Source organism: uncultured Phyllobacterium sp., from assembly GCF_902479695.1.
Lineage (GTDB): Bacteria > Pseudomonadota > Alphaproteobacteria > Rhizobiales > Rhizobiaceae > Phyllobacterium > Phyllobacterium calauticae.
Genome location: NZ_CABSQF010000008.1, coordinates 57,672 through 115,342, shown reverse-complemented (window position 1 = coordinate 115,342; position 57,671 = coordinate 57,672). Strand labels below are relative to the sequence as shown.

The window sequence follows — 57,671 nt, the reverse complement described above, 5'->3', positions numbered from 1 at the left end:
AAAAAGCAGAGGACAAAGCAATGAGTCTCTGCGGTGGCGAGGGACAGGCGTGCAAGATCCGTGAGTGGGTCTGTACGTGAGAGAGCAATCAACTATCTCACTGGCGCGGCATCGAAAATCGGTCCCGTTGTCACTGTGGAGAGGCTTTGAGGTTCCTTTGCAAACTTTCCACCAATGACATCTGTGAGATTGAAAGGTTCAACGTCGAACTAGGAATTGCGATGTTCAAGAGCCGTCATTTTGATCGATCAGTCATCTTGCTTTGTGTGCGATGGTATCTGGCCTGCAACCTTAGCGTAGATCATGCTTTATCCGTTCAGCGGTTGACATTACGGTGCCAACAACAGAGCCTTCCGGCAATGCTTGCCGGTTGATTGCTGGAAGAGATCCAAAGAGGTGCTGGCGAACAATTGGAGCGACGCTGAAGCGGGGTAGATTAAAGCCTGACGCGAGATCACCCTGAGACAGCATGGACTTGAGCGCATCCAGCGGATCTGCCCAAACAGGTGCTTGCATCGCGGGCTTTGAGAATATGACATCGCCGTCCATACTGACGGCAATCGTGATGCCGCAGTCGGGCTTCCACGCCCATGAGGTCGAGGCCCGGTCATGCTTGGATTTGTCTCTTACCACGTATGGTATGTTCAGACATTGCAGGACCGCTTCGGCTCTCCGGAAGCTGCGTCCTGCAAATTGGGGATTTCTCCCTGCGGATAGTGCCTGAGCAAATTCATGCGTTACCCCATATGGTGAGATTTCCATATCCCGATCGTGCAATGCGGCCGCAAGCTGGTTGAGAACGGACACCGTCTCGATACGGCCGTGAATTGCGAGCGTGAATTGGTTGTTGCTGTTCATGGTGAATGTCTCCGGATCAAATTGGAATTGGTTCATTTTGAGCTGCAAGAAGGGTTTTCATGGTCACCGCGGACCGGGTTCGTGCCCGCGAAATAGTCCTGACGCCGTGCCAGATCCTGCTCTGCCAAAATGCTGGCAAGGGGCAGTTTCCTTTCAAGGCGTCGTTTAAGGTTCAGTATTGGCTGACGAGCGCCGAAGGACGGGCGAAAGACGCCCGTCCCGATGTGTGAAAGCGGCGTATGCTGGGCTGTTGGGAATTCTTTGTCGAGCCGTGCCGAACCTCACGCGCCGCGGGCGGTCGAGGGGCCGATCACGGCCGTGACCTCCGTCACCTTGTTGGCCGGAAAGCCGCCCTCGCGAGCATGGCGACGAACAACGTCGGCGCTTTGTGCCTCATGCACGCAATAGATCTTGTCACCGGCAACATAGCTGGTGATCCACCTGTACGGCTCGCCAAGGCGCGAGACAACTTCGTTGGACTTTTTCGAGATGGCCTCGAGTTCGCTCGCGCTGAGCTTGTCGGCTCCGGGGATCTCTCGTTCGATCACATAAATGGGCATCGTAGGTCTCCTTTTAGTTTTTTTCGACGTTGTACCGAATGTGAAGTGTGCCGCAGGAAGCCAAAGCGGTAGACACGTCCGCCACTTTGGCAATGTGTTCAGTGCTGAAACTGCGGCTGGATCTTGTTCGTGGCCTTGATGTCGGGCTTATCCGCCTTCGCCATTTTGCCGACGCTTGCAGTGGCTGCTTTGTCATCGCCGATGGAAGCCGTGTACGAGTTGTTGACGATCGGCGCATTGGCTTTAACGGCCGATCCAAAACGATCATTTCCGGCAAATGCACTGCCGGTGGCAACAAAATGGGCGCCTGCGAGAACAATCTTTTTCATCATAAGCTCCAAGGTTGGTGGTTTCAGTATCGTTCACTCCCCGATGATCAAATTCGATCACCCGCGCATAGGATGTTCGTCCCGCGTGTAAGCGATCATGTTAGCGAGTGTGGTATTTTCCGAAGGCGCAGCGGAGAGCGTAATGATTCGCTCAGAGCCAACTCGGGGAAATTGGGCGGGGTTTTGAAGCGGAATTTAGCCTGAACGTGGCATGATAGCCGGGAACACGAGAGACCATGACGAAACGGCTCGGCAGTAACCCCAGCCCTGACTTCAAGGCCAATGTTGCGCTTGCCGCGCGCCGCGGCGAGAAGACCCTGATCAAGCTGTCGCAGCAAACTCGACCTTCATTCGTAAGATCGCATAGCCGCCTTTGTCGATGAAGTGGTCCACCCTATACGGCCGGGGGGGCTAGTCGAACCTCACCAAAGGAGGACGTGTCGTAGCAGATGTAGGGAGGCCCTATCGGAATTGATGTTGCAAAGATAGGGAGTGCGATTGCCATCGCCGATGGCGGTAAAGAGTGAGAAGTTCGCTTTTTCGGGATTCCCGGCCAAAGGAGTTGGCAGACGAGGTGTACCGGCATCGAGCAGGTCAATTGGTTCGCTGCCTCGCCCGCCAGGCTCACACCGCCGCCCTTAGCGCCCAGTAGGCCAACTTCGTCCATGGGCGCCCTCCGCATCCCGAATAGTGCGGGGCTATCACTTAGCGTCCGGGAGGTTGGGAGCGAAGGACCGTGCTGATGGTTATCTACGCCATTCCCTCAAGGGCGGTTGCGGCGAGTATAGTCCCGACCGCGATAGATCGTGATGGACCCTATCTCCGAGCGGTCTATGCCGATGTCACGCAAAATATGGTCCGGAAGTCCATCTAGTTCCAACCGATCCCGTCGCAAACGGATGAACCGTTGAACGGCGGCGATCAACCTGGGCGGTGTCTCCAATAGCGGATGAGAACGCAACCGGGCATCGTTGGGTCTATTCTTAATTGCAGTCATTTTCGCCTCCATTGTTTGACGCGCGTGGATCGCCGCGCCGATGGGGCATTTGTCCAGGGTGAGCGTGGGTCCGTGCAATAAAGCCGGCGTGGTTTTCGGTTGCCAAAGCGTTGAATTCATATCTGTCAGGCGGTGATCCACCGCTGCAGCGTTGAGCCACGCGGCAATATGCGCGGCGAGCGCTTCGACGTCGTGCCGATACGGTCGATGAAGCTCGAATTGCGCCGGCGCATGAAATTGCGGTGTACCGTCTGTCTATGTTGAACCCTCTCGCGGTCAAAAGGACCCGGCGAGACTGCCGAAAAGTATCCTTATTCGGGAAGGCCCGCGCGACGGAACCCATCCAGGAAATGATCGCGTGTTGCCGCATCACGTAGGGGCTGTGAAGCGGCCCAATGGCTGATCTTGAAATGCGGATGCGTCACCAGGAACATCTCCGCCTCCCGCCGCGCGTCATCCATCCTACCGGCCTGCGCCAGGCTGGCTGCCAGGAATTTGCGGGAATTTGTGCGATAGGTGTCTTCCACGACAAGGGTCTTGGCCGCAGATTCATAGTCTCGCAATGCATATTGCGCTTGCCCAAGATGACAGAAATACCAAACGGGCGGATAGGGATTTAAGAGAAACGCCCTATGTATTTGCTCAAGACCTTTGATCGCCTGGCCGCCAAGGACTGACACATCTGACTGTGCTGCCCAGGTGTCGGCATGGTTTGGGTCCAGCTCCAACGCCGAGCTGAATGCAGCATCCGATTCCTGCCACTGTTTTTCATACGCCAAAATGGTGCCCAGGAAGTAACGGCAACCGGCGTCGTTCGGATCAAGCGCGACAGCCTTCTCAGCCAATTCCACAGCCAAAGCCCGGTTCACGTCCTCGGGCTCGCCGAAATGGGCCCATGCAAGCCATCGATTGTAAGCCAGCAAGGCATGCGCGTCGGCGTAGTTGGGCTCGAGTTCGATCGCCCGTTTGAGTAGAAGACAGGCTTCCCTTGCCGTTTGCGGCGTCGCTTCCGTGAGCACGCGGGCCCGCACGCAAAGGTCAAATGCCTCAAGGCTTTTGGGCCTTTTGCGCAACGTCGGCGCAGCTAGGTGGCCGACAAGTGCCTCAACGATTTTGCTCGACACCTCGTCTTGAACAGCGAAAATATCCCTTAACGTCCGATCAAAACGTTCGACCCAAATGTGCTCTCCAGCCGCAGCATCGATCAGCTTCACATTGATGCGCACCCGTCCAGCGGCATGACGCGCACTGCCCTCAAGCACATAGCGGACGCCGAGATCCTTGGAGATTTGGCTCACATCGAGGGATTTCCCCTTGAAGAAGAAGGCCGAATGGCGTGCGATCACGAACAAGCCGCCATGTCTGGAAAGATCCGTGATCAGGTCTTCAGTCAGGCCGTCTGCAAACGAGTCCTGCTTAGTGTCGTTGCTCAAATTGCTGAACGGCAAGACGACGATCATGGGCTTGGCCGCTGGCGCCGGATTTGGTGGCAAAGCCATTGCGGCGCTTAAGGGAAGTTCTTCATCCAACCTCGGCAGGGCTGTTGCATCGAGCTCTTTGAACTCATCAGTGGCTGACATTGCGCCCGTAACTACATCTCCGCTTTGTGAGCTGCTGCTGGGCCGTTTCCGATGCAAGTTTCTCCATTTTCGAAGCAGCGCATCGCTTAGAGGAGTGCCGGCATCCCGCAGCACCCGGCAACCGAGTTCGCTTTGTTCCTTTGCCTCTCGCGACCGGCCGGCATTCGCCAATAGATCGACCAGCGTGTCCCAGGATTCTTCCCTATCCGGTTGCAACTCTAGCAGCGTGCGCGCATGCGATAGTGCCTGTTCTGGTTCCGATTTTAATCGGTCCACCAGCGCCCACAGGACGCGCGTCTGTGCTGTTCGGGCCTCTTCCCGTTCCGCAACACACCATGCATGAAAAGCGTGACATTCCCGAAGATCGCCTCCTTCCAGGAACTCTCCGTTAATTCCGCTCACAATGTCGCTCAGGCGTTCGGATGAGATCTCCGATAGACGCGCGTCCGATGCCCTTCGAAGATCGAGTACGTCGACGCGGGCATCGTGTGCTTCGAACCGGACAGTCTCATGATCGGAGACCACTCGCACAATGCCTGGCTCATCGACGAGATCACGGATTCTGCTCAAGCTCCACCGCAGCGCCCCACGCGGATCGTTCGGAATCTCCCAAAACAAGGAGCACAAGCGTTCCCGTCTATGTGGCTTTTCCGTGATGGCTAAGTAAGCGAGAAGTGCGCGCGTTTTCTTTGACGGCGGCAGCTTTAGTGCCAGACCGTCGCGGTTGATGCGCGGTTCACCTAAAAATTGCAGTGTGAGCACGGAAACCTCAACGTGAGTGCCCAAACGAAAGTCTGATTTTAGCACGGATTGCGTGTTCCGCTAAGTCCGGACATTAAGTCGGCTTTGAATATTGTTGGTTTTGGAGAGCGCCATTTAGGGGCCGAATAAAGAGCCGTGGAGCATGACGCGGCCATTTTGCAACGCCGGTTCTGATCGATATTGTGTGCCAAACCCGGAGACAGAACTACATTTTTAATGGCAACCACATCAAACATTGTTCGGCAACTGCAAAACGCTGAAATCGCCATGACAGTATGCACTGCGGAAAGCGATATTGATCTGTTCGGGGCGATGGCGAATTGCCATACAGTCAGAAAACGCTAGGCTTCTCGACGTTCTCGCATAGTGTGGTTTGCTTTTACAGTGACGCTCGGACAGGGGCGCGCAAAAGATACCGGCTCAATTCAAAGTTTGAAGATGCTTGATCCAATAGATTCATTTTCCTTCATGACCATTGTGCCAGATGCATAGGTGGAATGAGGGATTGTGCCTGTTTTAAACCGATTGAAAGGCCTATATTCCAATCATCGAAACGACGCCGGAGCCAAGCAAGGCTGCTGACGTCAGACAACCCTCAGAAAGGGAATTATCATGAACGTAGCACGCTCCTTCAACAATTGGCTCAAGTTCCGTCAGACCGTCACCGAACTTGGCCGCATGTCCAGCCGTGAACTGCAGGATTTGGGTATCGACCGCGCCGATATCCGTAGTGTTGCCCGCGCATCAGTCGCTCGCTAATCACACGAGACTAACGAACCAACAGCCGTTCGACGCCCGCTTTCAACGCGGGCGTTTTTGTGTCGACCTCATGTGTCTAGGTCAGCTAAATTCTATTCCAATCGACGGCCTTCCCGGCGTATGCTTTTGCAAATCGGAAGAGCACAAAAATCGGATGCATCGGCCTGGCGGTTGATTTCCAAGGGCCTTGTTGGGGGTTGGTGCGGTTCTATAAAATCCGTTCCCCGACAATTCACAGCCAAGATAGAAATTGTTCATTTCAACGCACAAGATCCTATGTTGCTGGCTTGTTCATAAATCTGCATCAATGATTGGTGTTCGTAGAATTGCCACCAACACTCCTTGCTCGGCAAAGGTCGGGCGGTTGCGCGGCCAGTTGATCCAATAGCCTGCTTCCATGCGCAGGACCCGGTCAGCGAGACAAACAAGACTTCCTGCTTGGATAGCGCCATCACATAGGGGTAGCGACCCAAGCAGAACACCTGCGCCTGCTTCTGCCGCTCGCAGCGCCTGCACAAAGGTGTCGAAACGCAGTGTAGGTGCAGTCTGGATATCAGCGCCGGTGGCAAGCGACCAGTCTCGCCACCCGTCCCGTGGTCCGGATGTGGCAATACGAGGTAATGTCTCCCAGTTTCCTGCTGCCTCTTTGAGCAGTGCGGGCGATGCAACAGGCGCAAGCTCTTCCGCATAGAGCCGTTCGGCATCCCGTCCGGGCCAGCTACCCTCGCCAAATCGGATTTCGAAGTCGGCTTCTGAACGATCATAATCCGGAAGATGCTGGATCGTCTCGAATGACAATTGAACGTGAGGCAACTGTTGGGCGATGCCGCGTAGTCGTGGTACAATCCAGAGTTCGATCACCGACGATGATGCTGCAATCGTCACCTTGCGGCGGGGCAGTTCGAACAGATTGGCTGTGCTGTGCAGGAGCTGGTTAAGTGCGGCCTGGACATGCGGTAGCCAGGATTCCCCTTGAATGGACAGGATCACACCGCGCGCTCGGCGGTTGAACAGCTGTGCCCCCAACTGCTGTTCAAGGTTCTTGATTCGTTGGCTGACTGCTGCCTGTGTGAGCCCGAGCTCGTTCGCTGCAGCCGTAAAGCTTCCAAGCCGACCTGCCGCCTCAAAGACCCGGATCCACTCAAGCGGTGGCAAGGTTTGGTGTTGCTCAGCCATAATGAAATCGATGCCATCCTCTCAATATTCATTGTTTGCGCTTATGCCGGATTGCATGCGAAATGTCGAGTATGATCAGCCTCCGATCAGGGGTCGCCCATGCTAGAACAAGCTGAAACAAGCCTTTTGGGTAATACCGGAACGATATCAACCATCGCCTTTGGTGGTGACCATAGCAATGCTTTCGATGAGGGCCAGCAGTCTAATTCGGATTGCGGACGCCCCTGTCGCAACTGTGCATTCAGGTTTTCTTGCGCGACCGCGAGAGAACAGACATCGCAGACAGACTGAGAGCGGGATCAACCACGGAATCTGCGTGTCGGTTCCACGTGCCTACCCTAACCCACTTGATGCCACCTTATACTCAGGAGCAGAACATGCCAGTGAACACTGAAATAGAGATTATTGACGAGGGACTAGCCGTTGCAATCGCATTGCCGAATGGTACGAAGCAACGGTTTCACGCTGTCTGGCTGCGCGACAACGCATGGGACGAAACCACCCGCGCGCCGGGCAATGGCCAGCGGCTGATTACCCTCGGCGATATACCGGTCGACACACGTATTTCTGCGGCAAAGTCTGAAGGCGGAACGCTGCATCTGACATTCCACCCAGAGAACCGTACCATTGCCTACGATCCGAATTGGCTGGCTTCTCATAGCTATGACGGCAGCCACAGCAATGCCTCTGGCTGGACGTCTCCCGATATCGAAACCTGGGATGCTGGTCTGAATTCAGGTATTCCAATTGGTGATTTTGGGGCAGTCAGCCGCAGCCAGGAAGCCTTGCGCGACTGGCTTTATGGTGTGCGCCGCTATGGATTTGGCAAGCTCGTCGGCGGACCTGTTGAAAGCGGCGCCTTGTTCAAGGTTGCAGAACTCTTCGGTTATATCCGCGAGACCAACTATGGCAAACACTTCGAGGTTCGCACCGAAGTCAACCCGTCGAACCTCGCCTATACGGGCCTCGGCCTGCAGGCGCACACGGATAACCCATACCGTGATCCAGTTCCAACCCTCCAAATCCTTTACTGCCTCGAGAATTCTGCTCAGGGCGGCGAGAACATGGTCGTTGACGGTTTCCGCGTGGCAGAACGGCTGCGTGGGGAAAACCCGAGAGGGTTTGAGTTGCTGACGCGTTATTGTGCAAACTTTGAATATTCCGGCAGTGCCGGTGTCTGCCTGCGCTCACGTCGACCAATGATCGAGCTTGCTCCCGATGGAGAACTGATTGGCATCCGCTTCAACAACCGTTCAACGGCTGCGATCACTGACGTGCCCTATGAGGATATGGCAGACTATTATGCTGCTTATCGCAGGCTTGGCGAGATCATCGACGATACCTCGATGGAAGTGACATTCAAACTGGCTCCCGGCGAATCGTTCATTGTCGACAACACGCGTGTTCTGCATGCCCGCAAAGGCTATTCGGGCGCTGGCTCCCGCTGGCTGCAAGGCTGTTACGCAGACAAGGATGGCCTGCTTTCGACGCTCAGCGCCATTGAGTTGAAAGACCGAAAGGCCGCATGATGACAAAGCCCGATCCCGAAAAACTATCTCCGGAAACAATCGTCGAGTTCCTCGCTGATATTTTTGAACGCCGCGGCGGTGAGGAATATCTTGGCGAACCCGTCACCATGGCTGAACACATGCTGCAAGGTGCTTATATAGCCGAGCAGCAGGGTGAACCCGAGATTATCATAGTCGCCGCCCTGCTGCATGATATCGGCCACTTCACCAGTGAGTTTGGTACCTTTTCTATGGATGACGTGCATGACAAGCATCATGAGGAGGCAGGCGCTCAAGTTCTAGAGCGCTTCTTTCCGAGCCTTGTGATCGATTGCGTACGCTACCACGTTGCCGCCAAGCGATACATCTGCGCGACGGATCCGGATTATTTTGGGAAGCTTTCGGCAGCGTCGATTCACTCCTTGAAACTGCAGGGTGGGCCGATGAGTGACACTGAAATCGCGGAATTCGAGAAGAACCCCAACATCGAACAGATCGTGCGTGTACGCCATCTTGACGATGCCGGCAAGATCGCAGACATGGTCACGCCCACCTTCTCGCATTTCGCACCTATGGTGCAACGCATCGTGAATGATCATCTGTGTCATCACTGATTGGAGTGCTATTAGATCTACGCCAAGCGATACGGGCTCCAGGCTCCATTCGTATCGCTGTGCTCACAGGTACGCGCTGTTCCATGAATCCCGTCCGGCCATTTGCGATAGCACAGCATCGTTCACATGATTTTCGTGCGATTCTTATCAAGTCGATTATCGTATATTGTTGATTTTAAAAGAATTGGCGACGGATTGTGGAATTTTCGTTTCCAATAGAATCTACCGAAAACAGCATATTATCGACATTTGCAAAGGAAGATTTCCGAGACGTCTGCGGCGCGTACAACTGATCCTTTTCTGGTGGCTTTCTGGTTTGTACAAATCAACGCGACCAGGCTGATGCAATAGTATCTGTATGTCTTGAGGTCTTCTGAGATGACTGCCATATGGCGACCCTAGTAATTCTCTAAATGAAGACTTTCAGCGTTGTTTGTTTGGCAGAGTACTGCATCATTGCGCTTGAACTGTTGTCATTTGAGTGTGACTAGAGTCAGTTTTGTCGCGGCGCCAAATTGACGTCGCGACGATGTCAGGCAAGGAATAGGTGCCGCGTTGATACCTATTTTCTTGTTACCACTGCATGATAGGTGTTGTTGAGTGATGAAGCTTACTTCATTGTTCCGATGGAACAGAATGGGCGGCATATGCCAAATCCTAACGTGGGATTTTCTGGATTTGATCGATGGTTCGACCCAAATTGAAGACACGACACTGGATGAGATGAATGTTTGAAACCAGTATGCAGAGCCCCAAACTGCAATGCACCTTAAGTCATCGTACAAGTCTTCAGCGATTGTAAATGATCGCTTTTCATGATTTGCGAGTGTGTATGCGGTATGAGGTATGAGGCTTGGCGGATCTTGGACAATTTTGATGCGGAACCTCACATTTGCACTTGCGAATTTATCGGGGTTTCATCCGATGACCCGTGATTGTTATTGGTTTCGGGGCTGTTTAACGCCGAGATGATGCGAGCAATTTTCGAAGCTCTCATCATGTTCAGTATTTAAATTGTTGATAAGGGAAACAGAAACTGCGATGTATGTCTATGTTCGTGAAGCTCAACGATCTTTTCAAGTTAGACTAGCCTGCTTGATTCTTGCCTGGTTATTGGTTGCATGTACTTTCTGCATACCTGTAGCTGCACAGGATACTGGGATAGCGGCCGCAAATACTGACATTGCAGCTAAAAACTACGATAAAGCATATCTCAAGTTAAAGCCGCTTGCTGATAACGGCAACGCGGTTGCCCAGTACTATATAGGCGTCATGTATGAGCAAGGTCTTGGACAAGCTCAAAGCTATGCTTCCGCCGCCGAATGGTATCAGAAAGCTGCAAAGGCAGGTGATGCACGGGCGCAGAATAATCTGGGACTGCTATATGAAACCGGTAGAGGGGTGCCGGAAGACCTAAGCACAGCAGTGACATTCTATCAAAAGGCTGCGGACGGCGGGCTTCACCAGGCTCAATATACAGTAGGCAGAATGTACGGTGAAGGACGGGGTGTACAACAGGACTTCGTGAAGTCCGCCCTTTGGTACCAAAAGGCCGCAATCCAGGGTGACGTTGCAGCTCAAACTGCTCTTGGTACGCTCTACGCAAATGGCACTGGTGTTACCCAAGACGATAAGATGGCTGTGAGATGGTGGCTTGCTGCATCCGAGGGCCGTTCGGCTGAAGGTCAATATCTACTCGCGCGAATGTATTCTAGGGGCAAAGGTGCCATCCAGGATGAAGCAAAGGCCATTGAATTGGATAGAGCATCGGCAGGTCAAGGGTTTGCACCCGCGCAAACTATGCTGGGGATACGATACGAAACAGGTAAAGCGGTGGTTCAGGATTATAAGGCTGCTGTTGATTGGTATGAGAGGGCGGCCAAGCAGGGGGCTGCCCAAGCGCAAAATAATCTTGCTGGCTTGATTTTTCTCGGAAAAGGTACGTCCCAGGACATTTCCGCTGCCGTCTCACTCTGGCGTGCGTCGGCCGAACAAGGATACGCTGAGGCTCAGTCGAATTTGGGATTAAGATACTTAGACGGAAAGGGCGTTGCCATCGACAGTGCGCAAGCTTTCGGTTGGTTACACAAGGCGGCTGATCAGAACCTGGCTGCAGCGCAGTATAATCTCGGTGTGATGTACTTCAAAGGCACAGGCGTTGCACAAGATATTGACGAAGCAAAAAAGTGGCTAACTAAGGCCTCCGCACAGGGCAATCAGGATGCTATCCGCGGATTGGCGACGTTAACAGCCAAAGAATAGAACTGAGTGCTCTTAAATAATCAATACGCTGACTAGGGGGCAAAAATGCCAGTAAATGTAAGGGGCGAGTACGGGGTTAAGGGTATAATTGGTATACCAGGTATCGGAGGGCTTAGCCTATTTAACGGGAACATGTTTGGATATGCGAGTGATACTGGATTTTACACAGGATCTCTAGCGAAAACCACGGGTACAATAGGAATTTTTTCATATGAATTGTCATATGAATCGAAGACCACGAACATACCCGGCGAAATGAAATATTCATGGTCAGGTTCTTATAATCTTGGTGCACAGATGGGGTATGGCACTGGTCTCGAGATCAATGGCGGAATCACACAAGGTTATACTGATCCGAGTGTAGGAGTTGGAGGGGGCGTTGGTGGTTCGGTTGCTGCGCCTGGAAATCCAGTGGGCGTCGGTGTCGGATTCTCTGGTGATGTTAGTATCTCAGGTACTCTAAATTTTGATTACAGTCGTTTTGATGCAACCACGGGGCGTTATTTCAATCCCACTTCAGGCGTTTATACGAACACTTGGTCTCCAAGCCTAAGTCAACCAAATTTTCACTATCAAGCTCCCGTAAATCCAAGCGAGACTCTTTCTTTAGACGCGCGGGATGCGAGGCGCACTGCTTTAGATGCCGCGGTGGCTGCGGGGATAAATGCTGCTTACAAATCTGTAATAGAACCCCATCTGGCGGATATAAGCCAAATCTCACCAAACCGACCGGGTCAGTATCTTTACGGTTATGACTTTGTTGATCACGTCCCAAAGTATGGTCCTACATCCCTGGACACCCCTAAGGAAATGATGGTGCCTGCAGACTGGAGTGGTTTCCGCAGCACCGTTTCCACGTCCGCCGCGCCCCACACCCCTGAGCGGGCGCAGGCACAGATTGACCGCCGCGACGCAATTGATCGTGCGATACGAAACGACGAACGCTTTAATTCCCCAAGCCAACCTTCTAATCCAACTTCAATTTCAAGAGAAACACAAAACCAGATCAATCGGGATCGTGACAGCGGACTTAATGGAACCCGGGCGACACCAGGCGATTTGGCAGCTGATAGAAGGAACCTGGATGCCCGTCAACAAGGTTTGACACCACGTGAAGCTCTGCAGGAGCGCAAAGCTATTCGCGATAATATTATGTCAACAGCAAATAATTTTCATCTAGGACCGTTCAAGACTCCAGATACGTTGGGTGGTATTTCTATTTCGTTAGGCAACCCCAAGATTGAGCAGCAGATACCAGGTTGGGAGAAATTGCCTTCGGTCGTCACCCAGATGCCAAATGCTGTGTACACCAATCCGATAGTCACCCCACGTCCGACGCCTGTTGCGCCGGTTGCCAGACCGGTCGCGGTACCCGTTTCCAGACCGGTGACATATCAGACTATACCCATCGATAGGGTTCCGATCCCCGCCGACAAGCCACTTACATTCAGTGGTTTTTTCGGCGGACTTGTTGGCGCAGTTGGTGGGCTTTTAAATGGCCTCGGAAGCATTGTTGGTGGCATTCTCGGTGCAATTGGCGAAGTCGTCGGTGGTATTTTTGGCGGCATATTCGGTGGCTTCGGCAATGACGGGGGCAGCAAGTCGGGTGGCGCCGGAAACACCAGCGGCAGCAAAAGCTCGGGTGGTGTGGGCTCCCTCGGCGGCAGCATGAAGGACGGTCGCAACGACAATTACGGTGGTGGTCGGGGTAATCCTGTCCTGCTTGACCTCTCCGGCAATGGCCTGACGGTCGATGCTCTGTCGTCATCGTTACAGTTCCTGGATCTCAAAGGTGATGGCTATCTGCACCGCACGGCCTGGGCGGGCAAGGGCACCGGCGTTCTCGTCATCGACACCAACAATGACGGCAAGATTAACCAGTCGAACGAATTTGTCTTCACCGAATGGGACAAGTCGGCGACGGGTGACCTCGAAGCCATCCGCAACGTGTTCGACACCAACCACAATGGCAAGCTCGATGCCGGCGATGCGCGGTGGGCCGAATTCAAGGTCATGGTCGACGGCGTGATGAAGACGCTGGACGAGCTCGGCATTGCTTCCATCGATCTGACGCCGAAGGGCACAGGCCAGAACTTTGCCGACGGGTCGGCCATCACCGGAACGACGGAATTCACGCGAACCGACGGCACGAAGGGCAAGGTGGGCGATGCGGTTCTCGCCCAGGATCCGAATGGTTACATCATCAAGCGGACGGCCACGACCAATGCGGATGGAACGGTTACCGAAGACATTCTGGCGTATAACAAGGACGGCAGCCTGGCTTTCCGCAATCTGATCACGCGCAGCGCCGACGGCAACAGTATCCGCACGCAGTTTGACGATGATGGCAATGGCACGTTTGACCGCTCGCAGACGGACAATCTGGTCATTGGTGGCGATGGAACGCGCACCCGGACCATCTCCAATCTGAATGCCGACGGTTCATTGTTGAGCCGGACGGTGACTGTGACCAGTGCAGATGGCAAGACGATTACCACAAGCATTGATCAGGACGGCGACGGACGGGACGACCAGAGCGAGGCGTTCGTCACCAATGCCGATGGTTCGTCGACGACCACGACGAGAGCATTCAGCGTTGATGGCACACTGACCAAGCAGATCAAGGCGACGTCGAGCGCCGATGGCCTGTCGAAGACAAATGAGACGGACGCCAACGGCGATGGTGTGTTCGAGCTGACCACCCTTGAAACTACGGTCAACAATGCGGATGGCGGCCGAACCAAAACGGTCGATGCCAAAAATGCCGATGGTTCGCTGATCGCTCGCACCGTGACGACGACGAGTGCCGATAATCGCAGAAGAGAAGTCAAGTACGATCACAGCGGCAATGGTACATTTGATGAGACCGAAACCACGCTCATCGAAGTGGGCGGCAATGGAGATATCACGACGACGGTATCGAGCTTCAATGCCGATACCAGCCTGCGTGACAAGACGATTACAATCACATCGGCGGACGGCCTGTCGCAGACAACGTCGAGCGATCTGACCGGAGACGGTGTGATTGACCGCGTTTCGTCGCAGGTTACGGGCGTAGGGACAGATGGAACGCGCACGCAAACTGTGCTGGTGAAGAGCGGCAACGGCACGCTGTTGTCAAAATCCGTCACCATCACAAGCGGTGACGGCAAGACCATTTCGATCGACGAGGACCGGAATGGCGATGGTGCCGTTGATATCAGCACAAGCGTGATCATCGCTGCCGATGGTTCAACCACCACCACACAGTCCAATCTCAATCCCGATGGATCGCTGCAGAGCAAGACCGTTGCGGAAACCCTGGCAGGCGGATTGACGACCACAACCAAGGTTGATCTGAACGCTGATGGTATCATTGACCAGATCAAGTCGGATGTCATTGTTGCCAATGCGGACGGCAGCCGGACGCAGACAGTCGCGACCACGAGTGGCACGGGGGCCCTCATATCCAAGACCATCACCACGACGTCGGCCGACAGCCTGACACAGACGGTAAGCCGGGATATCAATGGCGATGGAACCATCGATCAAATCATCACCAATCAGATCGTTCTGAACGCCGATGGCAGCCGCAGCCAGACCCAGACAACGAAGTCCGGCAATGGCACGCTTTTAAGCAAAGCCGTGACCGTGGCGAGCGCTGACCGCAAGACAACAACGGTCACATCAGACTTGGATGGCGACGGCAGCAGCGACCTGACCGAGGTGCAGGTCCTGAACGCGGATGGCAGCAAAACGATCACATCGACGCGCACGAATGCAGCTGGAACGGTTCTTGCCAAATCGGCGACCACGACAAGCGCCGATGGTTTGACCGTCACGAAGTCTGATGATCTCGATGGTAACGGCGCGTTTGATGCCAAAACGTCGAGCACAACGGTCATCAACCATGACGGTTCGCGTGACACTACAGTTACGAGCACAGCGGGCACAACGCTTGTTTCAACGACCGTCACGACGACAAGCGCCAACGGCCTTGTGAAGACGGTCACGTCAGACCTTGATGGGAACGGCATCATCGATGCCAAAACCACGCAAGTCTCCGTTCTCAATGCAGACGGATCAAAGACGACAACAACGAGCAATTATGTCGGCACCAGCCTGACGTCACAGACCATCGTTATAACAGCTGCCAATGGGCTGTCCTCGACGACGCAGGTGGACAGCGATGGCAATGGGACGATCGACCGTGTTGTGACATTGACCAAGGTACTGGGCGCTGACGGATCAACCGTTGACACCTCCGAGGTAAGGAGCGTTAGTGGCGCACTTCTGGCAAAGTCCGTTACCACGCGTTCCGCCGATGGTAAAACCGTCACGATCGAAGAGGACGGCAACGGCGACGGCAAAATCGATACGAAACGCGTTTCCCTGGTCAATGCCAATGGATCGACAAGCGAAACGGTCACCACATTCAACCCGGATGGCTCGCTGAACGCCCGGACGGTCACAGAAGTGACCGCGGATCGCCTGACCACGACGATTCGGACCGATCTTGACGGCAATGGGACAGATGACACTATCTCGACCAATGTGACTGTCTTGAACGCCGATGGCAGCCAGACGCGGACTTCCAGTGTTCGCAGCGCTGATAACAGCCTGATCAGCCGGACCATCATTACCACTTCGGCCAATGGCCTCGTTCAAACCGTTGAGAAAGATACCACCGGCGACGGCGTTGCCGACGAGATTTCCACCACAACGCTTGTCATCAATGCGGATGGCAGCCGGAGCCAAACGGTGGCGACAAAGGCGGGCAATGGAACATTGCTGGTCAAGACCGTCACATTGACGAGCGCCGACCAGAAAACCGTGACCGTCACGACGGACGTGGATGGTGATGGCAATGTCGATCTGACAGATGTTCAGGTGTTGAATACCGATGGAAGCAAAACAGTCACCTCGACCCGCACCAATTCCACGGGCACGCTCCTGGCAAAGGCGGTCACAACAACCAGTGCCGACGGTCTGACGATCACCCGGTCGGATGATGTCGACGGCAATGGTACGTTTGATGCCAAGAGTGTCAGCACCACGGTGCGGCAAGCCGATGGCGGTAGAGTCACAACGGTTGTCACCACGTCAGGCACAGCAACGACAGGCAAAACCATCACGTCCATCAGTGCCAATGGGCTCGTCAAGTCAATGGAGACGGATCTCAATGGTGACGGGGTCATTGATACGAAGGTCGTCGAAACCTCGGTCTTGAATCCCGACGGTTCGACCACAAAAACCACGCAAAGCTATTCCGGTTCCAGTCTGACGGGCAAGACCGTCACGACATCAAGTGCCAATGGCCTGGTATCCTCGTCGCAGATCGACAGTGACGGGAATGGTGGGGTTGATCGGCTTGTCCGGTCAACGAAGGCAATCAATGCTGACGGATCGACGCTCGAGACCACCGAAACACTTGATAATGCTGGGACCCTCCTGTCGAAATCGGTAACCACGACATCGGCTGATACCAAGACCGTCACCACAGAGACGGATATTGACGGTGACGGCAAGATCGATCTGCGTCAGGTCAGCATTGTCAATGCCAACGGTACGAGAACACAAACCATCAACCAGTTCAAGCCGGATGGCATGCTTGGCAGCGCGTCAATCATCGAGGTCTCAGCCAACGGCCTATCAAGAAAGACCAGTGCCGATGCAAATGGTGACGGGATCTACGAGGATGTAGTGACAGACGTCATGGTCCTCAATGCGGACGGAAGCCGGACGCAGACGATCATACGATCCGACAGTAATGGCAAGGTAATCGAGAAGACCATTACGACATTCAGTAAAGACGGTCTTTCCAGGAATGTACCAATGTTTGCCGATGGCGAACACTTCAGCCGTTCGATGATTGATACCACTGCGCTGAGTGCCGATGGCAGCAGTGTCAGGACCCTTAATTATTACAAGTCGGACGCCTCGCTTGAGAGCAAGACGACGACAACGATCAGTGGCGATGGGCGCACGACCACTGTGCTGCGCGACACAGATGGTGATGGTAAGGACAACCAAAAGGAAGACACCGTCAAAAACCCCGATGGAAGTGTGACAAGCACGCGAACCGATTATGCAGCCGATGGCACCACCATCATCGACACGAAAAAGGTGACGACAAGCGCGAATGGGCTCATCGAGACAACAGACTATGACAGCGATGGCAATGGCACGGTTGATACCAGAACCGTTCGCACGACCGTCCTCTATGCCAACGGCTCGAAAACGCACAGAACCGATACATTCGCGGCATCGGGTGCTGGCTTTATTCTCAAGGGAAGAGAGGTTGTCGATATCTCGTCGGATGGCCTCGCAAAAAACAGACAATGGGACCTCGACGGCGATGGAGTTCTGGAGCGGAGTCAGTCGGAAACGACGGTATTGAACAGTGATGGATCGAACACACAAACAATAGTCAAATTCCTGAATGGCGTGTTCAATCGCAGGCACATCATCACCACTTCCGCCGATGGACTTATGATAACAACAAAGCGCGATTCTACTGGTTCTGGCGCTTATGACCAGATCGCAACTGATGCGACGACACTCAACAATGATGGTACGAAGACACGTACCATCAACAGCACCAAGGCCGACGGAAGTTTGATTTCCAAGACGGTCACCACCCAAAGCGCGGACGGTCGCACGATCACGACACAGGAGGACAGGGCAGGGCAAGCATCACGGGTGCTGAAGGAGGTCAGCACTGTTCTAGCCGATGGATCGGTCATCAATACCGCAACCACATCGAATGCGTCTGGCCAGCTCTTGGACAAGACTGTCGCAACGACCAGTGCGGACAAGCGTAAGTTGACGATTGAACGGGATGCTGATGGTGACGGCAAAGTTGATCAGACCGAACATCGCATTCAGGCGGTTGACGGATCGGTGACATCAACCATCACAGGTCTGCGTGCAGACGGTACAATTGCCAACCGGACGACAGCAAAGGTTTCGGCTGACGGTCTGACGACAACCACGGAGTGGGATCTGGATGGTGACGGAGCTACCGATCGTAAGCGCACGACCATCAGCTCGTTTAATGCCGATGGTAGCCAGCGCAGTGTTATAACCGACACAGATGATACTGGTAAACTTGTATCGAAGACTACTGTCACTGTGAGTGCTGATGGCAGAACTCGCACCACGAGCAAAGATACAAATGGAAACGGTACCGCCGATCAGACCGAGACCCGAATTGTCGAAGTGAACGGTGCGATTACCGAAACCGTCGTGAACAATGCCGAAGCCCGTGAATTGATCAATCTTCCGGCCGGGCAGGTCAATTGGGTAAAAGCGATTGCGGCAAAAGTTCAAACAACAATCTCGCTTGACGGCATAACGCGAATTGTCAGTTCCGACTATGATGGCAATGGCACCTATGAAGTCTATATGCTCGAGGAGAAACAGCTCGACGGTTCGACCAAAGCGACAATCACCGAGACGAATGTCGATGGCAGCGTCAAGGCGCGAGGCACGTTAACGACGAGTGCCGACGGTCTTACGACCGTACTGGTCAAGGACGGTGACAATGACGGTTATTTTGGCCACACGGAGACTTCCGTAACTCACAATGACGGATCAATCACCCTTACTGTAGTGGACACAAACACCAACGGCTCCCTGAAACAGACGGTTGTCGATACCATCACAGCATCAGGTAAACTCCTGCGTGAGCTGACGACCGATGGTCAGGGTCGCAAGACTGCCGAGACACTCTTGGCCAATGACGGAACATCAACGGCATCAACCTTTGATGCGCCAAGCGGACAAACCTTGAGCATTGTACGGATCAACAAGAAGGGTGTCCCGACCACGGCAACGCTCTATGATCCACTGAATGCCAATCCTTGGGTCAGGGTTGAACAGACATTCAACGCCGCAGGCCAAAAGATCTCCGAAACCCAGTACATGGATGACAGCACACGTGCCGACATCACATATTACCCGGGTTTCGACACACCGCAGCTGACCAATTTCTACAACGCTGCTGGAGTACTGACGGGGCGGATCACCTATGATTTTGCCAATACGCAACCCTGGTCGAAAATAGAGCAGACTTTCGACAGTGCCGGCCGGGTTACCTATCAGGTCAACTACAATCGCGGTGTTGGACGGATAGCGTATACCTACGATGTTACCAACGCACAGCCATGGTCGAGGATTGAGCAGACTTTTGATACGGCCGATCGGCTCACCTATCAGGACAATTATTATGATGATGGCACCCGCTGGCTCACCACATTCGACGCTGCCAATGCGCAGACATGGTCACGGGTCGAGCAAAACTTCGATGCTGCCGGCCGGTTGGCCTATCAGAACAATGTTTACCGCAATGGTTGGCGGGTTGCCTACACGTGGGACCAAGCCAATGCGCAGAGTTGGTCCCGAATTGAGCAGACCTTTGATCCGAGCGGGCTCGTTTATCAGAACCAGTTCAATCGCGATGGAACACGATTGGCGATTACCTTCGATCCGAGCAATAGCCAGCCCTGGTCGCGGGTCGATCAGTATTTCGATACGGCCGACCGCAAGACATACCAGTTGAATTACAACGATGACGGGACCAGGACAGCCTATACCTATGATGCAGCAAATACCCAGTCATGGTCGAGCGTCACGCAAAACTTCAATACAGGCGGGCAAAAGACCAACGAAACCTGGTTCAGTGACGATGGCTCAAGAACTGAATACACGTTTGATCCCGGTTCGCAGCAGATCATGCTGACCAGATGGTTCAATTCCGCCGGAGCGCTCACCGGACAGGCTACGGCCGATGATGTGGAACGGGCCAATGCCAAATATGTTCTCGACCGTTTCGACGCCATGTTCTACATGCGGACCTACCCGGATGTCGTCGGCAGAATGGGCATGCTGGCGCACTTCATGAAATATGGCTGGAAAGAAGGGCGTCTTGCCTATGCGGGCGAACAAGTTCCACCCCGGCGCACATTTGATCTGACCCAAACATTCCCCGGTTATCTGGAAGCGCATACGCCGAGCGGTGACGGTGGACCAGGCTCACATGGTCAGCCGGTTCTTCTCGACCTGAATGGTGACAATCACATTGATCTTCGGCCATTCGATGCCGCTGAATTTGCCAAGAACAACGGACCGCGCTTTGACTGGGATGGCGATGGTGTTCGCGATGGAACGGCCTGGGTCGGTCCACAAGACGGCATGCTTGCTATTGATCTCGGCTCAAACGGGCAGGCAGGCGGGGACGGCGTCATCGATCAAGCACGGGAAATCGCATTCTCGCTGTGGGCAACACCTGAAGACGTTGCAGCTCTTGGACATCCGGCCTCAGATCTCGAGGGTCTGCGGCTGGCATTCGACACCAATCATGATGGTGTGCTTGACGACAAGGATGCGCGTTGGAACGAGTTCCGTGTCTGGCAGGATGCCAATCAGAACGGCATCTCGGATCCGGGCGAGCTGAAGACCATGTCGGAGGCCGGGATCAAGCTCATCAATCTCATACCGTCCATCGAAGGGGCGACACAGTTCCCCGACGGATCGGCGCTTACCGGCACGAGTTCCTATGAGATGCTGGATGGCACGACACGGCGTCTGGTTGGCGATGCAACGCTGGCATATCGCTCGTCGCAGGCAAACGTGCCGGCAGCCTGACAAGCTGGTTAAAAGCGGGACGGCGCTATCGGCGCCGTCCAGAGCCCCAACTAATATGGATTAACCTACGTTCGCTTCGGACAACAGCAAGATTACACTTTCAATCATGCAGCGAGTTGCGAGGCAGGAAAAGCGTGGTCGGGTCGTTCAGTCGCGCGAACGGCTACGCGCATCGTCCCATAACACAATCACAACAATAACAGCAATCAATCCGCCCAGAGGTTAATCGTGAAAATTCGAAATACAATGGTTCTGCTCAGTGTAGTACTCGTCATCGGCGGCTGCAGTTCGACCGGTGTGAACAGCATGGCCACAAGAAAGCAGCTTTCAAATCCAACCGCCAAGGCTCATGTCCTTTCGGAGTGCATCGCAGGAGTCGCATACAAATCGGCACGTTCTCACGAGCGCATGGCCAAGCTCATGGGAACCTCTGAAGATAAGGTTGCGCGGTTGTATTGCCAGCGTATGGTCGAAGCATTGTCAGACGGTCGAATATCGCTGTCAGATGTCCAGTCCGTCAACGGCCCAAACTTATCCCCCAAAATCCGTAAGGTACTTGTGAAGCAATGAGCCGGCTCCTGACGACTGCAAACCGGTTGCAATAATCTATGCCTGTGGCACGCGATGCAAAGCGCCATCCAGAGATCATGTGCATGGTACTACTACAAAGGTGTTTCAACGAATGGACAGGGTAAGTTCGGAGGATGTGGATCCACCGGCGTCGAAGGGTGTGCCTGACGAGCGGGCGGCGGACAGTGGCCTGATCGCGCTTGTGGCGATTGCCGGCTTTTACCGGATTGCCGCGCGGCCGGAGACACTGGCGCGGGAATATGCACTGACAGGGCCAGCTGCCGCCGACGATATCCTGCGGGCGGCAGGTTCCATTGGCCTGAAGGCGCGCAAGGTTGTGGCGCGGGACGGCAAGCGGATCGCGGCGCTGCCGGTTCCGGCGATTGCCTGCCTTATCGACGGCTCGTTTGCGATTTTTGGCGGTGCGAATGCCGAGGGGATGTGCCGGGTTGTCAATCCGGTGGATTTCCGCTCGCGCGAGGTGCCGGTTGCCGAACTGTTGCAGCTGACCGGCGGCACGTTCATTCTGGTGCAGCGGCGGTTCGCGGGGGCAGGCGTGTCCCGCGACACGTTCGACTTCAAATGGTTCCTGCCGTCGCTGTGGCGTTATCGCCGCTCGCTCGGTCATGTGCTTCTGGCCTCGCTGTTCGTGCAGCTGTTTGCGCTGGTCACGCCTTTGTTCTTCCAGGTGGTGGTCGACAAGGTGCTGGCGCATCGCAGCTATTCCACGCTGATCGTTCTGGTGGTGGGGCTGGCCGCCATCGGGCTGTTCGATGTGGTGCTGCAATATTTGCGCACCTATGCGCTGTCGCACACGACCAACCGCATCGATGTGGAGCTCGGACGGCGGCTGTTCCGGCATCTGCTCAACCTGCCGCTCAGCTATTTCGAGACACGGGCGGCGGGCCAGACCGTGGCGCGGGTACGCGAGCTTGAAACCATCCGCAACTTTCTGACCGGGCAGGGCCTGTTCTCCGGGCTCGACTTCATCTTCACCATCATCTTCATCTTCGTGCTGTTTGCCTATTCGGCCAAGCTCGCCTGGATCGTCGTGGCCTCCATTCCCTTCTATCTCACCATCGGCTTTCTCATCCGTCCGTTTCTTAAAGAGAAGATCGACGAGAAGTTCGACCGGGGGGCCTTCAGCCAGCAATTGCTGGTGGAGACGGTGGTCGGGGTGCAGACGCTGAAAGCGGCGGCGGTCGAGCCGGTTGTCGCGGCGCAGTGGGAGGAGCGGCTGGCCGCCTATATCCGCTCGTCCTTTGCCGCCACCATGCTCGCTGCCAAGGGCCAGAACGCCATTCAATATGTCAGCAAGGTCACGAGTGCGGCACTTCTCCTCTTCGGGGCGCAGGCGGTGATCAATGACGAACTGACCGTCGGCGCGCTGGTCGCCTTCAACATGATCGCGGGCCAGGTGGCGCAGCCGATCCTGCGCCTGTCGCAGCTCTGGCAGGACTTTCAGCAGGTGCAGGTCTCGGTCTCGCGCCTTGCCGATATCCTGAATGCGCCGCAGGAGCCGCGCCCGGCCATTGCCGTCTCGCTGCCGGCACCCAAGGGTGCCCTGACCTTCAAGTCGGTGACCTTCCGCTATGCCCCCGATGCGCAGGACGTTTTGAAGGATATCAACCTGACGGTCAGACCCGGCGAAGTCATCGGCATTGTCGGCCCGTCGGGATCGGGCAAGTCGACCCTGACCAAGCTGGTACAGCGCTTCTATATCCCCAGCAATGGCCAGGTGTTCATGGACGGGCAAGACATTGCCCAGGTCGATCCCGCCTGGCTGCGCTCCAATATCGGCGTGGTGCTGCAGGAAAACATGCTGTTCAACCGCACCATCCACGACAATATCGTGCTGGCCAATCCCGCCATGTCGCGCGAAGCGGCCATGCGCATGGCGCAGTTGTCGGGGGCCGACGAGTTCATCTCAAAACTGCCGCGCGGCTATGACACGCTGATCGAGGAGCGCGGCGCCAATCTTTCCGGCGGCCAGCGCCAGCGGCTGGCCATTGCCCGGGCGCTCGCCACCAATCCGCCGATCCTCATCCTGGATGAAGCCACCAGTGCGCTCGACTATGAGAGCGAGCGGATCATCCTTGCCAATATGCGCGAGATCGTGCGCGGCCGCACCGTGATCATCATCGCCCACCGGCTTGCCACCGTGCGCTACTGCAACCGCATCATCGGCATGAAGGACGGGCGGATTGTCGAAGAGGGAACGCACGACACGCTCGTTGCCAAAGAGAACGGTCTTTACGCCCATCTGTGGCAGTTGCAGTCGGGGAGCAACCAGGCATGAAACCTCTCGAGGCAGCCCCTGACAATCCCGGAAAGGCCCAACCGGAAAAAGCCGGCAAGGCAAGGCTGAAGGCGATCAAACGCCAGCGCGCCGACAATGAGTTCCTGCCGGCGGCGCTGGAGATCCTGGAAACACCGGCCTCACCCATCCGCACCGCCTTCATCTGGTTCATCTGCATCCTGGCGACATGCGCGCTCATCTGGAGCTATCTCGGCACGTTCGACATCGTCGCAACGGCGCAAGGCAAAGTGCAGCCGACGGGCCGGGTCAAGATCGTGCAGTCGATCGAGCTCGGGCGAACAAAAACGGTCCCGGTCACCAACGGTAGCCAAGTCAAGGCGGGCGACATTCTGGTTGCGCTCGATGACACGGAGATCAAGTCAGAGGAAACCGCGCTTGCCGTCAGCCTTCAAGCGTTCCGCGCCGAAGTCACCCGCCGCGAAGCGGTGCTGGCAACCGTTACCGAATGGCAGGAGAAGGGGATATGGAACATTGGCCGCATCACCGAGCGGCCGCTGGCCTTTACCGCCGGCATCTCCGAACCGATCCGCCACCGGGAACAGCTGATCTACCGGGCCGATACGACGCAGCTGCACTCATCGCTTGCCAATCTCGACGCGACGCGCCGCCAGCGCCAGACCGAGATCGACAGCCTGACCCGGACGATCGCCGCGCAGACGGCTCTGGTCAAAACCCTGACCGAACGCGTCTCCATGCGCACCGAGCTGATCCCGACGGCCGCCGGTTCGCGCGCCCAGGTCATCGATGCCCTGCAATCGCAGCAGGAGGCCGCGGCCAGTCTCGTCACGCAGACCGGCCAGCTGGCAGCGGCGCGGGCTGCGCTTGATGTCGCGTTAAGCGAGGCGGCAAAACTCGTCGGCAGCTTTCTCTCCGACAATGTGCAAAAGCAGTCGGAAGCGGCGCGCCGCGTCGATGAACTCGAACAGCAGCTGATCAAGGCCAGCAAGCGCCGCTCCTCCATGACCATCCTGAGCCCGATCGATGGCACCGTGCAGGCCTCGGCCGTCACCACCATCGGCCAGGTGGTCACCGCAGGCAGCGAGCTGATGCGCATCGTGCCGGAAAATGCCTCGCTCGAGATCGAGGCCTATCTTCCCAACCGCGACATCGGCTTTGTGCGAGACGGCCAGACCGCCGTCATCAAGGTCGAGGCCTTCCCCTTCACCCGCTACGGCATCATCGAGGGCAAAGTGACCCGCATTGCCACCGATGCCATTCCCGAACCGGATGCTCAAGCGCTGGAAGGCGCTGCGGCGAAAGAGCTGCAGAGCATCATTCCCACCGGCAATGCCCAGCGCATGCAGAACCTCGTCTTTCCCGTCACCATCCGGCCGGATGTGACCCAGATCAATGTCGATGGGCGAGCAATGCCTCTCTCTCCAGGCATGTCCGTGACTGTGGAGGTCAAGACCGGAAAGCGCCGCATTCTCGAATATCTGTTCTCGCCGCTCGCCGAAATCTCGTCACAGGCCATGCAGGAAAGGTAATAAATATGCTTTATATCCAATCCTGGAATTTGCTTGTGGGGAAAGCATGAAGAGGGACAAAGTTCTGTCGTTTTCGGTGCTGTTTGCGCGCCTGCCCAGCATTTTACGCATTGCGGCAACGGTTATGTTTGCGTGTTTTGCGTTGACGCCGGTTTTTGCGGCGATGTCAGACCAGGCGCCGCTTGCAACGCCTGGCCCGGCGAGCGAAACAAATATCCCTGCAAAGGGACCGGATATTCCGCCCCCTCCCACCATTGTTTCCAATCCGTACGCGCCTCCGAAACGCTCGGCCAAGTCACCACTGACGCGTGCTTCAGACATGCGTTTTGCCATCGTACGCAGTGCAACGTCGACCTGTGAGCCATCTTGTCCGGAATGGATATCTGCGTATGGTACGATCAAGCCTGATACACCGTCGAAACTCCGCAAGGTTCTGCAGAAGCTCGGCAAGCGGCGCTTGCCCATCGTCATCGATTCAAATGGAGGAGCCGTGCTGGCCGCGATGGAGATGGGACGCTTGATCCGCGAGCGCGGTCTGATCACGGCTGTGGGTTTTACCAACTATAGTGGTTGCGGGCCGGATCAAGAGGGCTGCCGACCGAATTATCCGGACGGTGCCTACGCCGGATTTGTTTATCCGGTCTGGGCATATTGTATGTCCGCTTGCCCATACGTCTTGGCTGGCGGGGTAAAACGGCTCGTAGGGACGTCTTCGCAAATTGGTATCCATCAAATGACCACCACTGTCACACAGAGCATGGTTCGTTATCAAACCCGCTATCGGATCGTGAATGGCAAGAAAAAGATAATCGACAAGAAGATCATCGGGCGCGAACCCACCCGAACCTATACAACGACAAAGCTAAGCAGAGACACCCGAAGGCAACTCAACGCATATTTGACAGGGATGGGAGCTGAGTCGTCCCTTCTTGAGCGGATGCTCACAGTTCCGGCCAGCGACATGCTTATGCTGACCTATGATGAAGCTCTCAAGTTCAAGCTTGTGACCGGCCCGGGTGACGTGATGGACTTTGCCACGCCCACGCAATGCGATCAAAATCCGAAACCCGACAATTGCATCGAATTGAAGCGGAAAGCACCCAAAGCTTAATGGTCAACAGCGGACGCCCGCAGTTGGTGTTGGTTCAGGGACCGTGCCTGGAGAGTATCCGTTGTGATCAACGGGCAAAATGGGGGAGCATTACGTTTTGTGGGGCACTTGTTGATTTCTGTATCGGATTAATCCCTTTAGCCATTTCACTCTGACCTAGCGGGTCCATAAGAAACTCATGTCTGTCTTCATTTTATCTCGATCGACCGTGGTCAATCGAGATAAAATGAATCAACCGGTGATGAAACTCAACAACAGTATTTTACCTTGATGAAAGCTAAGGTTACGGTGCCGTTGAGAAAGCTTGTTCAGACTCAATCTTTGTTTCAGAAGGTCAAATGATCAGTTGATGAAATTCACCGCTGTACTGCGCATCACAACATTCGCCATGATGCTGCCGACCCACGCCCTTGCGGATTGCGATATCACAGATACCTTGCTCAAGCAGGCTTATCCTAAGGCAGAGCAGGTCGCAGACGGTTTGGCTGTCAAAAGTGGTGGCTATGCCCAGGTGATCAATCCCGACAACGTGGTGTGCAAGGTCTGGCCCTACAGGCCGGAACTCACCCTGGCTGCGATACCGATACTCGAGGCCGTCCCGCCAGCTGAGGGCGAGAACAAGGGAGATGTGGAGATCATTGTCTTCAATCGCACCACTGGCAAGCTGCTCGCCAGACGTATCGAGACGGGCATGGCCTTCTCCGATGCCATTCAGTTCAGCAGCCTCGAACTCGATACGGCCCGCTACGATGTGAGTAGTGATCTGCGCGCCTTTGGTCTGCGCACTTCGCAAAATGGCAGTTCGCGTGTTAATCCCTATGACGAACATGCGCTCTGGCTCTACACTTTTAACAATGGCGGCATTGAACGGGTGCTGGATGGACTGATTATGGAGCGCACGAATGGTGAAAATGACGGGGACTGCAGTGGTAGCTCGACGACGATCAAGCGTACACTCACAATTGCTCCCAAAAAGGAACCAGGCTATCGCGAACTGCGGGTCGAACAGACGGTGATGCACGAGACGTCAACCAAAACGGCCGCGGAATGCCATTCAAGCAATCGCTTCGACCAGCCTGTGCACTTCAGTCTGGCCTATCGAGACGGCCGCTATCGCCCGGTTGCGGGTGTTAACGTCGGCTCTGACAAAGGTGATATCGACGATGATTTATTCTCCAGCATCACAGTAGGAGCAGGCAAACCCTAGCACGTCTCGCATTCGCATTTCGCAAATCGGTTGAGCGTACTTTGGACGCGCTATGAACATTCCCCTCGTATCCTCAGGTCTTTGGGATTTCTCCACTTCAGTCGACACGACTCGATGTATCGATAAGACCTCTGAATGCCGCTGATTTCCAAGTCTTCGATGAGCTATCGTGGATTTTTTGTCTCTAATCGAAAATGCGTAAAACTGGTCAGTATCGGCGTTTACAAAGGAAGAATTCGAGCCCAAGGGTATGCCAATTTGCATGTACACGCCCCAGTTATGAATGCTGAAGTGTACTCAATAGGGCTCAGGCGGCTCCGCTACAAACTTGGCAAGTGCGTAGTAAGAAGAAGGGGGCTGGGTTCAAATTGCTGTGAGCAAGAAAACTCCATAAAATTCGATCGCTGATTTTCGTAGTCTGGACCGACAGAAGCATTTCTCAATTCTGGGAGGGTGTGATCAGATGCGGGTGAGAGAAGACTACTCTTCTCTAACACCAAATTCACGGTCTGGCTGGTTATGATCCCAGTTCCACCGTCTCGGCAGCTACTTTGAAACCGCGTCACTTGATGCGGTTGCCAGTCTCGTTGTCAAACAACAGCACTTTTGCCGTATCAAAGCCGACATTGACCTGCGCACCTGTTCGCATAGGTGTTGCTTCATGTAAAACCATTGTGACGTCCGTTATCCCAAGCCGCATCCGGACTTCTTGCGCGTCGCCTGTTGGCTCCACCAGAACAACCTCGGCGGCGAAGCCCTTGCCATCCAGATAGATATGCTGTGGGCGAACCCCATAGATGATCCCGGTATCTTGAGGAACAGCAATGCTGGGCGGCAGTGGCAGCAGCAAATCATCGCTTAGCCGTACAAACCGCCCATCGACCTTACCTTGCAGCAGATTTATTTCCGGAGAACCGATAAATCCGGCAACAAAGAGGTTGGATGGATTTTCGTAAAGCTCAAGCGGCGCGCCAACCTGCTCTATCTTTCCGCCGTTGAGCACCACGATTTTGTCGGCCATAGTCATGGCTTCTGTCTGGTCATGGGTTACATACACCATCGTTTTGCCAAGCCGTTGATGTAATTTTTTGATTTCACCGCGCATCTTTACGCGGAGCTTGGCGTCAAGATTGGACAGGGGCTCATCGAAAAGGAATGCGCGCGGATCACGAACGATGGCCCGTCCCATGGCCACGCGTTGCCGTTGCCCGCCGGAAAGTTCGCGCGGCAAACGATCGAGAAGCTTGTCAAGCCCGAGTATCTCGGCAGCTTCGGTCACGCGCTTGCTGATCTCGGCCTTTGGAGCGCCGGCAAGCTTCAGCGCAAAGCTCATATTGTCTGCGACTTTCATATGCGGATAAAGCGCATAGCTCTGGAAGACCATGGCGATATCACGCTCCTTCGCCGGGATGTCATTGACGATCCTGCCACCGATGGTGATTTCACCGGACGTGATATCCTCCAGTCCGGCGATCATGCGCAGCAGCGTGGACTTTCCACAGCCCGACGGGCCGACAAGCACGACAAATTCGCCCTCGCTCATACCAAGCGAAATATCGTCCAGAATGGCCACGCTGCCATATGCCTTGGCTACGTTTCTAAGTTCAATTTCCGACATGCACCGTTCCTCCCGGCAGCTTTTAAAGTTCTTAACTAGACGCTCAGGACCGCTCGATCCCTGGCACGCACCTCACTCACAGACTGATCGGCGGCGTGGATAATCCTGACGGTTTCCGTGAACACGTCAGCAGCGGCGTTGAGGTCCAGCCGATTGATCGTGTCGATTTGCTGGCGATCGGCGGCGGCGATGACGTTTTCGCCGTGCATGGCACCAAGAATTGCGCCTGCCATTACGCCGATAGAATCCGTGTCCCGTCCGGAGTTGATTCCGTCTTCAATCGATCTGCGGAAATCGCCATCATTGAAGAGACAAAAACCCAATGCCAGCGGCAATTCCTCGACAGCACCCAACCGGTTTGGCTGATAGGCACCCGTCAAACGGCCAGCCTTGTCGGGCGTGTGATTTACGTCATCGCCCATGGGCGAATAGGGGGCCATTGCCGCGTGAAACGCAGCGACAAGGGTCTGATAGTCTGCGCCCGCCAGTTTCTGCCGGCGCGCCACGTCGGCAATATTGGCGATCGCCTTTGCGGTGCCGTCCTTGGCAAGAGACAAAACCGCATTGATGACAGCCTCAATCGTTGTCCCGGGTACAAAGGCCGCGGCAACAGCTGCAGCCATCACGCCCGCCGCCTCGAGTCCAAAGCTTTCCTGATGGCCCGAGGCAAAAGCTATGGCCTCGTCATATGCCCCTTTGGGGTCACAGGCGTTCACAACCCCAATTGGGGCGACGTACATGGCTGCACCACAATTGACCATGTTGCCGATCCCGCCCTGGCGAGGATCGCAAGAGGCAAGCTGATGACGCTGAAATATCCATTTTTCCGGATAAAACAGCCGCTCGATCAACATTGCTTCGCGCTGCAGTTCAGGCACATATCGCGGGACCCACGCTATCTGGCGCACCATGCCGTCCGCCATGTCCCAGGCGTCCAAGTGCCGGCGCGTCTCACTGTAGATATCCATGAGGCATAGCGTCATCAGCGTATCGTCCGTGACAATGCCATTGCCGCGTACTCTGCCATTCCTTGCGGTAGCATCAAGCGCCATCTTGTGCCAATCCGTATCGAGCAAGGATACTCGTCCGTAGCGCACGGCAATCTCGCCAGCCGAGAGCTTTTCGACAGGCGCTCCCAGAGCATCACCCAACGCGATGCCGTGAAGAAGCGCGCGGATGCGGCCATTCAGAGAAAGTGGTTTTGTATTACTTGGCTGCATTGAGCATGGTCCTTGCATATTCGTTGAGACGCGTGCCGCCTGCGTTTTCCCATTCGGCAACATATTGATCCCATTGATCCATCTTGGCCTGGCCGGAGATGAACTTGTAAACCCAGGCGCGATACACGCTCTCGGTTGCATCGAGATCGGGTGCGTATTCGGCAGGCCAGACAAAGGCGTTGTCAGGCTTGTAGAATGTCTTGATATTAGCCAGCCACTGCTGGGCGGCTTCGGATTGCCAGATGACCGGCGGTTGCCAGTTGGCAGCCGCCATGATGCGCGAATACCAGGTTGATATCTTGTCGGTCACTGTGAAGGTGGCACCGTCCTTGGTGTATTCTTTTCCTTCAAAGCCCATCCGATCGAACATCTGGCCTTCGGGGCTCGCCATGAAATCGAGGAATTTCATCACCTCGGTTTTGTGTTGCGAAAGCGTGGAGATCGCAAATCCGCGCGATTCCCTCGAAACGTCAACAGCCGCCAAACCCGTGCCGCCCGGGCCCTTCGGAATAGGAAGCAGGGCAAGTTCGGTACCGGGATGTACTTGGCGCATCTTGCCGCGATAAACATCGACATTCTCCGCCGAAGACGAGAAGATCACTCCAGCCTTGCCGGTGTAGAATTTGTCTTCCTTCACATCGAATTTGTTGGTGATGTATTCCGGATCGAGAAGTCCCTGCGCTCGCAACGAGGCGTAAAATGCGATCTTGTTCCTTTCCTGTGCTGTTACACGCGAACTTACCCAGCCGCCGGCCGCGTTCTTCATCCAACTGCCGGTGACACCGAACGCCTGGTTGAAGATTGAATCCAGATCATTGGTGTTCTCCGCCATCGTCACGCCGTAGGTATCCTTGACGCCATTGCCGTCCAGATCGCTATCGTGCAATGCTTTGAACAGCGTGACGTAGTCGTCGACGGTTTCCGGTGCCTTAAGACCGGTCTTTTCCAACCAGTCCTTGCGAATGAGCGGCTGTGGAGCGCGCGCCGGAAAGACATAAAGCAGGTAGGGATAATTTTTCAGGCGCTCGATATTTTGCGGCCACAAGGCATTTTTGAGGTATTTTGTATCGGCGACGAGCGGGCCAAGATCTGTCAAAATCCCTTGTTCGACCATCTTGGTATCGCCGCCCTGGAAATAGATCAGATCGGGAATATTGCCCGAGAGAAGCATCACCGATAGCTTGTCGGCGTAACCGGACGAAGGCAGATTGACGAGTTCAATATCAATATCGACCCCTTGCGCCTTGAGTGCGTCCTCAATGCGTTGAACGTGCTTCACGTCGTCGGGGTTGGATGGCACAAAATCTTTGGCCACGATGCGAATCTTGACCGGGTCTGCCATGGCCGGGACAGAGACGAAGAGGCTGAAGGTCAGGGCTGTTGTTGCCATTAAAGTAATAATACGTTGCATGTATTCTCCTCCTTATTTTTCTCGTTTGTTGGGTATTCCTGCTTCAGCCTTTGAGCGCCCCGCTCATGGTGCCTTTGGTGAAGAACTTGAGGATCAGCGGGTAGATCGCGAGGATTGGCACGATCGTCAGAATGATCATGCCTGCCTTCAGGGACCTCAAATCTATTTGCCCGGAACCGGTGTTGCTGGTGGCCTTATCGAGGCCGACGATGGCGAGCTTGTCTCCATCGATAACAAACTGGCGCAGCACCACCTGCAGAGGCCACTTGCTCTGGTCATTCAGATAGATCATGGCATGGAAAAACTCGTTCCAATGGAAGACAAGGTAGAACAGGGAGATCGTTGCCAATGCCGGTTTGGCAAGGGGTAAAACCAGATACCAAAAGACTTGAAAGGCATTTGCGCCGTCGAGTTCTGCTGCCTCCAGAAGCTCGGCCGGAATTTCCTCAAAGAACCGCACAAGGATAATGAGGTACCAGGCGTTCACCGCCTTGTAGAGTATCACCGACCAGTAGCTGTCGAGTAACCCCAGGCGCTTGTTGATGAAATAATCGGGGATGATACCCGGTTCAAAGACGATCGTGACAAGCACCAGAACGAACAATGTCCGTCTTCCTGGCAGGCCGGGTCGCGATAGGCCCCAAGCCATCAGTGCCGTACCGACGACGCCAATCAGGGTACTTGAAGCCGTTATGAATATGGAGTTGAAAATCCCTCGTTGCACATTGGGGTGTTGCAGCAAGACACTCCATACATCGAATGAAAGGCCGCTTGGAACAATTGTTAAACCATTCATTCCGGGCACTTTTGCCGGCTCGGAGAATGAAATGGCCAAGAGGTTAAGCAGGGGCTGCACCGTTACAACAACAAGCAGCAGCAATGTGGAAACAATCAACGCATATTCGATACGTTCGAGCGGAGTCTTGCGCGACAGGGCCATTACCAGACTCCCTTGCCAGTGAGGTGCTTGGATACAAAGTGAGCGGCGGTGATCATGATGGTGCCAAGGACCGCCTTGAACAGGCCAGCCGCCGTTGCCAGCGAGTATTCGCCGCCCAGAAGTCCGATCCGGTAGACATAGGTGTCCACAATATCGATCTTCGTGCGGACAACGTCGTTGGAAAGATTGATGACCTGATTGAGGTCCGCATTCAGGAACATGCCGGCATTGAGGATAAAGAGCGTGGCAATCGTCGGCGCAATACCGGGCAGGGTAACGTGCCTGATCTTCTGCCAGCGATTGGCACCATCGATTTCCGCGGCATCGTATAACTGCTGGTCGATCGCGATAATGGCAGCAAGATAGAGCAGGCTGTCCCAGCCGGCCGAGCGCCAGATCTCAGTGAACACAAGCACCCAGCGGATGGAACCTGTGTCTGTCATGAAGGGCCTCGGCGCAATACCGGCCATCCCAAGCAGATTGTTGACCGCTCCATCGGTTGGCGAAAGTGCTGCGATAAAGACGCCGGCGATTACGACCCAGGAGAGAAAGTGCGGGAGATAGATGGCCGATTGGATGAACTTTCGCAGACTGCCACCGCGAACCTCATTGAGGAGAAGTGCGACCAGAATTGGCACTGGGAAGAAGAACGCCATCTTCATGGTCGAGATGATGAGGGTATTGACCAGGACCTGCCAAAAGATGGGTGAAGAAAACAGCAGGAGAAAATGTTTCATCCCAACCCAGATATTGGGGGGTATGATCCTGACCTGTTCGAACGCGATGCGTGCTTCCCAGATAGGCAAATAATGGAAGATGAAAAAGAACACGATGCCAGGAGCCATCATAAGATAAAAGGGCCACCAACGCCGAAAACCGCGTTTGAATGAGTTAGACATGGGAACGTTCCCAAAAATTTGCACAGTTGGTCTGGCTTTTGATGATGCGTGCATGTCTTACGCTCCTCCCGTAGCGGTAAACACCTTCATGGCAGGCTGCAAAAGATCGCGCACACTGCCACGTTCAATGAGGCGGCAAGGTAAATGGATGCGACCGTGATCAGGACGCCCTTCGATCTCATCAAGCAAGGAGTTGACAGCCTGACGGCCTATTGCTCTGCCTGGCTTCTCAATGGTGGTAAGTCCCGGGTCGGAATATGCTCCTGCCGGGATTCCGTCGAAACCAATGATTGAAACATCTTCCGGGCAACGCAGGCCCGCATGACGCGCGGCCAGCAATGCGCCGAGCGCCATCAGGTCGTTGGCAGCAAAGATCGAGAGATGGCCTGTCCGCTTGGACGCCATCAGCCGCGTCATCGCCTGATAACCGCCGTCGACCGTATATTCCCCATCTTCTATTTCGAGCAAGGCAGGGTCGAAATCGCGCGCCAGGCAATGGTCGTAGACTGCACGCAGGAAACGGGCCCTTGCTATCCGTGAGTGCGGGCCGAGAATGAGGCAAGGTGAAAAGTGCCCCATTGAAACAAAATAATCCAATCCGATCGTCACCGCCTGATGAATATCGGACCCCACACTGGAAACATCAGGAATGCGCTCGGCGCTTGATCCTATCAGCACAAATGGCAAGGCAGCACGATCCAGACCGCTCACGCTATCGGAGATCGGATTGAGGATTGCTCCATCTGCCCGCACCTGACGTAGCGCACGCAAGTGGTTCTCTTCCCGGTTCAGTTGCCAATCAGAAGAAAAGACAAGCAGCGAAGATCCTGCTTCAAACGCCCGGTCCTGAGCGCCGCGCGCAACTTCCGCCCAAAAAGCATTGGCAATATCGGGAACAACAAGACCCAGTAGTCCAGTCTTCCCTGATCGCATGCCGACTGCCAGATCGTTGCGTTCATAACCCATAGCTTTCGCAGCGTTTTGTACCCGTTCCCGCGCATCATCGGTAATGTTGGACGCACCGGAAAGCGCTCGGGCAGCCGTACTCTTCGATACGCCTGCCTTCTTTGCCACATCGATTATTGTCGGACGCTTCCGTTGCATGGGCGCTCTGCTTTGCTGTTGTGTGGGAACGTTACCACGAGATTGTCGGCGGCGCAAGTCGGCAAATAGTGCGAACAACTGAGCTGTGCTAAGGCCGTGTGGATTGCGCATTAAGGGTGAGCGCCACCATCCTCGCCGCCGTTTCGCTGCGGCACGTTGATGTCATTGACAGCAGTGGGCCGAGCCAATGAAGTGGCAACTTCCTCACCTGTGACGCTGAATCCAGGCTGGGATCGAACAGCAAAGCCGGTTAACCAAGCACTGCATCCTGCAGAGCTTGGTGACTTGAATAGACCTCGGGGTCATCGAGAGCCCTGGAGCAGAGAACCACCACGGCTTTTTTGTTGTTGAGGTTACTGAGCCAGGAGCTTCCCAATCCACCCGCCCAACCGATCGTTCCATGCATGGCTTCAGCGGAAGAGCGGCCCGCATCGACCGAGACGCCGTATCCCCAGCCACGACCGTCCAGGAAATAGGCGGCGTCGGTTCGCTGGTCGCGGGTGAGATGATCAGTGAACATGCGACGGATCCATTCCTTGCCGACCAATTGTCCTCGGGGTGTCTTGCCCTGTGCATGCAGCATTCTGACAAAGGCCATGTAGTCGGCGGCGGTTGAGACCAAGCCGCCTTCTCCACCTTCGAATGCGGGGGGCTTTGACCAGGCGTCCTTCTGGCTATCGGACAGCCTCAAGTCACTTGAATATGCCGGCGTCAGTCGGGCCAGTTTTTCCGGCCTGACGTAGAAGCCCGTGTCAATCATGCCCAATGGCTCAAAAATATGCTCTTGCAAGAATTTCGACAATGGCATTTTCGCGAGACGCGAGATCAGCACTCCCTGCACATTGGATGCCACCGAATAAAACCATCGCTCACCGGGCTGCGCCAACAGAGGCAGTCTGCCCAGCCTCCTGATCCACTCATCTTGATCGGTGGGCGTTGCAGGGTTTGGCGGCCCAAAACCGACAAGCTGCTGGCGTTCTATCTCTCTCTGGATTGGTGTGCTGCCGGGTGCAGCGGGTACAATGCCGGTGCCTAGTCGCGAGGTAAGGATATCCTCAACGGTGATTTCGCGATTGGCACGGACTGTTCGGTCCAAATCACCATTCAAATCAACCAGTACATTCGGGTTGCTCAATTCCGGCAGCCATCTGGCTACCGGATCGGACAAGCCGATCTGAAGCTTCTCGATCAGCATGATGAGTGCAACGGCTGTGATTGGCTTGGTCATCGACGAGATACGGAAAATTGCATCCGGCTTCAGCTTGGAGGAATGCTCCGTGTCGACATAGCCCGCTGTCAGCACTGATGATTTGTCATTGAGAACAGCAACAATCGCGCCCGGTTGCAGGGCAGCTGCAGCTGCCAAAGCCTTTTCAACTTTGATCAAGATGACTCCAAGTCATGTTTGTCGTTCATAATTCAAGACCGCACGCCAGCATAACCGAGCCCTCGACAGGCTAGATATCGCGGAGCTGCAACAACGGCGCAAATGCGGTCGCCTTGATCTCCACCAGCCCACCTTCGGGATTGAGGTCAGCGACTGCCAGCTCCACACAAGCAGGATAGGGAGCCGGAAAGAACTCGTCCCGAACGCGTGCGATCGCGGTCAGCTGTTCGGTTTTGTCCAATGCCAGGCGGTCACTGCCGAACACGTGAAACATCTGCAGCTCCACAACATCTTCTATGCGCGCCTGGCATGCGTGCAGCAATTGTTCCATCGATGTGAAGACACGGCGCAGTTCGCTGCTAAAGCTCTCGGCGTTCATCGGTGCCGATTGCTCATTGCGGGCGACCACGCCAGACAGAAAGACGAAATCTCCAGCGCGCCGGGCTGGGGCATAATGGAATTGTTCGACGTCGGCTCGCAGCGCTTGAGATACAACGACCTTTCCGGTGGATGTGGCATGGTGGTCGACGGAATTGGCAGTCTGATCTTGCATAATTTTCTTTCCGGCTCTTGGAGTAGTGGTTCGGCGTTGGCCGTTTATGATAAGGCCGTCATTGACGGATCGATGAGAGCTTCCAGTTCATCTCTTGTGGCACCATCGCGCGCCTGCATCGAAAGGCTTTGCATCACTGCGCTGTAGTAGTTGGCCAGCACCCGGATGTTGCTCGAGTTCGGCAGGTCACCCTCCGCAATGCCGCGTTCCAGCCGGGCGTGGATATGCGCTTCGGTGTCTTTGCGGATGTGCCGGAGCAGTTCACGTAAGGGTTCGGTTTCAATCTGGCAGTTGACGACACCGAGGACCAGCAGGCAGCCGCCCGATTGCGGTGCGCTGAGCGCTGTATGGATGCTGCTTGAAAGCATGGCGTGTATCGATTCACGCGTGGTCGCACCCTCATCGAGTGCGCGCAGCGTGCCAGACCCAACGGTTGCCACATAGAGATCGACCGCATCGCGAAACGCCGTTTCCTTCGAGCCGAAGGCGGCATAAAAACTTGGAGGGGTAATTCCGATCGCCGCTGTCAGGTCGTTGAGCTGCGTGCCCTCATACCCCTTGGCCCAGAACACTTCCATTATGCGCTGCAGCGCATCATCGCGATCAAAACTGCGCGGCCGGCCTCGAATTGCCATGATGTTCCTTTCTGTAGTGGAAATTATATAAATCGCTTGACCGGGAGAAACAAGCTGGATCGCAAATTATGTAGTGTAAATTATAGAAAATGATTTACGAACAAGGGACATCATTGATCCCAGCGCTTCAGTGCGAGCGCCAACAGAAATGCCGGCGAGGCAGAAGATGCCTCTCCTGGTCTGTATCCTGGGATTGACGATCTTTTCGCTGACGGCTTCGCATTTCATGGTTGCCGGGATGATGCCGTCGCTGTCAGCTGCATTCAGCGTGTCAATTGCCGAGGTTGGACAACCGTTGCCTGCCATAAAAACACTCTGTGGCGCTAGCGGTCAAGGAGCCCAACTGCAGCGCCAACGGAATTTTTGTCTCCAATCGAAGATGCCTAGAATAAGCTCCTATCGGCATTCACAAAGGAAGGCTGAAAGTCTTTCTCTGTGCGATCAACTGATCGTTTGCTGGCAGGCCCTGAATTTAAACAGGTGCCGGATCCCATGTAGAATTTCGTATCATCAGACTTATGGATCGTGAGTCCCGTCGTCGACAGGGCTCATTGTCGGTTGGGCGCAAGTGCAAACCTCATCCGTTGAGGACAAGATGTCTCGTCATTTGGGGCGTTCACCGATCGGACGTCATGGCTTAATGCCTCAGCTAGCGCTAAGAGCGTCCCATAGCTTGATCTTTTTCTGTCGTACGATCCCGGCGATTGTGGTTCTAGACTCAGCGATGGGTGGAAATTGCCATGTCCGCCTCTGAGCGAGGATGCGCTGAAACTCAAATGAACCGGGCCTGAAGATTGTCGAGGAGCCATGCGCCTGCGCGGCCCGGGAAACGATCTCGCATATGCGCGGCATAGATGGTCAGAGGGCTGTGAGCGCTGGCAGGATCGTCCTCAATTTGCAGCGGCACGAGACGCTCTTCGACCAGAAGCGGCATCACCAGATGTTCGGGCATCCGGCACCAGCCAAGCGCTGCGAGGAGGAAATCCAGCCGGCGCCCCAGCTCAACGAAGCGCCACACCTTGGTTCCAAGAATTCCATAGCCGGGATTGTCCGGTGTGGACGGATCAGACAGCACAAGCTGGACATGCTCATCCAGGTCCGCGCGCGTTACCGGTCGGCCGAGCCGGGCGAGCGGATGGGCTGGCGACACGACCGGAAGCAGGCGCACGTCAAGCAATGGCAAAGCTACAACATCTTCAGGCACATCAGGTAGAAGCACGCAGAACGCGAGCGCAGCTTCTCCCCGGCGCAATCGTCGCTCGGCGCCGCCGAGGCCCTCTTCCGAGAAGCTCACCGGCAGGTGAGGAAACGCATCGCGGAGCGCATGCAGGCTGTCGATAAACGAAGCAGTGGGTACCAGCGGATCAATTGCCACTGCAAGCTCGGGCTCCAGTCCATTGCGCGTGGCGGCGGCCATCGCCTCGAAACGTGCCGTGCCCGACAGGACGACACGAGCCTGAGCGACCAGTGCGCGGCCTGCATCCGTCAGGTGCGGGCGATAGCTGCTCCGATCGAACAGGATCACCCCCTGCACGTCTTCCAGCGTTGCAATGGCCTGGCTGATCGCAGACTGGGCACGGTGGAGCTTGCGACCGGCAGCCGAGAAGCTGCCGGTTTCGGTGATCGCCACCAACACGCGCAGCTGGTCCAGGGTCAAACTGCCCAACATTTCATCGCCAAAACAGATAGAGATGATCGGATTATTATCTCTTTTAATGATGGTCGTCCAGTGCGCAAGCTGCAGCCATGCTCTCGGCGCGCCGAACTCCGGCTTCCGCTTCGGCCAACTCAAATCCGAGGATACCATTCATGCCCCACCTTCTCGTTGTCGAGACCAGTCCGCGCGGTGGTTCTTCGATCTCACGCAATCTCACCCGTCGCTTCGTCGCCGAATGGCAGGTTGCACATCCCGGTGGGCAGGTAGTTACCCGTGATCTGATGGAAACGGACTTGTCGTTTGTGAGCGCGCCGTGGCTCCGGGCTTATTTCACGCCGCCCGAGCAGCATTCGACCGAAATGAAAGAAGTGCTCCGGCTGTCGGACGAACTTGTCGCGGAGCTGCTGGCGACCGACCATCTCGTCATTGCCACGCCCGTGTACAACTACAACATTCCGGCGGCGCTCAAGGCCTGGGTTGACCACATCGTCCGCAAGGGGTCGACGCTCGGGATGGACGGCAAGGGCCTTGTCAGCGGCAAGAGGGCTACTGTGCTTATGGCTTCCGGGGGCGTTTACACCGAAGGTTCCCCAATCCGCGATCGAGACATTGCGGCCCAGTATCTGCGCCTGATCCTGAACGTCATCGGCATCACCGATGTGACATTCGTTGCGGCAGGTGGAGCAAAGGCAGTTGATTTGGGCGAGATCGGGCGAGATGACTTCCTGGACAAGTTCCAGGGCGAAATCGAGGCGAAGGCTGCAAATGCTGCTTTCGGGGTGGGCTCGGCGGCCGCCTGATAACTGACCGGAGATCGAAGACAGTGGATTGCTTCATGCAAAGCGGAATCCAGTCCACGGCTTCTTTTATTGCAAAAGGGGATTGTGAGGTTGAACCACCGCGGCCGTTTGGATGGGATTTTCGCAGTCGCCGATTTCGCCGCGCTGATGAAAGCTGATGGCACGTTTCAGCGCGTGATGGGCCTCGTCCTTGTTGAGCCCGATTTGGGTGCGGCGTTGCAGATCGGCGTTCAGAATCCAGTTGATCATGAACAGGGTCCACTCGACGCGACCGTCCTCGCGCAAAGCCGTGGCCAGTTCGTTTTGCCGCGGATAAGAGGCGACCGGCAAAACAAATTTCCCAGCCCTGTCGGAATCCCCCTATGTTGGCCGTCCTTGCAGCATCAACCGCTTCAACCGGGAGGTTCATCATGGAAAACGCTCAAACGGTCTGGCAGACTGCCGCCATTCTCATTGCCCGCATTATCTTCGCAACTGTCTTTTTGATGGCTGTCTCCTTCAAATTGATGGATATGGGCGCCACTGCAAGCTACATCGCCGCCGCCGGCTTCCCATTCCCGCTGTTTCTGGCCTGGTGCGCAGCGATCCTCGAAATGCTGCTGGTCATTGCCTTCCTGACGGGCGCCGTTTTCACTCCGGCGGCGATGATCGCGGCCGTTTACGTCATCTTCCTCGGATTTACATTCCACGGCCCGTCACACTGTGCCAACAACCAGGCCGAATTCGGCTTCTTCGTCGACCATTTCACTTTTGTAGCCGGTTTGTTCTTTGCTGCCGTGCACGGGCCGGGAAGCGTGCTTGCCCTCGGAGCGGGCTGGCAAGGCAAGGCCTGAGCGCCGAGCTTGTCATAGCGTGTGGCGCCGCGTCGGAGGTGCTTCAGCTTGGAGAAAAACCGCTTGATCAGATTGCGCTCACGGTAAGCCTCCTGCTGAAGCGGGAAAAGAGAGCCGCGTTGAAATCGGCTGTTTAACGCGTCATCTGGCGAACCCTAATTCTTGTTTGTGGTGAAGTTTTCTCGCATCTTTTCCAGCCAAGCGAACACAGTGCCGAGCGCCTGGTTGCCCTTGCCGAGAAGCCCCGTCAGTTCGCCTTCGGCCGCCCCGCGCTTGGCTGCATCGGGTTCGGGCAGCGGCGGCAGGATGTGGGCATAATAGGTCTTGTCCAGCAGACGATGCAGCAGGCGTTCGCCTGGAAACGGTTCGCCATTGTTCAGCGCCCGTGCGCCTTTGAGCAGTGAGCGGATATCGTACTGGGTCGGGCTGATGTCCGGCACCTGTTTTGGCAGGTTCAGAAGCGTATACACCGCGACCCGCGCGGTGCGGATTGAGCTGTCCATTGTGAAGATGATGTCGTTCGACGTTTCGACAAACTGGCCCATCAGGCCAAGGTTGGTGCAACCCGCAGGCACAACATGGGGCCGGTCGCCCGCCGCACGCGGCATGAATTGCGCCGTGATATACGGCATCAGCGCAATACGCGCCTTGGTGTTTGCCACCACATCGTCGAGTTGATCTTCAATGCCGAGATGATAGCAAAGCTCAGCCAGGATCTCTCGCCCGGTGCAGGCCGGCATGGTTTTCTTGACGAAGTTGCCCTCCTTGTCCATCAGCAGCGCATAGACCCAGACCACCAGAACATCCTTCGGCTGGGTCGGGAAGTGCGGCTGGCGGTTGCAGGTAAAGCTGAGCACCCAATTGGAGTCGGTAAAGGTGATGATCCCTCCGGTCACCGTTTTGCCCGAATAGGGATCGTTGACCGAAAGCTCTTTCAGCTTTTCGACAAAGGGCGACGGTTTGCAGGTGAGTGTCACGGATTCCCACATTGAGCCATCGACATTGCCGTAGAATTTCTCGGGCTTGCCGAAGATGGGCGACTTCCTGGCGAGATTCTTCCACAGGGCCCAATCGCTCGCGTCGCCCGGGTCATGCCTGCCGCGGTCGAGCACCGGAGCATTGTCCATGTCGCCATAAGCAGTGCCCTCGGTCATCGACCCGGTCAGCGCAAAGACCAGATCCTTCGGGCCAACGGCAATGGTCGTATCGGTACCGCCCATATGAGCACGGATAGCGGTAACCGTGCGGGCCTCGCCTTCGACCGTCATTTCGAGATCATAGGCGCGCGTGTCGAACTGCACCTTCACACCGCGTTCCCGCAGATGCGCTACCAGCGGACGAACAAAACTGTCGAACTGATTGTACTTCGGGAAGATCAGCGCCGACATGTCGGTCAGTCCATCAATCGCGTCGAGGAAACGGTGCATGTAGAGCTTCATTTCAAGAAGGCTCTGCCAGTTTTCGAACGCGAACATGGAGCGCCAGAGATACCAGAAATTGGTTTCGAGGAAGCCCGCGCTGAAATATTGCTCAATGGTGATGTCGTCGAGATCCTCCTTACGCTTCAACATCAGGCGGATCAGTTCCCACTGCTGTGATTTGGAGAGGCCCAGCGTCGAAAAATCACGTATCTGGCCCTGCTTGTGCATGAGCCGGGCCTTGGAGAAGTTCGGGTCGTTGTCGTTGACCAACCGATATTCGTCGAGGACGCTATAGCCCTCGGGCAGTTCGAGCGCCTGCACGTCCTGGAACATGTCCCACAGATTATCGTAGTTCCAGTTCATCTCGCGGCCGCCGCGGACGATATAGCCGTCCTCCGGATTGCCCGCGCCGTCAAGCGAGCCGCCCTCGATGTGCATCGTGTCCAATATGGTGATGTCCTCGCCCGCCATACCGCCATCGCGGATCATGTAAAAGGCTGCGGAAAGGCCCGCGATGCCGCTGCCGATGATCCAGGCCTTGCGGCGTTCAGCCGGCCCGGTCAGGACCGGGCGGTTACGCATATAAGCCCCCATCATGTCGGGAGGCGGCAGGCAGTTGCCGGCGCTGTTGTGCCAATAGGCGGCGGTGGCATCGGCCTCGACCGTGAACGTCTTGCCGGATTTGCTGGCGGTGGTGTTCGAGTTGGTCATGGCACCTCTCTCCGTATCGAGTTGAAATTCCAGCTTGAATGCTTTGCGGGATTTATCGGTTTGATGGCGGGTGACGTCAAATCGTGATCCATCGGATGAGCTCAGCACACCACTTCTTCCACTATTCAAGATCTTCGAAGTTCGAAATTGCCTGAGCTGCTATCGATGAAGTTTGGTGCAATCTCCAGAATCGAAGGGAATTTTCCCAGTAAACAATTGATTATGCATTGAAGCAATGGAAGCGTGTTACGGTAACACAACGCTCGAACGCAGCTCCCTCAAGACCTGATCGTCGAGCGCCTCGGGTTTTCAGCATGTCGGCCATACTTTGCGCGTTCGCAATAGGCACCTGGTGGCTGCGCCAAAATCCCTCGACCTTCTTGCCATCAACTGGTGCATCCGTTGGGGATGACTGCTTTCGACAAACAAGGGTTCGTCTCCGTATCCCTCGAACAGGCTCCGCAGCTCGCTGTCCGGCATGCGCCCCATCACTGTGGGATTGGCTATCTTGTAACCATATTGAAATTGAAAAGGGATGATTTTTTGTACGTCGAGCCTGCTTATTCATGAACCTCAACTACCGCAAGTTCATGAACCTCAACTACCGCAAGCTATTTGACGAATAATCATTATGACAACCCCGGCCCAATTCAAAGTTTGAAGATGCTTGATCCAATAGATTCATTTTCCTTCATGACCATTGTGCCAGATGCATAGGTGGAATGAGGGATTGTGCCTGTTTTAAACCGATTGAAAGGCCTATATTCCAATCATCGAAACGACGCCGGAGCCAAGCAAGGCTGCTGACGTCAGACAACCCTCAGAAAGGGAATTATCATGAACGTAGCACGCTCCTTCAACAATTGGCTCAAGTTCCGTCAGACCGTCACCGAACTTGGCCGCATGTCCAGCCGTGAACTGCAGGATTTGGGTATCGACCGCGCCGATATCCGTAGTGTTGCCCGCGCATCAGTCGCTCGCTAATCACACGAGACTAACGAACCAACAGCCGTTCGACGCCCGCTTTCAACGCGGGCGTTTTTGTGTCGACCTCATGTGTCTAGGTCAGCGAAATTCTATTCCAATCGACGGCCTTCCCGGCGTATGCTTTTGCAAATCGGAAGAGCACAAAAATCGGATGCATCGGCCTGGCGGTTGATTTCCAAAGGCCTTATTGGGGGCTAGTGCGGTTCTATAAAATCCGCTACGACATCTGCCGCCTCAGCAATCTGTACATCTCCAAAACTATTCCAACGACAACGCCGACGGCTGCGATCACACGGATGAAGGCAGACATGACGATAACAGCAATTGGCTTGCAGAGAATTCCATCATTGCCGATAGTCGCGGAGGAGTTGGCAACGGCGTCGATCAGAAGTGACGCAAGAATAGCAATGCCGAGCACGCTCCAGTAAGAGGCAGGGAAAGTATGGTGCCTGTGGTGGATTGCAAGCAGCATGCACAGCACGATCAATGGTCCAAAGATATAGATCGTAGCTGTCTCAAGACTCGCCGCTTCCGACATAATCCATATTTCCTTTCACAACAGCAGTACGCAGGATCGGATTTCATTGCGATGCGATCAGGACCGATATGACAGAATTCCGGCCTTTCTCGAGGACGTCTACCTCCCGATCAGAGACGAACCTCGTGCGGCCTCAATCCGAATTCATTGCGAAAGCAGTTGGAAAAGTACGACGATGAACTGAACCCGCAGGCCATCGCGACACTGGTGATGGAAAGGTTGGTTGATACCAGCAGTTGGCGTGCCCGGGCGAGCCGAAGTGACAGATAGTACTGTCCCGGTGTTGTGCCGAGATTGCGCTGAAAAAGCCGCTCGATCTGGCGTCTCGATAAGGCGACCTGTTGGGGAATGTCATCGAGAGCGGTGGGCATCTCAATGTTCTGCAGCATGATACGAATAACCTGAATGAGTTTTTCGTTCTTGCCGGTGTACTGCAGTCCCGGCGGAACATACTGATATGCGTCGCCCGCCCGGCCACGATCTGCGATGACGTGCTGACAGACCTTGGCAACGGTTTCCGGACTGCAGCGCCGTTTCAGCAAGTCGATGGCGAGATCGAAAGCCGCGAACTCTCCGGCACAGGTGACAAAGGGGCCATCCTGCATAAACAATGCGTCGTTGACATTCAGTCCATAGAAGGTTTCAGACAGGGCGGGGATCTTGTTCCAATGAATGGTGCATCGACTGGAATTCAGGAGACCCAACTGGGCTAGGAGCCATGTTGCCGTTCCAAGCGCATAGATCACGATCTTCTGGCGCACGCATAGCCTCAGCAAGGCGCTGACCTCGGACGAACATTGGGCCTCGATACCTTCACCTGCGCACAGAAGCATGAGGTCGGGAACACGGGACATTTCAACGTTCGTGCGTTCAGTGTGAAAGTCACCGTCAACGCCAATGCTGAAGCCGCTGGCGCACTTTACCGGCTGACCATCAATGCTCACGAGCCGCCATCGGAATTGCTCCAGACCGAGCAATGTGTTGGCCACACGCAGGGGCTCGATCATCGAAGACAACGATAATTGCGAGAATCCCGGGAACAGGAGCACGGTAAACACAGTCGGTTTAGTCTGCAGACTGACGACTGTGCGCGCACGTAGCCCAGGATCGGTAGCTGTATGACAGGAGAGGCGATCGAAACGCGTCTTTACCTGCGATGCCTCCACTGCGTGCTTGTTCATTGCCGTATGCGCTCGCCGGTTGGATCGTAGATGCAGCGTTCGACACGTATTGCCCGGCTACGGCGGCCAAAGGCTTCCACGTCGATCTCGGTGAGAGCCATATCATCGCCGGCAAGATAGCCAAATACCAAGGAAGCTCCGGTCGTGTGGCTGTAGTCACCGCTCGTCGTCATGCCGATACTCCGACCATTGGCGATCATGGCTTCCCCGCCATAGACGGGCAGAGGGTCATCAAGGCGGAAACAAACGAGCTTGCGCTGGATGCCGCGTTCCTGCTGTTTAATCAGCGCGTCCCGCCCGTAAAAGTCGCCTTTCTTCAGCGAAACAGCAAAGCCAAGACCAGCTTCGAATGGTGTGTCATCGGGGGTGATGTCTGCTCCCCAATAAAGGTAGCGCTTTTCCATACGCAGGCTGGAGATCGCCTTGTAGCCGACATTGGCAATGCCGAACTCTGCACCCGCTGTCCGCAGGGTTTCATAGACGTAAGACATGTATTCCACGGGGATATGCAGTTCCCAGCCAAGTTCGCCGACATAGGTCACGCGCGCCGCCATCACCGGCGCCCAGCCAATGCGGATATTTCGGCAGGTCATGTACGCAAAGGCTTCGTTGTCGATATCATCCTCGCTCACCTTGGCGAGTACCTTCCGGGACAGTGGCCCGCAAAGATTGATGACGCCATAGGCACTCGTCACATCCTGCATCATGACCGAGCGATCTCGCGGCATGTGGCTGCGGATCCAGTTGCCGTCCCGCGTGCCAAATCCCGAGCCGGTCACCACATAAAACACATCATCGCGCGGACGCATGATCGTCAGGTCGGCCTCGATCCCGCCGCGCTTGTTCAGCAGCTGGGTATAGATGACGGCTCCTGTCCCGCGATCCAGATTGGCAGCGGCAAGCCATTGCAGATAGGCAAATGCACCCGGTCCGGAAATCTCGAACTTTGTAAATGAGGACTGATCGATGAGTGCAACACCTTCCCGGACTAGGCGGTGCTCACGGCTGATGACCTCGCGGTAGGGTGCACGCTCAAATGTTTCGAGCGGTGGCTTCTGTTGACCAGGCTTGAGAAAATAATTCGGTCGTTCCCAGCCGAACTTTGCGCCGTAAACGGCCCCATGATCGGCAAGGGTTTGATAAAGCGGCGAACGGCGCAGCGGGCGGCAGGCCGAGCGCTCTTCTTCCGGCCAGGCGATCGCATAATATTTTGAATAGGCTTCAATGGCGCAGTCGCGCAGATAGGCAAGCCCCGTATGCGGTTGACCAAACCGGCGCAGATCGAATGCCCAGAGGTCCATGCCAGGATCGCCTTCAAGGATCCAGTTGGCCATTGCACGGCCCGCGCCGCCGGAAGCGGCGATGCCAGATGTAAAGCCGCAGGCGATGTAGAAATTATCGAGATTGCCTGCAAGACCCATCACAGGTTCACCGTCAGCCGAGATGGGAATTGGTCCATTGACGACGGTGCGTACGCCAAGCTCACCCAAAATTGGAATACGGTTGGCAGCGCCTTCAATCACGTCAGAGATACGATCAAGATCATCAGCAAACAGTTCTTGCCCAAAGCTCATAGGCAGCTTGCCAAGTCCATAGGCAGCCCGCGTTTCCTTTTCCCAACCGCCGATGGCCATGGCACCGGGTTCCGGCTTGACGTAGAAATTGGCATCGGGATCGCGCAACGTTGGAAGGTCATCGGGCACAAGGGGTGATTTATCGGTGACGAAATACTCGTGTTCAAGCACTGTTACAGGCAGATCGATACCCGCAAGCTCGCCACATTGACGAGCCCAGAGGCCTGCAGCGTTGACGACGACATCGCAGCCAATATTGCCGTCCGATGTCTGAACCTCGATGATGCGACGGTCCCGGATCGTAAAACCTGTAACCGTCACACCCTCAACAATGCGTGCCCCGCCTGCCCGGGCGCCCTTTGCATAGGCGTGTGTCAGTGAATAAGGGTCGACGTGCCCGTCCGAGGCAATCCATGTTGCTCCACGTAAGTCTTTGGTATCGGCGAGCGGAAACAGCCGCTTCACGTCGTCAGGTCCGACAAGCTCCATGTCGAAGCCGTAACTCCTGGCAGCGGTGGCTGCCCGCTTTAATTCTTCCCAGCGTGCGTCGGAGGCTGCCAGGCGCAAACTACCCACATTCTTCCAGCCGACGTCCTGCCCCGTCTCGGCACCAATTTTGGAACAGAGTTCGGCACTGTATTGCATCAGTCGCGTCAGGTTCACCTTGCTGCGCAGTTGGCCCATAAGACCGGCTGCATGCCAGGTCGAACCAGCGGTGATCACGTTCTTTTCAAGAACGACCACATCCGTCTCGCCTGCTTCGACAAGGTGATAGGCAATGCTGGTGCCGATAGCACCGCCTCCGACAATAACGATGCGGGCATGCGAAGGAATCTTGATGGGCACTGGTCAGCTCCAACGGTTGAGCATGAAATAATGCCACATTAAGTCACATTATGCAAAGTATAACAACATAAAAAGGTTTGGGATATGGAAGCATCGGCTATTGTAGCAGGCACTGCCAAGCTGGAGGCAGCCAAGACCCTGATTGACTGGACCGTGACGCGTAAAGCCAATGAAATGTATAATGTTGGCTGCGCTCTGCTTGCGATGCCAAACATCGCAAAACCCGTCAAATATCGCCCTGAAAACATGGAACAGAAAATGATCAAAAACGATTTTGAGTGGGCTGCGAACCATCGGGAGGCTATTTTGAAAGAGCGGAACAAACGTTGCGATTCGAAATCCGAACCCAAGAACTGAATTATAGGTGTTGTTACTTCGACTGGCCTAGCAATTTGACTGGTTGGCGATACGAACCTTGCCTTCCGACTGTCCTCCAATGGAGCATGACCGGTTTTAGTGGCTCTGTGGCAAAGTTTTCTTCTTTGATGGTTTGTGTCACAGAGTGATCAGCCGAGATCGTTGCGATGGGATATCAACGATGGTGGATTTCAAGGGCGTACAGTTCCGCCGCAGCTACCATCGCGGGGATCGAAGTGGCCCACATTTCTCTATCTGCAGTCGCAAAAATCCGGATACTCAATGGAGAACGTTTCGCGAGAGCCATTCTGCAAAAAAAGATAGTTGAGGTTTGTGATCAAAAGATATCTGAAAAAGGCTCCGGCGTGGGCCTCTCGTTCTATTCGTTTTTTGGCAATAAAAATGATGACCCCGAGCTTCTGATGGAGGCCGCGGAATGGTGGATACGAATCCACCAACTCGACCATTTTGAAAAAGCAATCAAGATACGGGCTTTGGTCATGGATATTGCCGGGCAGAACCCTCGCTCTCGAACAGAAGGCATGGATATTGTTAGGGGTGAAAACGGTTTCAGCAATTGTGAAAAAGCTCTGACGCTCGGGGATTTCATTTCGGTAGAACAGGAATTGTCCGTAAAACTTGCCGACGATTTGAAGGCGCATTATATCGATCACAATGGCGGAACACCGGAAAGATCCGTTTGGGTCGATCCGGAAGGGAAATGGGATGATAATGAAGTTCGCGACTTCATCCCGTTTCGCTATAGCGACCGCTTTGGTGACGATCCGGATTTTACTGCTGAGGGACGAACCAAAAGGGAATGGTCAGAACAGCAATTGCCACCCCATCTCATCCAGTTTGCCTTTGATTGGGGCGGGAATTATTATTGCATCGATCATCGGGACGGCAAGGTTTACTTTTTTGTCCGAGACGTCTGGAGCGACAATCTGACGATCGAGAAAAACTGGATCGTCAACACACGCTACGTGACCACTTCGTTCAAGTCATTCGTCGACAATTTGGCGGCTGGTGGAGCAGACACGCGATAACAATTGCCGTGCTCTCGTTGCCGAGCGCATTAAGGACCTCGTCGTATAGGCCGAGGGCGTAACCGCGTTTAAGTTGCGTGACGACGTCTGGCGATCCTCTGGATCAGCATGCGGGTAGTGTGGGCTATCCAGACGTAGAGTGCGACGATGGACGCAATGCGGAGAAAGAAGCCGGCAGTCGATTCATTGAAGTCCCATAAATCCATCGATATCTGCATGAGGAGCTTATCGCCTAGCCCCATATCTGCCGAACTCTGCACGCCATACAGCGCCATGGCGGCAGCGAGCAGTTGCAAGGCGATCGTGCGGCCTCTGCCGGAAGTCGTGATGCCGAACACGGTTCGAGTAGTGTGCATTACGACCGACCAGCGGAAGCCGATGTGTAGCGAGACGATAATCAGAAGCCAATAGGCCGCAGCGGTATGGATCTGCCTGGCGGTGAAGCCGCCATCCAGGGGAAGGAACGCGAACACCAGCCGGGAGATCATAAGGCTGGTCACCACAATAGTTCCGACGACCACCAACAGCACCAGATTGATACCGACATATATCAATCCGCTTGCTTCGCGCCGGGTGCGCCTGACCGTGCCCCACCAACGTCGATTGAAGACGTTGTGTATCGCGGCGAGCACAAAGACAGCCGAACCCGCCAGCTCATGAACGGTATTGCCAAGCCCGTAATAGGCGAGGGCCACCATGAGGAGGCCCGCCGCCGCAAAGTCAATCGCCAGTCGCAGAAGGAAGGTAGGAGCCATGACCGTCAGTTCACCGGCGTCCCGTGGAAGGCCTGAATTTCGCTGTGGGTGAACAGGAAATCATTGCCGCTGGCACCCTGATGGCAGGACTGGCAGCGGTTGGTGTTCTCAGCCTTGTTGATCGTGCGATCGGCCCAGTACCACTGGAACTGCCAGTTACCCGTGCGCCGGGTGTCGTCATAGTCGGCGCCCCAGTTGGCGCCCTTTTCCATGGCGAAATACCGGTAGAGCTCGCCATTGCGATAGTCGATCAGGACGAACTGCGCGCCATCGGGTACCGGCTTTCCGGCCTTGATTGTGTCGATTACGTTTTGTGTGGTCTTGATATGGGTGACGGATTCACCGCGCTGTCGGCCAGTATAATGCACCAGCGTGTCGAGGTTTTCCGGAAATTTGACGCGGTTGGTTTCCGCATGAACCTGCCAGCCGGCAAGCGCGACGGCGCTGAACGCGATGGCGGCTCCGGTCGCATATGTGAGTAGAGTGTTCATCTTGAGGGTCCTGAATGAAGCCGCAACATCGGGAGAGGGGAGAAGGCCGGCTCAGGGCCGGCCTCGTTCGTTAGCCGCGCGTGCCTTCGAGCGTTCTGTTGAAGAACGGCGTCAGCTTGCCCATCGCGGCGTCGACGTATTCGGGCACCCAATAGGTCTCGATATGCGTCGCGCCTTCGATCTTGAACAGCTCCTTGTCGGTCGTTCCGGTTGCTTTCGCGAATGCGTCTTCGCTCATGTAGAGGCTGTCAGCCTTGCTGCCCGCGATCATGAGCAGGGGCTTGTTGATCAGATCAATCTGGTCCGTTGCGTCGAACCGCGCCAGATCGAGCAGGCTGCTCAGCGTATAGCGCGCAGAGGAGCCCGGATGTGCGTTGGTTTTCTGGTAGTATTCGGTGCCCTGGCGATACATTTCGAACGGCAGCTTGGCAATCTGCTCGTCGGTCAGCGGCGTGGCATTGGCGTAGATGATGTTGCCGGTGGCTTCCTGCGCGCGGGCCTCCGATGCCTGCTGGAGACGCTCCTGAAGACTGCTCAGCTGTGAATCTTCAAAACCGTTGCGACGCACGCGGCCGGAGTTGAACATGCTCAGCGTGGCGATAGCCTGAAAGCGCTTGTCGGTCTTGACGGCAGCGAGTGAATAACCGCCACCGCCGCAAATACCCAGCAAACCCAGGCGGGAGCCGTCAACGCCGGCATAGTGCGTGATATAGTCGGCCATCCCGTGGATGTCTTCAATGCGGTTGGACGGCTTGTCAACGTTGCGGGGTTCGCCACCGCTGCCACCCTGGTATGCTGCATCTGCCGCAATGGTAACGTAGCCCTGTTCGGCCAAACGCTGAGCGTAAAGCCCCGCGGTCTGTTCCTTGACGCCGCCGTTCGGGTGAGCCACGACAATTGCCGCATAGGATTGGTTGGGGGTGTAGCCAGGCGGGGTATAGACGTTCGCCGCGATGTCCAGTCCGTTCAACTTGTATTTGACCGGATGAATGTTGACTTTGCCGGCAACGTTTTCAGTGATGGCGCCTTCGTAGGTAAGCGTATAGGGGTTTTTCCGGTAATCATCCGCGCGGACTTCGCCGGTAGCCAGGGCGATGACAGCCGCCACGGTGAGAGGCTTGAGGTCGGTGATATTCAACTCGGTGCTCCTTGTTTGTTCAATTGGTCGCCAGGCCGGGCACCATCGCGTTGAACGCCGCGATCAACGGCTCCGCGCCGCTGACGTCAACGGAATTGCTGCCCTTGGGAGGCAGGACCGGCCCACACCCTGAAGTGTAGGCCGAGACGGACTGAGCGATTAGTGAGCTGAATATGATAGGGTTTATACTTCTAGATCACGAATGATCCGCGGGCCCCGAATTAGTGAGCTTTTACAGATAGATAAAAGCTCAGTGCGGTTCTATGGATGTCTGTTCACGCCGGTATGAACTAAAGGTGATGGAATTAACCGCGATAGCGCAGGGCATCGATCAGCAGCGAGAATGCGGGTGAAGCAAGGCGCCTGCTGGGATAGTAGATATGATATCCAGGGAAGGGCGGTGACCAGTCTTCAAGCACCGGAACCAGCTTGCCCTCGCCGATCAGCGGGAGCAGGTAATCGTCTGGCAGGCATGCCAGGCCTAATCCTGCCAGTGCCCCGTCGATGATGATTGGGACGTCATTGCAGACGAACTGGCCGTCGACGCGGACATTGAGTGGTTTGCCGTCTTTTTCAAACTCCCAGGCATAGAGGCCGCCGACGGTGGTCAGTCTCAGATTGATGCAGCGGTGTTTCGTCAGGTCATGCGGGGTGAGTGGTTTCGGGTGCCGTTCAAAATAATCTGGAGAGCCGACGACAAGCATGCGCATTTCCGGTCCGATTTTCAGCGCGATCATGTCTTTTTCGATATGCTCTCCGAGCCGGACGCCTGCGTCGAAACGTTCGTTCACCAGATCAACCAGCCGGTTTTCCACCGAGATCTCGACGTTAATATCGGGATAGGACTGCATCAGGCGCGTTACGGCGGGCATGAGAATGGACACCGCAGCATGACGTATGGCGGTGATGCGTATCGTGCCGCCCGGCGCATGACGCATGGCGCCAAGTGCATCCATCCGGCTGCGGATATCGTTGAACGCGGGCCTGAGCGTTTCGGCCAATTGCTCGCCGGCCTCGGTCGGGACGACGGTGCGTGTGGTGCGTGTCAGCAGTCGAACGCCCATGCGATCCTCCAGGCGACGCACCGAATGGCTGAGCGACGATTGCGACGTACCCAATAGCGCGGCCGCCCGCGTGAAGCTGCGTTCTTCCGCGACAGTTAGAAAAGCAACGAGGTCGCCCAGCTCATCCCGCTTCATTGATGAATCCTCAATATAAGTTCAATTGGTTCTTAGCATCTAGTCGAGCTAATCGGCTAGGAGTAAGTTCGCCTCAATGCCCGGCGGCGCCCCGCGCCATGCCCACGTAGAACTCAGGCCATCGGCGATTCCAGGAGCCGCCGGATCTACCAACAAGGAGAAGCACCGTGAAAGCCATCGCCACAAGTCTTGCTATGTCGGCATTCGCAGCCAGGGGCGCTGAAGCGCAGCAGAACCCCCGCGTGGCTCCGCCGGCTGTCTACGACGTTGCGCCCGGGCTTGGCCATTTCACCGATGATGTTCTGTTCGGCGAAGTGTGGAAGCGCAGGGATCTGAGCCCGCGCGACCGCAGCCTGGTCACCATTTCCGTGCTGATCTCGACCGGGAAGGGGCACGTTCTGGCCAACCATGTGAAGCGGGCGCTGGAAAACGGCGTCGAGGCTCGGGAAGTGGGCGAAGTGGTCACGCACCTGGCATTCTATTCCGGCTGGCCCAATGCGATGTCGGCTGTGGCAGAGATCAAGAAGGTCTTTGACGAGCTGAAGATCGCACCCGTCAGGGATAGCGACGATGCACTTATCCAGCTAGATGCTGCGGCAGAAGCTGCCCGCAGCGCGTCCGTGGCTGCCAACGTGGCGCCGACCGCGCCCGCCCTTGCCGATCTCACCAACCGGGCACTGTTCGGCGATCTGTGGCAGCGCCCGGATCTGTCGGCCCGCGACCGGAGCCTGGTTACGATGACAGCGCTGATAGCGATGGGGCAACTCGACCAACTGGCGTTCCATCTGGGCCGTGCCATGGATAACGGACTGACACGGGAAGAGGCGGCTGAAGCCATTACCCATGCCGGATTCTATGCCGGTTGGCCGCGTGCCATGTCTGCGGTGCCAGTTCTCAAAACGGTTTTGGCAAGCAGGGACGCCGCCGCCGCGCATATACCAGCCGGTGCCGATATCAAAGTAATCAAGCACGGCAGCCAACCTGTGAGCGGCCCCGAGGAACGCTTCACCGGCAAGGTCCAGGTGTCATCTGCCTACAAGGGCGACGGCGCTGCCCGCATAGGCGGGGCTACCGTATCATTCGAACCGGGTGCCCATACGGCCTGGCATATGCACCCCCTCGGCCAGACACTCTTCGTTGTTTCGGGGAAGGGCTGGGTTCAGAAAGAAGGCGGTATGGTCCAGCTCATGGAGCCGGGCGACGTTGTCTGGATTCCACCGATGGTAAAACATTGGCACGGTGCGACGGCTGATCAACCGATGGTGCATTTTGCGATATCGGAGGCACTCGATGGCAACACCGTAACCTGGATGGAGAAGGTTTCGTCTGAAGACTACAGCCGGGGCCGGGAAGCGGGGTGAATGACCAGAAGCCCGCAACATTTATCCGTCTGGCAGGCAACAATGTTGCCGCAGTTCCTGTTGTGCTCCTCCGGGAATGTGTAAAAGTGCATCAACACATGACCGGAGATTCCCATGCACAGCAGCACACCAAAAATCAGCACGTGGTACATTGATCCTGACGCCGAGGATGCCATGGCCGACGGGCATGCGCCGATCTGGCGGCATTTGATCGGCCTTTTACCGGAACGGGATCTTTCCGGAAAGGCAGTGCTGGATTTCGGCTGCAATCAAGGTGGACTGCTGCGCCACCTCTACGCAATCCGGCCGTTTCGCAAGGCCCTCGGAGTTGATATTGCCGAGCAATCAATCGCAAGGGCCAATGACCTCAAGGGTAATCTGCCCGTTCAGTACCAGGCCGCCGCCCATGTCGAGGGCTGGGATGGCGAGTTCGATCTGGCGATCAGCCATGAGGTGATCTATCTCGTAGCCGACATCGAAGCGCATGCGCGCGATATATGGCGGAGTCTGAAGCCCGGGGGTGTTTACTACGCGGTCACCGGTTGCCATACGGATAATCCGTTGTGGCCGAAATGGCGTGACCTTGTTGCGGAGAAGACCAACACGGTCGTGCAGGATCGCTCCATTACCGACTATGCCCGGGTGTTTGAGGGTGCTGGGTTCGACGTATCGGCGCGCAAACTCGAGTTTGACGGCTTCATTCCCTTTGTCGCCGATGGCTGGATGCCGGATTTTGCCGATGCGCTTACCTATTACACGCAGACCAAGGTCATTTTCCGGCTGGTGAAACCGTAATTTGGGACCGGATGAGCTCGATATCGAAATGAGGGCGGCTACCGGGCGCGATGCGGACAAAATTGCCCTGCACGCGGAATACCTTCTCGATCAGTCCGCTCCCGGCGAGCTCGTCCGGTTCGCCGTCGAAGAGCAGATGGCCCTTTTCCAATAGAGAAATGCGGTCGCTGATCGAGATGGCCTGGTTGATGTCGTGAATGGCCATGATGATTGTCACGCCTCTTTCGCGGCTGAGGCGGTGCACCAGATTGAGCACTTCCACCTGAAAGCCGATATCGAGGAAGGATGTAGGCTCGTCCAGCAGCAGGATTTGGGCTTCCTGGGCAAGCGCCGCCGATATCCAGGCGCGCTGCCGCTCGCCCCCGGACAATTCGTGCAGGCTCCGGTCCGCCAGATTGGCCAGCCCCGTGCTTTCCAATGCCCATTCTATCGCCCGTTCATCGTGACTGCTGTAGCTGCGAAACAGACCGACATGGGGATAGCGGCCCTGCCGCACAAGCTGTTCGACGGTCATCTCGTCCGGAGCCGACGGCTGCTGCGGCAAGAACGCCAGCTGTTTTGCCAAGGTCCGCCGCGACATTTCTCTGGCAGGCTTGCCGTTGATTTCCACCTGCCCCTCGTGCGACGTGATCAAGCCGGCAATTGCTTGAAGCGCGGTGCTTTTGCCGGAACCGTTGGGGCCGATGAGGGCCCGTATCTCTCCGGGCTTCAGATCAAGGTTGAAGCTGTTCAACGCCTTGCGGCGACCATAAAAAACCGACAGTTGCGAGCAGGAAAGGGGCATTATGGTCCTCAAGGTATTTTGCGCAGGAGTGCGATCAATACAGGCACACCGAACAGGGCCGTGATCACCCCGATCGGAATCTCTTCGGCCTGCCCGAGCAGCCGGCCGAGAAGATCACCCAGCGTGACGATAAATGCGCCAAGGGCAATGGTCAGCGGCAGCACAAGGGCGAAATGACGGCCCACCAAAAAACGGGCGAGATGGGGAACGACAAGACCGACAAAGATGATGGGGCCAACGGCACCGACCGCACTTGCCGCAAGTGCGCACGACAACAGCAGGACGATTGAAAACTGTTTGCGATAGGAGAGGCCGAAGGAGCGCGCGACTGCGGGGTCGAACCGCAGCAGGTCTATGGAACGCCGCAGGGCCGGGAGCGCTGCGAGCCCGGCGATTGTGAAAGGCACAAGAAACAGGGCGTGGGTCCAGCTGCGCGCATAAAGGCTGCCGGACAGCCATTCCAGCAGGATTTCAATGCGCGCCGAGCCCCAGCCGGCAATCAGTCCAATCGCGGCGGCATGCAACACGGCACCGATTGCAATGCCGCAAAGGGTAATCCGGAGCGGCCCCAAATCAAGCCGGAAGGCGAGGACGTAGATAAGGCCGCCCGCTGCCATGCCGCCCAGTGTGCCGATCGCGGGAAGCCATGCAAGGGGCAGCGCGGCGAGCGTGTTGGAGCCCGGCTCAGAGATATAAACGGTGAAGACAAGGAAGACGGTGACGGCCAGGGTCGCGCCCTGTGAAATCCCCATGATGGACGGATCGGCGAGCGGATTGCGGGTGATGGTCTGCAGCAGGAGGCCAGCCACGGCAAAATGAATCCCGGCCAGGATCCCGGTGACAATGCGCGGCAGCCGGATATCCAGAATGATCGATCTGGCTTCATCGGAGCCATGTCCGGTCAGGACGGCTGCTACATCTCCAGGCGGAATGTCGGCAACGCCCAGAAACACCGCGGCGACAAGGACGAGCACCATCATGGCGAGCAGCGCCAACAATGGTCCAAACAGGGAAGGGCGGTGAACGGGAGCGGACACGGTCATCGTCACTGCCCCCCTTTCAGCGAAAAGCGGCGTGTCTGGACCAGATAGATAAAGAAGGGGCCCCCGAGCAGCGCTGTGATAATACCCACTGGCAGCTCGCGCGGTAAGGCGATGCTGCGTGCGATGACGTCGGCAGTCACGACCATCAACGCACCGATGGCCGCGGTCAGCGCAATGGACCAGCCGATGTTATGCGGTTTGAGCAGCCGGGCGATGTGCGGCGAGACAAGGCCGACAAAGGCAACCGGCCCGGCGATCGGCGCGACACCTGCAACGGGAAGCACAGCGAACAGCAGCAGGACCGGTTTCCAGAAACGCATGTTCAGTCCCATGCCAATGGATGCATGTTCACTCAGAGCAAGCATGCCGATGATGCGGTGGCACGCAAAGGCGCCGGCCAAGCCGCCGAGCACCCACGGTGTCATGTATAGAAGGTGCGGCCACGATCTGCCTTGAAAACCACCGGACAGCCAGAAGAGCAGGGATGGCGCTTGCGGTCCGCTCAAGAGCAGCACATAGGTCGTTGCCGCGCCCAGGAAAAGGGAGATGCTGATGCCACCGAGTGCAAGATGCAGTGGTCGTCCCTCGCCGCCGCGCGATACCCAAAGGGTGACGGAAGCGGCGGCCAAACCGCCTGCCAGTCCGACAAAGGGATAA

Annotated in this window: 47 protein-coding genes and 4 pseudogenes (2 of these 51 cut by a window edge); 20 read left to right on the top strand and 31 right to left on the bottom strand. The window is 55.8% G+C overall.

From position 1 onward, the window contains the following. Positions 1-80: the 3' end of a DUF4189 domain-containing protein gene (locus tag RDL77_RS07280; protein WP_374042683.1), read on the top strand. Its footprint begins 400 nt before the window's first position; the window shows 80 of its 480 coding nt (coding positions 401-480); its start codon lies beyond the left edge, outside the window; it ends in the stop codon at positions 78-80. Between the two features lie 141 nt (positions 81-221). After that, positions 222-299: pseudogene (locus RDL77_RS07275) on the top strand (IS6 family transposase); the annotation flags it as partial. On the opposite strand, the gene RDL77_RS07270 reads toward RDL77_RS07275, so the two are convergent. Then, positions 292-858, bottom strand: coding sequence for a hypothetical protein (locus tag RDL77_RS07270; RefSeq protein ID WP_288192389.1), 567 nt, complete (start codon positions 856-858; stop codon positions 292-294). The pseudogene RDL77_RS07275 and the gene RDL77_RS07270 sit on opposite strands and share 8 nt — an antisense overlap. 59 nt (positions 859-917) lie before the next feature. Here RDL77_RS07270 and RDL77_RS07265 point away from each other — a divergent pair, with 59 nt between their 5' ends. Then, entirely contained in the window at positions 918-1,088 is a 171-nt protein-coding gene (locus tag RDL77_RS07265) for a hypothetical protein (RefSeq protein ID WP_288192351.1), read from the top strand. A gap of 51 nt (positions 1,089-1,139) precedes the next feature. Here the strand turns inward: RDL77_RS07265 and RDL77_RS07260 are convergent, their stop codons facing one another. The 4 genes from RDL77_RS07260 to RDL77_RS07250 all read right to left on the bottom strand — a co-directional run bounded on the left by RDL77_RS07260 (position 1,140) and on the right by RDL77_RS07250 (position 5,086). Beyond that, a complete protein-coding gene (locus RDL77_RS07260) occupies positions 1,140-1,418 on the bottom strand; it encodes a DUF4242 domain-containing protein (protein ID WP_288192350.1) in 279 nt (92 codons plus the stop codon). Positions 1,419-1,516: 98 nt separating this feature from the next. Continuing rightward, positions 1,517-1,747 carry a hypothetical protein gene (locus RDL77_RS07255; RefSeq protein WP_288192349.1) on the bottom strand — a complete coding sequence of 77 codons (231 nt, stop codon included), beginning with the start codon at positions 1,745-1,747 and terminating at the stop codon, positions 1,517-1,519. A 763-nt stretch (positions 1,748-2,510) separates the two neighbouring features. Beyond that, positions 2,511-2,744, bottom strand: a complete 234-nt coding sequence (locus RDL77_RS24825; protein WP_353884994.1) for a DUF1127 domain-containing protein — start codon at positions 2,742-2,744, stop codon at positions 2,511-2,513. A 311-nt stretch (positions 2,745-3,055) separates the two neighbouring features. Further along, positions 3,056-5,086: a FlgO family outer membrane protein gene (locus tag RDL77_RS07250; protein ID WP_288192348.1), complete on the bottom strand. Its 2,031-nt coding sequence runs from the start codon at positions 5,084-5,086 to the stop codon at positions 3,056-3,058. A 612-nt stretch (positions 5,087-5,698) separates the two neighbouring features. Between RDL77_RS07250 and RDL77_RS07245 the strand changes: the two genes are divergently transcribed. Further along, positions 5,699-5,845: a DUF1127 domain-containing protein gene (locus RDL77_RS07245; protein WP_091879693.1), complete on the top strand. Its 147-nt coding sequence runs from the start codon at positions 5,699-5,701 to the stop codon at positions 5,843-5,845. A gap of 291 nt (positions 5,846-6,136) precedes the next feature. On the opposite strand, the gene RDL77_RS07240 is transcribed toward RDL77_RS07245, so the two are convergent. Further along, on the bottom strand, positions 6,137-7,021 hold the full coding sequence (locus RDL77_RS07240) for a LysR family transcriptional regulator (protein WP_288192347.1): 885 nt from the start codon (positions 7,019-7,021) through the stop codon (positions 6,137-6,139). A 377-nt stretch (positions 7,022-7,398) separates the two neighbouring features. Between RDL77_RS07240 and RDL77_RS07235 the strand changes: the two genes are divergently transcribed. From RDL77_RS07235 to RDL77_RS07195, 9 genes are all read left to right on the top strand, one after another. Continuing rightward, on the top strand, positions 7,399-8,550 hold the full coding sequence (locus RDL77_RS07235; protein ID WP_288192346.1) for a gamma-butyrobetaine dioxygenase: 1,152 nt from the start codon (positions 7,399-7,401) through the stop codon (positions 8,548-8,550). Beyond that, positions 8,547-9,143: an HD domain-containing protein gene (locus RDL77_RS07230; RefSeq protein ID WP_288192345.1), complete on the top strand. Its 597-nt coding sequence runs from the start codon at positions 8,547-8,549 to the stop codon at positions 9,141-9,143. Before RDL77_RS07235 ends, RDL77_RS07230 begins: the two co-directional genes overlap by 4 nt. A gap of 1,041 nt (positions 9,144-10,184) precedes the next feature. After that, positions 10,185-11,405 (top strand): tetratricopeptide repeat protein, encoded by a 1,221-nt coding sequence (locus tag RDL77_RS07225; RefSeq protein ID WP_288192344.1) that lies wholly within the window; start codon positions 10,185-10,187, stop codon positions 11,403-11,405. A 411-nt stretch (positions 11,406-11,816) separates the two neighbouring features. Next, on the top strand, positions 11,817-21,032 hold the full coding sequence (locus RDL77_RS07220; RefSeq protein ID WP_288192343.1) for a hypothetical protein: 9,216 nt from the start codon (positions 11,817-11,819) through the stop codon (positions 21,030-21,032). A gap of 228 nt (positions 21,033-21,260) precedes the next feature. Beyond that, positions 21,261-21,602, top strand: a complete 342-nt coding sequence (locus RDL77_RS07215; RefSeq protein WP_288192342.1) for a hypothetical protein — start codon at positions 21,261-21,263, stop codon at positions 21,600-21,602. A gap of 112 nt (positions 21,603-21,714) precedes the next feature. After that, positions 21,715-23,901 (top strand): type I secretion system permease/ATPase, encoded by a 2,187-nt coding sequence (locus RDL77_RS07210; protein ID WP_288192341.1) that lies wholly within the window; start codon positions 21,715-21,717, stop codon positions 23,899-23,901. Beyond that, positions 23,898-25,409 (top strand): HlyD family type I secretion periplasmic adaptor subunit, encoded by a 1,512-nt coding sequence (locus RDL77_RS07205; protein WP_288192340.1) that lies wholly within the window; start codon positions 23,898-23,900, stop codon positions 25,407-25,409. Before RDL77_RS07210 ends, RDL77_RS07205 begins: the two co-directional genes overlap by 4 nt. Before the next feature lie 46 nt (positions 25,410-25,455). Continuing rightward, positions 25,456-26,520, top strand: a complete 1,065-nt coding sequence (locus RDL77_RS07200; RefSeq protein ID WP_288192339.1) for a hypothetical protein — start codon at positions 25,456-25,458, stop codon at positions 26,518-26,520. A 349-nt stretch (positions 26,521-26,869) separates the two neighbouring features. Next, positions 26,870-27,727, top strand: coding sequence for a hypothetical protein (locus tag RDL77_RS07195; protein ID WP_288192338.1), 858 nt, complete (start codon positions 26,870-26,872; stop codon positions 27,725-27,727). Positions 27,728-28,289: 562 nt separating this feature from the next. Here the strand turns inward: RDL77_RS07195 and RDL77_RS07190 are convergent. The 11 genes from RDL77_RS07190 to RDL77_RS07140 all read right to left on the bottom strand — a co-directional run bounded on the left by RDL77_RS07190 (position 28,290) and on the right by RDL77_RS07140 (position 39,301). After that, positions 28,290-29,345 (bottom strand): ABC transporter ATP-binding protein, encoded by a 1,056-nt coding sequence (locus RDL77_RS07190; RefSeq protein WP_288192337.1) that lies wholly within the window; start codon positions 29,343-29,345, stop codon positions 28,290-28,292. A gap of 35 nt (positions 29,346-29,380) precedes the next feature. Beyond that, on the bottom strand, positions 29,381-30,565 hold the full coding sequence (locus RDL77_RS07185) for an ADP-ribosylglycohydrolase family protein (protein WP_288192336.1): 1,185 nt from the start codon (positions 30,563-30,565) through the stop codon (positions 29,381-29,383). Beyond that, positions 30,552-31,976 (bottom strand): extracellular solute-binding protein, encoded by a 1,425-nt coding sequence (locus tag RDL77_RS07180; RefSeq protein WP_288192335.1) that lies wholly within the window; start codon positions 31,974-31,976, stop codon positions 30,552-30,554. The genes RDL77_RS07185 and RDL77_RS07180 overlap by 14 nt, the downstream gene beginning before the upstream one ends. 43 nt (positions 31,977-32,019) lie before the next feature. Next, positions 32,020-32,916 (bottom strand): carbohydrate ABC transporter permease, encoded by an 897-nt coding sequence (locus tag RDL77_RS07175; RefSeq protein ID WP_288192334.1) that lies wholly within the window; start codon positions 32,914-32,916, stop codon positions 32,020-32,022. Then, positions 32,916-33,869: a sugar ABC transporter permease gene (locus tag RDL77_RS07170; RefSeq protein WP_288192333.1), complete on the bottom strand. Its 954-nt coding sequence runs from the start codon at positions 33,867-33,869 to the stop codon at positions 32,916-32,918. Before RDL77_RS07170 ends, RDL77_RS07175 begins: the two co-directional genes overlap by 1 nt. Before the next feature lie 3 nt (positions 33,870-33,872). Then, complete coding sequence (locus RDL77_RS07165) at positions 33,873-34,919, bottom strand: LacI family DNA-binding transcriptional regulator (protein WP_288192332.1); 1,047 nt, start codon at positions 34,917-34,919, stop codon at positions 33,873-33,875. Between the two features lie 250 nt (positions 34,920-35,169). After that, entirely contained in the window at positions 35,170-36,306 is a 1,137-nt protein-coding gene (locus RDL77_RS07160; RefSeq protein ID WP_288192331.1) for a serine hydrolase, read from the bottom strand. Between the two features lie 70 nt (positions 36,307-36,376). After that, positions 36,377-36,859 carry a Rid family hydrolase gene (locus RDL77_RS07155; RefSeq protein ID WP_288192330.1) on the bottom strand — a complete coding sequence of 161 codons (483 nt, stop codon included), beginning with the start codon at positions 36,857-36,859 and terminating at the stop codon, positions 36,377-36,379. A 44-nt stretch (positions 36,860-36,903) separates the two neighbouring features. Next, positions 36,904-37,494 carry a TetR/AcrR family transcriptional regulator gene (locus RDL77_RS07150; RefSeq protein ID WP_288192329.1) on the bottom strand — a complete coding sequence of 197 codons (591 nt, stop codon included), beginning with the start codon at positions 37,492-37,494 and terminating at the stop codon, positions 36,904-36,906. A 66-nt stretch (positions 37,495-37,560) separates the two neighbouring features. Continuing rightward, entirely contained in the window at positions 37,561-37,800 is a 240-nt protein-coding gene (locus tag RDL77_RS07145; protein WP_288192328.1) for a hypothetical protein, read from the bottom strand. Positions 37,801-38,266: 466 nt separating this feature from the next. Beyond that, on the bottom strand, positions 38,267-39,301 hold the full coding sequence (locus RDL77_RS07140) for a LysR family transcriptional regulator (protein WP_288192327.1): 1,035 nt from the start codon (positions 39,299-39,301) through the stop codon (positions 38,267-38,269). A 2-nt stretch (positions 39,302-39,303) separates the two neighbouring features. Here RDL77_RS07140 and RDL77_RS07135 point away from each other — a divergent pair, with 2 nt between their 5' ends. Next, entirely contained in the window at positions 39,304-39,951 is a 648-nt protein-coding gene (locus tag RDL77_RS07135; protein ID WP_288192326.1) for an FMN-dependent NADH-azoreductase, read from the top strand. Positions 39,952-40,077: 126 nt separating this feature from the next. Here RDL77_RS07135 and RDL77_RS07130 read toward each other — a convergent pair. Beyond that, positions 40,078-40,272, bottom strand: a pseudogene (locus RDL77_RS07130) (Tn3 family transposase); the annotation flags it as partial. A gap of 89 nt (positions 40,273-40,361) precedes the next feature. Between RDL77_RS07130 and RDL77_RS07125 the strand changes: the two are divergent. Further along, positions 40,362-40,784: a DoxX family protein gene (locus RDL77_RS07125; RefSeq protein WP_288192325.1), complete on the top strand. Its 423-nt coding sequence runs from the start codon at positions 40,362-40,364 to the stop codon at positions 40,782-40,784. Here RDL77_RS07125 and RDL77_RS07120 read toward each other — a convergent pair. The 3 genes and pseudogenes from RDL77_RS07120 to RDL77_RS07110 form a co-directional block, all read right to left on the bottom strand. Continuing rightward, positions 40,775-40,870: pseudogene (locus RDL77_RS07120) on the bottom strand (IS5/IS1182 family transposase); the annotation flags it as partial. The gene RDL77_RS07125 and the pseudogene RDL77_RS07120 overlap by 10 nt on opposite strands. 69 nt (positions 40,871-40,939) lie before the next feature. Then, positions 40,940-42,916 carry an oleate hydratase gene (locus tag RDL77_RS07115; RefSeq protein ID WP_288192324.1) on the bottom strand — a complete coding sequence of 659 codons (1,977 nt, stop codon included), beginning with the start codon at positions 42,914-42,916 and terminating at the stop codon, positions 40,940-40,942. Between the two features lie 328 nt (positions 42,917-43,244). Further along, a pseudogene (locus RDL77_RS07110) lies at positions 43,245-43,456 on the bottom strand (hypothetical protein); the annotation flags it as partial. Positions 43,457-43,753: 297 nt separating this feature from the next. Here RDL77_RS07110 and RDL77_RS07105 point away from each other — a divergent pair. Then, positions 43,754-43,900, top strand: a complete 147-nt coding sequence (locus tag RDL77_RS07105) for a DUF1127 domain-containing protein (RefSeq protein WP_091879693.1) — start codon at positions 43,754-43,756, stop codon at positions 43,898-43,900. Between the two features lie 220 nt (positions 43,901-44,120). Here the strand turns inward: RDL77_RS07105 and RDL77_RS07100 are convergent, their stop codons facing one another. The 3 genes from RDL77_RS07100 to RDL77_RS07090 form a co-directional block, all read right to left on the bottom strand. Next, entirely contained in the window at positions 44,121-44,441 is a 321-nt protein-coding gene (locus tag RDL77_RS07100; protein WP_288192323.1) for a hypothetical protein, read from the bottom strand. Between the two features lie 110 nt (positions 44,442-44,551). Further along, positions 44,552-45,622, bottom strand: a complete 1,071-nt coding sequence (locus RDL77_RS07095) for a GlxA family transcriptional regulator (protein WP_288192322.1) — start codon at positions 45,620-45,622, stop codon at positions 44,552-44,554. Beyond that, complete coding sequence (locus RDL77_RS07090) at positions 45,619-48,042, bottom strand: FAD-dependent oxidoreductase (protein ID WP_288192321.1); 2,424 nt, start codon at positions 48,040-48,042, stop codon at positions 45,619-45,621. The genes RDL77_RS07095 and RDL77_RS07090 overlap by 4 nt, the downstream gene beginning before the upstream one ends. Positions 48,043-48,126: 84 nt before the next feature. Here RDL77_RS07090 and RDL77_RS07085 point away from each other — a divergent pair, with 84 nt between their 5' ends. Continuing rightward, positions 48,127-48,399, top strand: coding sequence for a hypothetical protein (locus RDL77_RS07085; RefSeq protein ID WP_288192320.1), 273 nt, complete (start codon positions 48,127-48,129; stop codon positions 48,397-48,399). Positions 48,400-48,566: 167 nt separating this feature from the next. Continuing rightward, positions 48,567-49,448 carry a DUF6500 family protein gene (locus tag RDL77_RS24820; RefSeq protein ID WP_374042679.1) on the top strand — a complete coding sequence of 294 codons (882 nt, stop codon included), beginning with the start codon at positions 48,567-48,569 and terminating at the stop codon, positions 49,446-49,448. Positions 49,449-49,516: 68 nt separating this feature from the next. Here the strand turns inward: RDL77_RS24820 and RDL77_RS07070 are convergent, their stop codons facing one another. From RDL77_RS07070 to RDL77_RS07055, 4 genes are all read right to left on the bottom strand, one after another. Continuing rightward, positions 49,517-50,203: a DUF4405 domain-containing protein gene (locus tag RDL77_RS07070; RefSeq protein ID WP_288192319.1), complete on the bottom strand. Its 687-nt coding sequence runs from the start codon at positions 50,201-50,203 to the stop codon at positions 49,517-49,519. A gap of 5 nt (positions 50,204-50,208) precedes the next feature. Beyond that, a complete protein-coding gene (locus tag RDL77_RS07065) occupies positions 50,209-50,694 on the bottom strand; it encodes a cytochrome P460 family protein (protein WP_288192318.1) in 486 nt (161 codons plus the stop codon). A 70-nt stretch (positions 50,695-50,764) separates the two neighbouring features. Next, a complete protein-coding gene (locus RDL77_RS07060) occupies positions 50,765-51,802 on the bottom strand; it encodes an alpha/beta hydrolase (protein ID WP_288192386.1) in 1,038 nt (345 codons plus the stop codon). A 335-nt stretch (positions 51,803-52,137) separates the two neighbouring features. Beyond that, entirely contained in the window at positions 52,138-53,031 is an 894-nt protein-coding gene (locus RDL77_RS07055) for a LysR family transcriptional regulator (RefSeq protein ID WP_288192317.1), read from the bottom strand. Positions 53,032-53,198: 167 nt separating this feature from the next. On the opposite strand from RDL77_RS07055, the gene RDL77_RS07050 reads away from it, so the two are divergent. Both RDL77_RS07050 and RDL77_RS07045 read left to right on the top strand, forming a co-directional pair. Beyond that, entirely contained in the window at positions 53,199-54,392 is a 1,194-nt protein-coding gene (locus RDL77_RS07050) for a carboxymuconolactone decarboxylase family protein (protein ID WP_288192316.1), read from the top strand. Positions 54,393-54,506: 114 nt separating this feature from the next. Next, entirely contained in the window at positions 54,507-55,187 is a 681-nt protein-coding gene (locus RDL77_RS07045) for a bifunctional 2-polyprenyl-6-hydroxyphenol methylase/3-demethylubiquinol 3-O-methyltransferase UbiG (RefSeq protein ID WP_288192315.1), read from the top strand. Here the strand turns inward: RDL77_RS07045 and RDL77_RS07040 are convergent. The 3 genes from RDL77_RS07040 to RDL77_RS07030 all read right to left on the bottom strand — a co-directional run. Next, positions 55,162-55,971 (bottom strand): ABC transporter ATP-binding protein, encoded by an 810-nt coding sequence (locus RDL77_RS07040; protein ID WP_288192314.1) that lies wholly within the window; start codon positions 55,969-55,971, stop codon positions 55,162-55,164. The two genes, RDL77_RS07045 and RDL77_RS07040, sit on opposite strands and share 26 nt — an antisense overlap. Positions 55,972-55,979: 8 nt before the next feature. After that, positions 55,980-56,951: a FecCD family ABC transporter permease gene (locus RDL77_RS07035; protein WP_374042682.1), complete on the bottom strand. Its 972-nt coding sequence runs from the start codon at positions 56,949-56,951 to the stop codon at positions 55,980-55,982. A gap of 65 nt (positions 56,952-57,016) precedes the next feature. Beyond that, positions 57,017-57,671, bottom strand: partial view of an iron ABC transporter permease gene (locus RDL77_RS07030; RefSeq protein WP_288192312.1) — the 3' portion only. It continues 323 nt past the right edge of the window; only the last 655 of its 978 coding nucleotides appear in the window; its start codon lies beyond the right edge, outside the window; it ends in the stop codon at positions 57,017-57,019.

Excerpts from the sequence above, each read along its gene's own strand:
- RDL77_RS07245 (WP_091879693.1), top strand. The coding sequence starts at position 5,699 with ATGAACGTAGCACGCTCCTTCAACAATTGGCTCAAGTTCCGTCAGACC.
- RDL77_RS07195 (WP_288192338.1), top strand. The coding sequence starts at position 26,870 with ATGAAATTCACCGCTGTACTGCGCATCACAACATTCGCCATGATGCTG.
- RDL77_RS07235 (WP_288192346.1), top strand. The coding sequence starts at position 7,399 with ATGCCAGTGAACACTGAAATAGAGATTATTGACGAGGGACTAGCCGTT.
- RDL77_RS07210 (WP_288192341.1), top strand. The coding sequence starts at position 21,715 with ATGGACAGGGTAAGTTCGGAGGATGTGGATCCACCGGCGTCGAAGGGT.
- RDL77_RS07140 (WP_288192327.1), bottom strand. The coding sequence starts at position 39,301 with ATGGTATCCTCGGATTTGAGTTGGCCGAAGCGGAAGCCGGAGTTCGGC.
- RDL77_RS07145 (WP_288192328.1), bottom strand. The coding sequence starts at position 37,800 with ATGGCAGGCAACGGTTGTCCAACCTCGGCAATTGACACGCTGAATGCA.
- RDL77_RS07105 (WP_091879693.1), top strand. The coding sequence starts at position 43,754 with ATGAACGTAGCACGCTCCTTCAACAATTGGCTCAAGTTCCGTCAGACC.
- RDL77_RS07255 (WP_288192349.1), bottom strand. The coding sequence starts at position 1,747 with ATGAAAAAGATTGTTCTCGCAGGCGCCCATTTTGTTGCCACCGGCAGT.
- RDL77_RS07095 (WP_288192322.1), bottom strand. The coding sequence starts at position 45,622 with ATGAACAAGCACGCAGTGGAGGCATCGCAGGTAAAGACGCGTTTCGAT.
- RDL77_RS07270 (WP_288192389.1), bottom strand. The coding sequence starts at position 858 with ATGAACAGCAACAACCAATTCACGCTCGCAATTCACGGCCGTATCGAG.
- RDL77_RS07265 (WP_288192351.1), top strand. The coding sequence starts at position 918 with ATGGTCACCGCGGACCGGGTTCGTGCCCGCGAAATAGTCCTGACGCCG.
- RDL77_RS24820 (WP_374042679.1), top strand. The coding sequence starts at position 48,567 with ATGGGATATCAACGATGGTGGATTTCAAGGGCGTACAGTTCCGCCGCA.
- RDL77_RS07260 (WP_288192350.1), bottom strand. The coding sequence starts at position 1,418 with ATGCCCATTTATGTGATCGAACGAGAGATCCCCGGAGCCGACAAGCTC.
- RDL77_RS07180 (WP_288192335.1), bottom strand. The coding sequence starts at position 31,976 with ATGCAACGTATTATTACTTTAATGGCAACAACAGCCCTGACCTTCAGC.
- RDL77_RS07055 (WP_288192317.1), bottom strand. The coding sequence starts at position 53,031 with ATGAAGCGGGATGAGCTGGGCGACCTCGTTGCTTTTCTAACTGTCGCG.
- RDL77_RS07175 (WP_288192334.1), bottom strand. The coding sequence starts at position 32,916 with ATGGCCCTGTCGCGCAAGACTCCGCTCGAACGTATCGAATATGCGTTG.
- RDL77_RS24825 (WP_353884994.1), bottom strand. The coding sequence starts at position 2,744 with ATGACTGCAATTAAGAATAGACCCAACGATGCCCGGTTGCGTTCTCAT.
- RDL77_RS07225 (WP_288192344.1), top strand. The coding sequence starts at position 10,185 with ATGTATGTCTATGTTCGTGAAGCTCAACGATCTTTTCAAGTTAGACTA.
- RDL77_RS07035 (WP_374042682.1), bottom strand. The coding sequence starts at position 56,951 with ATGATGGTGCTCGTCCTTGTCGCCGCGGTGTTTCTGGGCGTTGCCGAC.
- RDL77_RS07205 (WP_288192340.1), top strand. The coding sequence starts at position 23,898 with ATGAAACCTCTCGAGGCAGCCCCTGACAATCCCGGAAAGGCCCAACCG.
- RDL77_RS07190 (WP_288192337.1), bottom strand. The coding sequence starts at position 29,345 with ATGTCGGAAATTGAACTTAGAAACGTAGCCAAGGCATATGGCAGCGTG.
- RDL77_RS07135 (WP_288192326.1), top strand. The coding sequence starts at position 39,304 with ATGCCCCACCTTCTCGTTGTCGAGACCAGTCCGCGCGGTGGTTCTTCG.
- RDL77_RS07200 (WP_288192339.1), top strand. The coding sequence starts at position 25,456 with ATGAAGAGGGACAAAGTTCTGTCGTTTTCGGTGCTGTTTGCGCGCCTG.
- RDL77_RS07040 (WP_288192314.1), bottom strand. The coding sequence starts at position 55,971 with ATGCCCCTTTCCTGCTCGCAACTGTCGGTTTTTTATGGTCGCCGCAAG.
- RDL77_RS07230 (WP_288192345.1), top strand. The coding sequence starts at position 8,547 with ATGATGACAAAGCCCGATCCCGAAAAACTATCTCCGGAAACAATCGTC.
- RDL77_RS07185 (WP_288192336.1), bottom strand. The coding sequence starts at position 30,565 with ATGCAGCCAAGTAATACAAAACCACTTTCTCTGAATGGCCGCATCCGC.
- RDL77_RS07045 (WP_288192315.1), top strand. The coding sequence starts at position 54,507 with ATGCACAGCAGCACACCAAAAATCAGCACGTGGTACATTGATCCTGAC.
- RDL77_RS07115 (WP_288192324.1), bottom strand. The coding sequence starts at position 42,916 with ATGACCAACTCGAACACCACCGCCAGCAAATCCGGCAAGACGTTCACG.
- RDL77_RS07165 (WP_288192332.1), bottom strand. The coding sequence starts at position 34,919 with ATGCAACGGAAGCGTCCGACAATAATCGATGTGGCAAAGAAGGCAGGC.
- RDL77_RS07125 (WP_288192325.1), top strand. The coding sequence starts at position 40,362 with ATGGAAAACGCTCAAACGGTCTGGCAGACTGCCGCCATTCTCATTGCC.
- RDL77_RS07170 (WP_288192333.1), bottom strand. The coding sequence starts at position 33,869 with ATGCACGCATCATCAAAAGCCAGACCAACTGTGCAAATTTTTGGGAAC.
- RDL77_RS07065 (WP_288192318.1), bottom strand. The coding sequence starts at position 50,694 with ATGAACACTCTACTCACATATGCGACCGGAGCCGCCATCGCGTTCAGC.
- RDL77_RS07070 (WP_288192319.1), bottom strand. The coding sequence starts at position 50,203 with ATGGCTCCTACCTTCCTTCTGCGACTGGCGATTGACTTTGCGGCGGCG.
- RDL77_RS07150 (WP_288192329.1), bottom strand. The coding sequence starts at position 37,494 with ATGGCAATTCGAGGCCGGCCGCGCAGTTTTGATCGCGATGATGCGCTG.
- RDL77_RS07100 (WP_288192323.1), bottom strand. The coding sequence starts at position 44,441 with ATGTCGGAAGCGGCGAGTCTTGAGACAGCTACGATCTATATCTTTGGA.
- RDL77_RS07155 (WP_288192330.1), bottom strand. The coding sequence starts at position 36,859 with ATGCAAGATCAGACTGCCAATTCCGTCGACCACCATGCCACATCCACC.
- RDL77_RS07240 (WP_288192347.1), bottom strand. The coding sequence starts at position 7,021 with ATGGCTGAGCAACACCAAACCTTGCCACCGCTTGAGTGGATCCGGGTC.
- RDL77_RS07085 (WP_288192320.1), top strand. The coding sequence starts at position 48,127 with ATGGAAGCATCGGCTATTGTAGCAGGCACTGCCAAGCTGGAGGCAGCC.